This window comes from Cellulomonas sp. PhB150, from assembly GCF_003755175.1.
GTDB lineage: Bacteria > Actinomycetota > Actinomycetes > Actinomycetales > Cellulomonadaceae > Cellulomonas.
The window spans coordinates 1-57,120 of record NZ_RKHX01000006.1 but is presented as its reverse complement, the minus strand read 5'-3'; the positions used below and the strand labels follow the sequence as shown (position 1 = coordinate 57,120).

General features: G+C 74.0%; 50 protein-coding genes, 1 pseudogene and 1 riboswitch. Of the genes and pseudogenes, 25 read left to right on the top strand and 26 right to left on the bottom strand.

The genetic code is table 11. The features are described 5' to 3' along the window. Window positions 1–112: 112 nt before the first annotated feature. From EDF34_RS17060 to EDF34_RS17005, 13 genes are read left to right on the top strand one after another with little or no spacing between them, the layout of a single operon-like run. On the top strand, window positions 113–1,678 hold the full coding sequence (locus tag EDF34_RS17060; RefSeq protein ID WP_123372720.1) for a phage tail sheath family protein: 1,566 nt from the start codon (window positions 113–115) through the stop codon (window positions 1,676–1,678). A gap of 40 nt (window positions 1,679–1,718) precedes the next feature. Then, window positions 1,719–2,198, top strand: coding sequence for a phage tail protein (locus tag EDF34_RS17055; RefSeq protein ID WP_123372719.1), 480 nt, complete (start codon window positions 1,719–1,721; stop codon window positions 2,196–2,198). Next, window positions 2,195–2,674, top strand: coding sequence for a hypothetical protein (locus EDF34_RS17050; RefSeq protein ID WP_123372718.1), 480 nt, complete (start codon window positions 2,195–2,197; stop codon window positions 2,672–2,674). Before EDF34_RS17055 ends, EDF34_RS17050 begins: the two co-directional genes overlap by 4 nt. A gap of 2 nt (window positions 2,675–2,676) precedes the next feature. Next, window positions 2,677–2,850: a DUF6760 family protein gene (locus tag EDF34_RS17725; protein ID WP_199737959.1), complete on the top strand. Its 174-nt coding sequence runs from the start codon at window positions 2,677–2,679 to the stop codon at window positions 2,848–2,850. Then, window positions 2,843–3,307 (top strand): phage tail protein, encoded by a 465-nt coding sequence (locus EDF34_RS17045; protein ID WP_123372717.1) that lies wholly within the window; start codon window positions 2,843–2,845, stop codon window positions 3,305–3,307. Before EDF34_RS17725 ends, EDF34_RS17045 begins: the two co-directional genes overlap by 8 nt. Further along, window positions 3,304–6,666 carry a hypothetical protein gene (locus EDF34_RS17040; RefSeq protein WP_148076674.1) on the top strand — a complete coding sequence of 1,121 codons (3,363 nt, stop codon included), beginning with the start codon at window positions 3,304–3,306 and terminating at the stop codon, window positions 6,664–6,666. Before EDF34_RS17045 ends, EDF34_RS17040 begins: the two co-directional genes overlap by 4 nt. Beyond that, on the top strand, window positions 6,666–7,322 hold the full coding sequence (locus EDF34_RS17035; protein WP_123372715.1) for a LysM peptidoglycan-binding domain-containing protein: 657 nt from the start codon (window positions 6,666–6,668) through the stop codon (window positions 7,320–7,322). The genes EDF34_RS17040 and EDF34_RS17035 overlap by 1 nt, the downstream gene beginning before the upstream one ends. Next, window positions 7,319–9,079, top strand: coding sequence for a phage baseplate assembly protein V (locus tag EDF34_RS17030; RefSeq protein ID WP_158615114.1), 1,761 nt, complete (start codon window positions 7,319–7,321; stop codon window positions 9,077–9,079). The genes EDF34_RS17035 and EDF34_RS17030 overlap by 4 nt, the downstream gene beginning before the upstream one ends. After that, complete coding sequence (locus EDF34_RS17025; RefSeq protein WP_123372713.1) at window positions 9,079–9,507, top strand: GPW/gp25 family protein; 429 nt, start codon at window positions 9,079–9,081, stop codon at window positions 9,505–9,507. The genes EDF34_RS17030 and EDF34_RS17025 overlap by 1 nt, the downstream gene beginning before the upstream one ends. Next, the gene (locus EDF34_RS17020) at window positions 9,507–11,447 is read left to right on the top strand and encodes a putative baseplate assembly protein (protein ID WP_123372712.1); all 1,941 of its coding nucleotides are present in this window, start codon (window positions 9,507–9,509) and stop codon (window positions 11,445–11,447) included. The genes EDF34_RS17025 and EDF34_RS17020 overlap by 1 nt, the downstream gene beginning before the upstream one ends. Continuing rightward, entirely contained in the window at window positions 11,444–11,998 is a 555-nt protein-coding gene (locus EDF34_RS17015; protein WP_123372711.1) for a phage tail protein, read from the top strand. The genes EDF34_RS17020 and EDF34_RS17015 overlap by 4 nt, the downstream gene beginning before the upstream one ends. After that, a complete protein-coding gene (locus tag EDF34_RS17010) occupies window positions 11,995–12,462 on the top strand; it encodes a hypothetical protein (RefSeq protein WP_123372710.1) in 468 nt (155 codons plus the stop codon). Before EDF34_RS17015 ends, EDF34_RS17010 begins: the two co-directional genes overlap by 4 nt. Window positions 12,463–12,469: 7 nt before the next feature. Then, entirely contained in the window at window positions 12,470–13,195 is a 726-nt protein-coding gene (locus EDF34_RS17005; RefSeq protein ID WP_123372709.1) for a YqjF family protein, read from the top strand. Between the two features lie 7 nt (window positions 13,196–13,202). On the opposite strand, the gene EDF34_RS17000 is transcribed toward EDF34_RS17005, so the two are convergent. The 4 genes from EDF34_RS17000 to EDF34_RS16985 are packed head-to-tail and all read right to left on the bottom strand — an operon-like array spanning window position 13,203 to window position 24,714. Beyond that, entirely contained in the window at window positions 13,203–19,244 is a 6,042-nt protein-coding gene (locus EDF34_RS17000; protein WP_123372708.1) for a carboxypeptidase-like regulatory domain-containing protein, read from the bottom strand. 43 nt (window positions 19,245–19,287) lie between these two features. After that, entirely contained in the window at window positions 19,288–21,810 is a 2,523-nt protein-coding gene (locus tag EDF34_RS16995) for a carboxypeptidase-like regulatory domain-containing protein (RefSeq protein ID WP_123372707.1), read from the bottom strand. 1 nt (window position 21,811) lies between these two features. Further along, window positions 21,812–24,055: a carboxypeptidase regulatory-like domain-containing protein gene (locus EDF34_RS16990; protein WP_123372706.1), complete on the bottom strand. Its 2,244-nt coding sequence runs from the start codon at window positions 24,053–24,055 to the stop codon at window positions 21,812–21,814. Next, window positions 24,052–24,714 (bottom strand): DUF4255 domain-containing protein, encoded by a 663-nt coding sequence (locus EDF34_RS16985; protein ID WP_123372705.1) that lies wholly within the window; start codon window positions 24,712–24,714, stop codon window positions 24,052–24,054. The genes EDF34_RS16990 and EDF34_RS16985 overlap by 4 nt, the downstream gene beginning before the upstream one ends. 195 nt (window positions 24,715–24,909) lie before the next feature. On the opposite strand from EDF34_RS16985, the gene EDF34_RS16980 reads away from it, so the two are divergent. The 3 genes from EDF34_RS16980 (at window position 24,910) to EDF34_RS16970 (ending at window position 30,721) form a co-directional block, all read left to right on the top strand. After that, a complete protein-coding gene (locus tag EDF34_RS16980; RefSeq protein WP_123372704.1) occupies window positions 24,910–26,859 on the top strand; it encodes an ATP-binding protein in 1,950 nt (649 codons plus the stop codon). A gap of 149 nt (window positions 26,860–27,008) precedes the next feature. Then, a complete protein-coding gene (locus EDF34_RS16975) occupies window positions 27,009–30,206 on the top strand; it encodes a DUF4157 domain-containing protein (RefSeq protein ID WP_123372703.1) in 3,198 nt (1,065 codons plus the stop codon). After that, window positions 30,203–30,721, top strand: coding sequence for a hypothetical protein (locus tag EDF34_RS16970; protein WP_123372702.1), 519 nt, complete (start codon window positions 30,203–30,205; stop codon window positions 30,719–30,721). The genes EDF34_RS16975 and EDF34_RS16970 overlap by 4 nt, the downstream gene beginning before the upstream one ends. Here the strand turns inward: EDF34_RS16970 and EDF34_RS16965 are convergent. Both EDF34_RS16965 and EDF34_RS16960 read right to left on the bottom strand, forming a co-directional pair. After that, window positions 30,702–31,094: a DUF4280 domain-containing protein gene (locus EDF34_RS16965; protein ID WP_123372701.1), complete on the bottom strand. Its 393-nt coding sequence runs from the start codon at window positions 31,092–31,094 to the stop codon at window positions 30,702–30,704. The two genes, EDF34_RS16970 and EDF34_RS16965, sit on opposite strands and share 20 nt — an antisense overlap. Window positions 31,095–31,098: 4 nt before the next feature. Further along, a complete protein-coding gene (locus EDF34_RS16960) occupies window positions 31,099–31,620 on the bottom strand; it encodes a septum formation family protein (RefSeq protein WP_123372700.1) in 522 nt (173 codons plus the stop codon). A gap of 136 nt (window positions 31,621–31,756) precedes the next feature. Here EDF34_RS16960 and EDF34_RS16955 point away from each other — a divergent pair, with 136 nt between their 5' ends. Genes EDF34_RS16955 through EDF34_RS16945 form a run of 3 tightly spaced genes read left to right on the top strand, consistent with a single transcriptional unit; the run spans window position 31,757 to window position 33,203 of the window. Beyond that, entirely contained in the window at window positions 31,757–32,215 is a 459-nt protein-coding gene (locus tag EDF34_RS16955; RefSeq protein ID WP_123372699.1) for an OsmC family protein, read from the top strand. Further along, the gene (locus EDF34_RS16950) at window positions 32,215–32,970 is read left to right on the top strand and encodes a hypothetical protein (RefSeq protein ID WP_233575456.1); all 756 of its coding nucleotides are present in this window, start codon (window positions 32,215–32,217) and stop codon (window positions 32,968–32,970) included. Before EDF34_RS16955 ends, EDF34_RS16950 begins: the two co-directional genes overlap by 1 nt. After that, entirely contained in the window at window positions 32,952–33,203 is a 252-nt protein-coding gene (locus EDF34_RS16945; RefSeq protein WP_123372698.1) for a hypothetical protein, read from the top strand. Before EDF34_RS16950 ends, EDF34_RS16945 begins: the two co-directional genes overlap by 19 nt. A 3-nt stretch (window positions 33,204–33,206) precedes the next feature. Here EDF34_RS16945 and EDF34_RS16940 read toward each other — a convergent pair whose 3' ends face one another. Further along, on the bottom strand, window positions 33,207–34,193 hold the full coding sequence (locus EDF34_RS16940; protein WP_123372697.1) for an aldo/keto reductase: 987 nt from the start codon (window positions 34,191–34,193) through the stop codon (window positions 33,207–33,209). A 25-nt stretch (window positions 34,194–34,218) separates the two neighbouring features. Between EDF34_RS16940 and EDF34_RS16935 the strand changes: the two genes are divergently transcribed. The 4 genes from EDF34_RS16935 to rocD all read left to right on the top strand — a co-directional run bounded on the left by EDF34_RS16935 (window position 34,219) and on the right by rocD (window position 37,214). Further along, window positions 34,219–34,593, top strand: coding sequence for an MmcQ/YjbR family DNA-binding protein (locus tag EDF34_RS16935; protein WP_123372696.1), 375 nt, complete (start codon window positions 34,219–34,221; stop codon window positions 34,591–34,593). After that, window positions 34,590–35,048 carry an SRPBCC family protein gene (locus EDF34_RS16930; protein ID WP_158615113.1) on the top strand — a complete coding sequence of 153 codons (459 nt, stop codon included), beginning with the start codon at window positions 34,590–34,592 and terminating at the stop codon, window positions 35,046–35,048. The genes EDF34_RS16935 and EDF34_RS16930 overlap by 4 nt, the downstream gene beginning before the upstream one ends. A 119-nt stretch (window positions 35,049–35,167) precedes the next feature. Then, complete coding sequence (ddaH, locus tag EDF34_RS16925) at window positions 35,168–36,004, top strand: dimethylargininase (RefSeq protein WP_123372695.1); 837 nt, start codon at window positions 35,168–35,170, stop codon at window positions 36,002–36,004. Window position 36,005: 1 nt separating this feature from the next. Then, window positions 36,006–37,214 (top strand): ornithine--oxo-acid transaminase, encoded by a 1,209-nt coding sequence (gene rocD, locus EDF34_RS16920; RefSeq protein WP_123372694.1) that lies wholly within the window; start codon window positions 36,006–36,008, stop codon window positions 37,212–37,214. Window positions 37,215–37,402: 188 nt separating this feature from the next. On the opposite strand, the gene EDF34_RS16915 is transcribed toward rocD, so the two are convergent. Next, complete coding sequence (locus EDF34_RS16915; RefSeq protein WP_123372693.1) at window positions 37,403–38,281, bottom strand: histone H1-like repetitive region-containing protein; 879 nt, start codon at window positions 38,279–38,281, stop codon at window positions 37,403–37,405. A gap of 181 nt (window positions 38,282–38,462) precedes the next feature. Here EDF34_RS16915 and EDF34_RS16910 point away from each other — a divergent pair, with 181 nt between their 5' ends. After that, complete coding sequence (locus EDF34_RS16910) at window positions 38,463–38,921, top strand: Lrp/AsnC family transcriptional regulator (RefSeq protein ID WP_233575455.1); 459 nt, start codon at window positions 38,463–38,465, stop codon at window positions 38,919–38,921. A 216-nt stretch (window positions 38,922–39,137) separates the two neighbouring features. Here EDF34_RS16910 and EDF34_RS16905 read toward each other — a convergent pair whose 3' ends face one another. The 11 genes from EDF34_RS16905 to EDF34_RS16855 all read right to left on the bottom strand — a co-directional run bounded on the left by EDF34_RS16905 (window position 39,138) and on the right by EDF34_RS16855 (window position 52,432). After that, window positions 39,138–40,103, bottom strand: a complete 966-nt coding sequence (locus tag EDF34_RS16905) for a universal stress protein (protein WP_123372692.1) — start codon at window positions 40,101–40,103, stop codon at window positions 39,138–39,140. Between the two features lie 87 nt (window positions 40,104–40,190). Beyond that, window positions 40,191–40,733: an HNH endonuclease gene (locus tag EDF34_RS16900; RefSeq protein WP_370450095.1), complete on the bottom strand. Its 543-nt coding sequence runs from the start codon at window positions 40,731–40,733 to the stop codon at window positions 40,191–40,193. A 163-nt stretch (window positions 40,734–40,896) separates the two neighbouring features. Beyond that, complete coding sequence (locus EDF34_RS16895; RefSeq protein ID WP_123372691.1) at window positions 40,897–41,697, bottom strand: C40 family peptidase; 801 nt, start codon at window positions 41,695–41,697, stop codon at window positions 40,897–40,899. Between the two features lie 3 nt (window positions 41,698–41,700). Continuing rightward, window positions 41,701–41,903: riboswitch (cyclic di-AMP (ydaO/yuaA leader) on the bottom strand. Between the two features lie 314 nt (window positions 41,904–42,217). Then, the gene (locus tag EDF34_RS16890; protein WP_123372690.1) at window positions 42,218–42,919 is read right to left on the bottom strand and encodes a metal-dependent transcriptional regulator; all 702 of its coding nucleotides are present in this window, start codon (window positions 42,917–42,919) and stop codon (window positions 42,218–42,220) included. A gap of 190 nt (window positions 42,920–43,109) precedes the next feature. After that, complete coding sequence (locus EDF34_RS16885) at window positions 43,110–43,913, bottom strand: peptidase (RefSeq protein ID WP_233575453.1); 804 nt, start codon at window positions 43,911–43,913, stop codon at window positions 43,110–43,112. Window positions 43,914–44,035: 122 nt separating this feature from the next. Further along, window positions 44,036–45,832, bottom strand: coding sequence for a DUF4012 domain-containing protein (locus EDF34_RS16880; protein ID WP_123372689.1), 1,797 nt, complete (start codon window positions 45,830–45,832; stop codon window positions 44,036–44,038). A 69-nt stretch (window positions 45,833–45,901) separates the two neighbouring features. Continuing rightward, the gene (locus EDF34_RS16875) at window positions 45,902–47,224 is read right to left on the bottom strand and encodes an MFS transporter (RefSeq protein ID WP_123372688.1); all 1,323 of its coding nucleotides are present in this window, start codon (window positions 47,222–47,224) and stop codon (window positions 45,902–45,904) included. Then, window positions 47,221–47,640 (bottom strand): MarR family winged helix-turn-helix transcriptional regulator, encoded by a 420-nt coding sequence (locus tag EDF34_RS16870; protein WP_123372687.1) that lies wholly within the window; start codon window positions 47,638–47,640, stop codon window positions 47,221–47,223. Before EDF34_RS16870 ends, EDF34_RS16875 begins: the two co-directional genes overlap by 4 nt. A 96-nt stretch (window positions 47,641–47,736) precedes the next feature. Continuing rightward, window positions 47,737–49,320: an Ig-like domain repeat protein gene (locus EDF34_RS16865; protein WP_123372686.1), complete on the bottom strand. Its 1,584-nt coding sequence runs from the start codon at window positions 49,318–49,320 to the stop codon at window positions 47,737–47,739. A 219-nt stretch (window positions 49,321–49,539) separates the two neighbouring features. After that, on the bottom strand, window positions 49,540–50,862 hold the full coding sequence (locus tag EDF34_RS16860; RefSeq protein WP_123372685.1) for a UDP-glucose/GDP-mannose dehydrogenase family protein: 1,323 nt from the start codon (window positions 50,860–50,862) through the stop codon (window positions 49,540–49,542). Between the two features lie 100 nt (window positions 50,863–50,962). Then, a complete protein-coding gene (locus EDF34_RS16855; protein ID WP_123372684.1) occupies window positions 50,963–52,432 on the bottom strand; it encodes an NCS2 family permease in 1,470 nt (489 codons plus the stop codon). A 158-nt stretch (window positions 52,433–52,590) separates the two neighbouring features. Here EDF34_RS16855 and EDF34_RS16850 point away from each other — a divergent pair, with 158 nt between their 5' ends. After that, entirely contained in the window at window positions 52,591–53,199 is a 609-nt protein-coding gene (locus EDF34_RS16850; protein WP_199737957.1) for a low molecular weight phosphatase family protein, read from the top strand. A 7-nt stretch (window positions 53,200–53,206) separates the two neighbouring features. On the opposite strand, the gene EDF34_RS16845 is transcribed toward EDF34_RS16850, so the two are convergent. The 7 genes and pseudogenes from EDF34_RS16845 to EDF34_RS16815 all read right to left on the bottom strand — a co-directional run. Continuing rightward, a complete protein-coding gene (locus tag EDF34_RS16845) occupies window positions 53,207–53,689 on the bottom strand; it encodes a hypothetical protein (RefSeq protein ID WP_123372683.1) in 483 nt (160 codons plus the stop codon). Next, on the bottom strand, window positions 53,686–54,048 hold the full coding sequence (locus EDF34_RS16840) for a response regulator (RefSeq protein WP_123372682.1): 363 nt from the start codon (window positions 54,046–54,048) through the stop codon (window positions 53,686–53,688). Before EDF34_RS16840 ends, EDF34_RS16845 begins: the two co-directional genes overlap by 4 nt. Then, window positions 54,045–54,524, bottom strand: a complete 480-nt coding sequence (locus EDF34_RS16835; protein ID WP_123372681.1) for a chemotaxis protein CheX — start codon at window positions 54,522–54,524, stop codon at window positions 54,045–54,047. The genes EDF34_RS16840 and EDF34_RS16835 overlap by 4 nt, the downstream gene beginning before the upstream one ends. Then, the gene (locus tag EDF34_RS16830; protein ID WP_123372680.1) at window positions 54,521–54,904 is read right to left on the bottom strand and encodes a response regulator; all 384 of its coding nucleotides are present in this window, start codon (window positions 54,902–54,904) and stop codon (window positions 54,521–54,523) included. The genes EDF34_RS16835 and EDF34_RS16830 overlap by 4 nt, the downstream gene beginning before the upstream one ends. Beyond that, window positions 54,901–55,833, bottom strand: coding sequence for a protein-glutamate O-methyltransferase CheR (locus tag EDF34_RS16825; RefSeq protein WP_123372679.1), 933 nt, complete (start codon window positions 55,831–55,833; stop codon window positions 54,901–54,903). Before EDF34_RS16825 ends, EDF34_RS16830 begins: the two co-directional genes overlap by 4 nt. Then, on the bottom strand, window positions 55,830–56,918 hold the full coding sequence (cheB, locus tag EDF34_RS16820) for a chemotaxis-specific protein-glutamate methyltransferase CheB (RefSeq protein WP_123372678.1): 1,089 nt from the start codon (window positions 56,916–56,918) through the stop codon (window positions 55,830–55,832). Before cheB ends, EDF34_RS16825 begins: the two co-directional genes overlap by 4 nt. Further along, a pseudogene (locus tag EDF34_RS16815) lies at window positions 56,918–57,120 on the bottom strand (methyl-accepting chemotaxis protein); the annotation flags it as partial. The pseudogene EDF34_RS16815 and the gene cheB, both read right to left, overlap by 1 nt.

Below are 57,120 nucleotides of genomic sequence, written 5' to 3'. Positions count from 1 at the left end.
CTCGGCGGGATTCCTAGCCTCGCAAAGACACACTCGCGTCTTCGGTCTCCGTGCACACACAGGCTCATTCAGCCCGGGCAGCGGAGGCACCTCCCGAGAGAAGGAATGGCCAGTGCCTACTTACACCGCACCCGGCGTGTACGTCGAGGAGATCCCCTCGTCCCAGAAGGTCCTGGCCTCGGCACCGACCGCCGTCGCCGCCTTCGTCGGCTTCACCGAGCGTGCGCCGCAGGACGACCCGCTGGACCCGGACGGCCTCGCGCCGCGGCTCGTGACGAGCTGGACCCAGTACGAGGCGCTGTACGGCGGCTTCGTCGAGGGCGCGATCCTGCCGCTGTCGGTCTACGGCTTCTTCCTCAACGGCGGCGCGATGGCCTACATCGTGCGCATCCCCAACGCCGAGCCCTCCGGCGAGCCGGCCCGCCTGAGCCTGCCGGCCACGGACCGCTCGCTCGGCCTGCCGCTCGCGATCGAGTCCGTCGAGCCCGACGCGAACATCACGGTCGTCGTCGAGACGCTCGAGACCGAGGACGAGGACGGCCCCGCGCCGTTCAGCATCACGATCGTCGACGCCGGCGAGGTCGTGGAGTCGTACGACGACCTGACCATCGGTGGCCCGCGCGACGCCGCGACCGTCATCAACAAGACGTCGACCAAGGTCAAGGTCGAGCTCAAGCTCGAGAAGGACGTCGACCTGTCCAGCCAGCTCGAGGTCCTCAAGCCCGGCGCCTACTCGCTCGAGAAGGCCGCGCCCGTCGCGACGCCCGTCTCGGGCCGCAAGTTCGCCGGCTCGGAGACGGCCCGCTCGGGCATCAACGGCCTCGCGATCGCCGAGGACGTCACGATCGTGGCCGTCCCGGACCTGATCACGGCCGCGACGAAGGCGGACGGCTCGCTCGACCTGGGGCTGTGGAAGGCCGTGCAGACCGCGCTCATCGCGCACTGCGAGCTGCACGCCAACCGCGTCGCGATCCTCGACGCCCCTCCCGGGCTCTCCCCGCAGCAGGTCAAGGAGTGGCGCTCGGAGTCGGCGCAGTACGACTCGGCCTTCGCCGCGCTGTACTACCCCTGGATCAAGGTCGAGAACCCGACCGGCACCAACGGCAACTCCGAGATCCTCGTCCCGCCGTCGGGCCACGTGGCCGGCCTGTGGGCCCGGACCGACGAGACGCGCGGCGTGTGGAAGGCCCCGGCCAACGACACCCTGCGCGGCGTGCTCGACGTCGAGCGCTCGATCACCCAGAACGAGCAGGGCATCCTCAACCCGATCGGCATCAACGCGATCCGCCCGTTCGGCACCCGCGGCATCCGCGTGTGGGGCGCCCGCACCCTCGCCTCGGACACCGACTGGCAGTACATCAACGTGCGTCGCCTGTTCAACATGATCGAGTCGACGATCCTCGAGGGCACCCAGTGGGCCGTCTTCGAGCCGAACGACGTCGCCCTGTGGGAGGGCGTCAAGCGCACGCTCAACGCCTACCTGCGCGGTCTGTGGTCTGCCGGCGCGCTGTTCGGCGCCAGCCCCGACCAGGCGTTCTTCGTCAACTGCGACGCGACGACGAACCCCCCGGAGTCGATCGACGCCGGCAGGCTCGTCGTCGAGGTCGGCATCGCGCCGGTCAAGCCCGCCGAGTTCGTCATCTTCCGGATCAGCCAGAACAAGCAGATCGCGTCCTGACGCGCTCGCGCCGGCCCACACCTAGACGAGGAGCACCTTCATGCCCAACGCCCTGATCAACACCGACCCGCTGATCGCCCAGAACTTCTTCCTCGAGATCGACGGCTCCGTCGTCACGATCCTCGCGTCCGTGAGCGGCCTCGACGTCGAGATGGAGGTGGCCACGACGCAGCAGGTCGGCAAGGACGGCAAGTCGCAGACCATCAAGACGCTCGCCGGCCGCAACAAGACCGGCGACCTGACGCTGACGCGCCTGGCCCCGCCGGACTCGAAGCAGGACAAGCTGTGGGCCTGGTTCCACGACATCCGCACCAAGGGCATCGCGCTGAGCGACCGCACCAGCAACCGCAAGAACGGCTCCGTGGTGCTGTACGACTCGACGCACGTCGAGGTGGCGCGGTTCAACTTCACGAACGCCTGGCCGAGCAAGATCGCGACCGACCAGCTCAGCGTGGACTCGAACGACCCGATCAAGGAGAACATCACCCTCGTGATCGAGACGCTCGAGCGGGTCAAGTGACCCTCAAGACCCGTTACGAGTTCACCCTGCCGCGGGGCTACGTCGACCGCGACGGGGGTCTCCACCGCGACGGCGTCATGCGCCTCGCGACGGCCCGTGACGAGCTGGAGCCGCTGCGCGACCCCACCGTCACGGGCCCGGACGACCCGCGTCTGACGATCGTCGTCCTGGCCCGCGTGGTGGAGGAGCTCGGCACGCTGTCCCAGGTCACGCCGCACGAGATCGAGGGTCTCTTCGCGGCGGACCTGGCGTACCTGCAGGACTTCTACGGAGTGATCAACTTCGGCACGCAGGAGGAGTTCGACGAGTTCGTCGCGGCTCAGCGCGCGCTCGGCGTGGCGACCGGGGTCTCGGCCCCGGCGCCCGTCGCGCCTCCTGTGCCCGACGAGGCACCCGCGGCGGCCCCCGAGGCCGGCGTCAGCCTGCCCCGGCCCGGCCGGGCGTCCATCGAGGAGATCCGTACCGAGGCCCGCTAGCCATGCTTCGCTACCCGGTCGACGCGTTGTGGCAGGAGATCGCCTACCTGGCGTACCACCTGCACTGGCCGCTCGCCGACCTGCTGGACCTCGAGCACATGGACCGCGTGCGCATGGTGCGCGCGGTCTCGGCCATGAACGCCCGAGCATGGGAAGCGGTGAGAGACAGTGCCTGAGCAGCCGCTCGGTGGCGACGCACCCGTCTCCACCAACTTCCTGTTCGAGGTGGACGGCGTCGAGATCGGCGCCTTCAAGGAGGTCTCCGGCCTCCAGGTCACGGCCACGACGCACACCTACGTCGAGGGCGGCCAGAACCAGTACGTGCATCGGTTCCCCGGCGTGCTGACCTGGCCGAACCTCGTGTTCCGCCGCGGCCTGGTCAACTCCGACGCGCTGTTCGCGTGGGTCGGCAAGACCTCGGGCGACGGGTTCGCCGCCAACCAGAACAAGCTCACGCGCGCGACGGGCGCCGTCACGGTGGTCGACCACCTCGGCACGCGCCTGCGCTCGTGGGAGTTCGAGGGCGTCTTCGCGGTCGCCTGGGCCGGCCCGCGCCTGTCCATCGACCAGCCCGAGGCCCTCGTCGAGACCCTCGAGGTCGCGCACAACGGGTTCAAGGCGTCGGACAAGTGAGCACCGACCCCGGGCCTGTTCGGGTGCCCGACGACAACACCCGGCTCGGCCGGGCCGTCGCCGCGCGCATGCGCCGGCCGGGTCCGCGCCTGGGCCGGCTGCGTCCGTCGCCGATCGGCTCGGTCGCGTCGTCGTCGGTCCGCATGGCCAGCGGCTGGGGCCGCCCGGTCGCGGTGCGTCGTGCGCTGGCCGGGCCGTCGGCACCGATGGCCGTCCGCTCGACCGCGGGCGCCGACGTCGCTCCGCCGCGCTGGTGGGCCGAGACCGCGCCGCTGCGTGCCGCGAGCCTCGCCGCCGAGCAGGCCGCCGAGATGCCCCGCGGCCTGCCCCTCATGGTCCAGCGCATCCCCGACGAGGCCACGCGCCGCCCCGGCGCCGTACCCGCGCGGCTCAAGCCCGAGACGATCCGCGTCCGCGTGAGCGCCGACGTGCGCGCCGCAGGCACGATGGTGACCGACAGCGACGGCGCCCGCGCCCGCTCGGCCCACGTCTCCCCCGCTCCACCCGGTTCCACGTCCACGGTCGCCCGGTCCCGACCGGGGAACGACGAGGGGTCCGGGCGCTCGTCGTCCACCGCGCCGCCCGCCGGCCGCGTCACCCGGACTCCCGGAACCGCCGAGACGACGAGCCCGCCGCTCACCTCACCCGTCGCGGCCGCGCCGTCCCCGGGCGGTCGGCTGCTGCGCCGACGCGCCCTCGCGACGGCCGTCGCAGCCGCGCGCACGGAGCGCGCGGCACTGACCGCCACGCCGTCGCGCACCCGCACCGCGGTGCCCGCCGGGCAGACGAACCTCCCTGGCGCGCTCGCTCCGTTGTCGGCCCCCGGCTCCCGCGCTGACGTGCGGCGCGCCACCGCCGCCGGTGCCCTCCCGACCAGCAGCGCGCCGGCCGCCAAGCTCCGCCCCGCGGCGACGCCCACGCTGACTGCGCCGACCGCGGCCGGGGTGCTGGGCGCACGGGCCGCCGGGGCCATGACGGGCACGGCGGGCACGACGGGTTCGACGCCCACGAGCGAGGCCGCGTCGAGCGTGCCGGGCCGGACCGCGCCGACGGCCACCACCCCTGCCGTCGCGGCGACCCCGTCGGGCGGGACCCGTGGAGACGCGCCCGCGCCCGCCGCGTCGACGCCCTCCACGCCCTCCACGTCGGCGGCGGTCTCGGGGTCGACCGCCTCCCCCTCGGGTGCGGCGTCGTCACCGGCAGCTCCGCTCGCTTCTGCGGGACCGGCCGGTGCCGCCCCGGGCGCGAGCTCGGGATCCCGCGCGTCGGCCGAGACCCGCGCCGCTGCGTCGTCGACGGTCGGATCCCCCGCGTCGGCGCCGGTCGCCCCCGCGCCGCTCGACCCCGCCGCCTCGACCGCCATCGCGCCGTCCGCCACCGCTCCCGCGCCGGGCTCGGCGACCGCCCCGCCCGCCGGGCTGGCGATGACCGGGCTGGTGCGCGGCGGCGTGACGGGTGCGGCGGCCCCCGGGCTGCCGGTCGTGGCGCGTCGATCGCTCGCCGGGGCGCTGCGCCGCGTGCTCACGCCCGCCCTGCGCGGCACCACGGGGTCGACCGGCGACGCGACCGCCCGCGCGCGGCTCAGCGTCGCTCCCGGCACCGCGCCCGCCGCCGCCGCGATCCGGCTCGGGACCGCTGAGCGGGCCGACGTCGCGGGGCTCGGGGCGCCCGCCGCCGGCCGCCTTGCCGGGCGTCACGCCGCACCGAGCGTCACGGCCAGCAGCGCGAGCGCCGTCGCCGCGAGCGCACCCGCCCCGGCGCCTGCCATGGCTTCGCCCGCGAGCACGGCCGGTGGGGCCCCGGCCGTCGCCGGCCCGTCGGAGAACGGCGTCGCCCGGATCGGCGCATCGACGACCACGTCCGCGACGACCACAGCCGCGCCCGGATCCCCGACATCGACCGCGGCACCGGCGGCGCCGGGCCTCGCCGCGCGATCGGCCGGAGCGACCGCGACGCCCAGCACCGCGCCCGCATCGACCGCCGCCACGAGCGCTGCCGCCTCGACGAGCCCGACCGCCGCCGGGACGCCCGCACCGCTCCGCCGCCTGGCCTCCCTCACCGCGAGCGCCGCGAGTTCCGCGCACCCCACCGCCACGCCCTCCACGCACGCCGGCACGCGCCCGACCCCGCACGAGCGCCCGAGCACCCAGCTCCCCGGCGCGGGCCACCACCGCCTCGGCCACCGCCCCGGCTGGGCGGACGACACCCGCCGCGGGCTCGGCATCGAGCGCGGCACGGTCCGGCGCGCGACGCGCTCGTCGGGCGCTCGGTCCTCGTCGACGATCGCGGTCGGCGCGCAGCCCGGGCTGCCGGGCCCGAACGCGCAGTCCGCCGCGCGGCTCGCCGCCGCACGCGTGGGCGAGCCAGTCGCGGCGACGCCCGCGGGCTCCACGAGGACGACGTCGGTCCTGTCGAGCAGCCCCGCGGCCCCGACCGGCACGCCGACGGCAGGCGCCCCCCGCTCGTCGTCGCCCGGCGTGCTCGCGGCACCCGCCCCGGCTCGCCCGGTCCGCCGCTCGGCGACGAGCGGGTCGAACGCCGCCGCGTCGGCCACCGCGCTCTCGTCGGCCGCCACGACCCTCCCCGCCGGGCACGCCGCCTGGGAGTCCTCCACGGCCGACGCCCCCGGCCCCGGCTTCGCGCTGAGGATGATGGCTCCGCAGTCGGTCCGGCCGGCGTCGGGCGCGGCCGGCGGTCGCGGCATGACCGCGCGTCCCGCCTTCGCGGGCCTCGTGACCGGGACGCCGACGACGCCCGCGGCCCCGGGCACGCGGGCATCGGGCCCCAAGGTCCGTCGGTGGACCAAGGGCACGCCCGCCCCCGTCGCCCGCGGCGGGTCGCTGACCGACGCCGGCTCGCACCGCGGCATCGTCGGGACCGTCGCCCCCGCCCTCGCCGCAGGGCCCGGCAACGCACCCCCCACCCCGGGCGTCGCCGCGAGCGTCCCCGCCCTGCCCGCCCAGTGGTCGATGCTGCCGCCGCGCACCGCCGGCCTGGCCCGCCCGTCCGACGCACCGACGATCGGCGACTCGCGCGACGCGGGCTCGCCGCCGCCGGTGCCCGCCTCCGCCCTCGGGGCGCCCGCGGGATCGATGATGGCGGCCCTGCTCGCCTCGTCCGACCCCGCGCTCGCCGCGCCCTCGCCCGACGTCTCGGGAGTCCCCATGAGCTTCACGTCAGCCGGCAGCCCCGCCGGGACCCACGCCGTCGACGTCGACGCCATCGAGCAGCGCGTGATCGACCGGCTCGAGCAGTGGAAGCGTGACGAGCTCGACGACCACGTGCTGCGGCTCGTGGAGCGGCGGCTGCAGGAAGAGACCGAGCGCCGCTCCTGGCGCCGTGGCACGGAGGTGTTCTGATGGCCGGCGTCGAGAAGGCGTACCTCGAGATCGAGGGTGGCGCGCGCGTGCCGTGCCTGTTCAACCCCGCCGAGCTGCAGATCAGCCGCTCCAACTCGTGGGCCGGTGACTCCATGCCGGGCCGCGGGGTGCCGCGCCTGCGCTACACGGGTGCCGAGTCGGGCGTGCTCAAGGTCGACCTGTTCTTCGACACCACCGACACCGGCACCGCCGTGTCCACGTACACCGGCAAGATCGTCGCGCTCATGGACGTCGACCCGACCCTGCCGGGCTCGGACGAGACGAGCCACAACGTGCGACCGCCGTACGTGACGTTCCACTGGGGCGACCTGCACTCGTTCAAGGCCGTGGTGAGCGACCTGCAGCTCGCGTTCACCTACTTCTCCGGCACGGGCACGCCCCTGCGCGCGACCATGTCGCTGACGATGCGGCAGTACGAGCCGTCGAACGCGTTCGGCCGGCAGAACCCGACCTCGGGCACGCCCAAGCCGCACCGCGTGCACCGCGTGCAGGCCGGCGAGACGCTCGACCGGATCGCCGCGACCTACTACGGCGACTCGACGCGCTGGCGCACGCTCGCGGCGGCCAACGCGATCGCCGACCCCCTGAGCCTGCGACCCGGCAGCCTCATCAGCGTCCCGCGGATCGACTCGTGACGGTCACGCGTCCCGAGACGCTCCTGACCGCGCCGCGGATCCTCGTCGGCGGGTCGGACCTGCCCGAGACCTGGCTGGCCAACCTCGTCGAGCTGCGCGTGCAGCGCGGGCTGCGGGCCATCGGGCGCGCGACCATCACGTTCGACGACCCGGTGTACGCGCTCGGCAAGGCCACGCTGCTCAAGGTCGGCACCGAGGTGCGCATCAAGGCGGCCGACACGGCCGGCTCGCTGCTGCACCGGGGCACGGTCACCGCGGTCGAGCGCGAGCTCACCCCCCGGTACGGCGCGCGGCTCGTCGTGACCGTCGACGACAAGGGCTACGACCTGACCCGCTCGTCGGTCGCGGAGACCTACCACCAGATGAAGCTGTCCGACGTGGTGACCGCGCTCGCGTCGGCGGCCGGGCTCACCGCGAAGGTGTCCGGCCTGCCGGCGACCCTCCTGCCGTTCTCGATGCGCACCGACTCGGCGCTGGGGCTCATCGACGAGATCTGCACGCGCTACGGGTGCGACTGGGTGGTCGACGACGCGGCACTGGCGCTCTGGCCCGCAGCCACCGGCACCCTGCCCGGCACGTCGGCCGCGACGCTGCAGGCGGAGGTCGACCTGCAGGCGCTCTCGGTCCGCCAGGTCAGCGACGCCCCGACCACCGTCACCGTGCGCGGCTGGGACGCGACGAAGCGGGCGGCCGTCACCGCGTCGGCGACGTCGCCGACGGCCCGCGCGGGCATCACGCCGACCGACCAGTCGGGCAAGAAGTTCGTCCGCGAGGGTGCCCGGGTGGCCGTGAGCACCGCGGAGGACGCCAAGCTCGTCGCCACGGGGCTGGCCGCCCGCACCGGCCGCATCGTGGCCCGCGGGTCGGCGCTGTTCACGCCCTCGCTGCGCGTCGGCGGGACGCTGAAGATCGAGGGCGCGGGGCCGTCCAACGGGACGTACTACGTCCGCGAGGTCACGCACGTCCTCGACACCAACGGCGGCCGCACCTCGTTCGTCGCGGGCGACCGCGACCCCGTGCTGCTCAGCGACCCGTGGGACGAGCCGCCCAGCATCTCGAGCTTTCGCCGCAGCGGGCTCGCGGTGGCGATCGTCGACGGCATCAACGACCCCGACGTGCTGGGCCGCGTGAGTGTGACGCTGCCGACCACGTCGGGCCAGTCGAAGTCGGCGTGGGCGCGCGTGCTGCAGCTCGGCGCGGGCGAGCAGCGCGGCCACCTGTTCATGCCCGACGTGGGCGACGAGGTGCTCGTGGGGTTCGAGGACGACGACCTGGCCCGGCCCGTGGTGCTCGGCGGGCTGTTCGGCGGCATCGCCAAGCCGCACCGCACCGCCGTCGACAAGGGCGCGGTCGTCGCGCAGGCGATCCAGACGAAGTCCGGCCACCAGCTCGAGTTCTCCGAGGGAACCGAGCCCGCCAAGCAGCACATCCTGCTCTCGGCCGCGGGCGGCACGCAGCAGCTGCGGCTCGGCAAGGACACGGTCACGCTCGAGGCCGCGGACGGCGTGCCGCTGACCATCAAGGTCGGCACCGCGTCCATCGCGTTCGACGGCAAGGGCGCGATCACCGTCGACGCCACCACGATCACCCTCAAGGGCAAGACGAAGGTGTCGGTCGAGGCCACGGACGTGGAGGTCGCGGCCAAGGTCGGCCTCACACTGGAGGGGACGAACGCGAGCCTCAAGGCCAAGGCCCAGGGCGTCGTGCAGTCCAGCGGGATCCAGGAGATCAAGGGAGCGATGGTGAAGATCAACTGATGAGCGAGCCCACCACCGTCCCCGGCACCTCCCCCGACTTCGTCGGGCGGGGCTTCGCCTGGCCGCTCGGCGTCGACCACACCGGGTCGATCGCGCTCACGGCGCCCGGCGGCGACCTCGAGGACTCGATCCGCGTCGTGCTGCTCACCGCGCCCGGCGAGCGCCTCATGCGCCCGCAGTTCGGCTGCCGGATCTGGGACCTGCTGTTCGAGCCGGTCAACGCCAACCTCGTCGGCCTCATCTCGCAGGCCGTGCGCGACGCGCTCGCCCAGTGGGAGCCGCGCATCGAGGTCGAGGACGTCTCGCCCGTGCAGGACGACGACGACTCCGGGCTGGTGCGGATCTCGATCGCCTACCGTGTGCGCGCGACGAACGACCGCCGCAACCTCGTCTACCCCTTCTACGTCATCCCCCGTGAGGACGCCTGATGCCGCCCCTGGACCCGCCCCACCTCGACGACCGCTCCTTCCAGGACATCGTCGACGAGACCAAGCGGCTCATCCCCCGGTTCACCCCCGAGTGGACCAACCACAACGTGTCCGACCCCGGCGTCGCGCTCATCGAGCTGTTCGCCTGGATGTCGGAGATGGTGCTGTTCCGCGTCAACCAGGTGCCCGACCGGATGTACGTGCACTTCCTCAACCTCGTCGGGATCGAGCCGTTCCCGCCGAGCGTCGCGCACGCCGACCTGACGTTCTGGCTCTCGGCACCCGCCGAGCGGCCCGTTCGCGTGCCCGCCGGCACGCAGGTCGCGACCGTCGGCGAGGACGCCGTCGTGTTCTCGACGTCCGTCGAGACGCTCGTCGAGCCGCCCGTCCTGTTCGCCGCGCAGGCCGCCAACGCCGCCGGCCAGACGCTCGACGTCTGGGAGGACGTCGTGGTCCCCGGGGCCGCGGCGCTGTGCTTCCCGTCCGAGCCGGTCACGCCCGGCGACGCGCTCTACCTGGGCGTGCGCGGGTCGCTCGCCGGGTACGCGGTGCGCGTCGACCTGGCCGCGCGCGCCGAGGGCATCGGCGTCGACCCCCGCAACCCCCCGCTCGCGTGGGAGGTCTGGGACGGCGAGGCGTGGGTCGCGTGCCTGCTCGAGTCCGACGGCACGGGCGGGCTGAACAAGTCCGGGTCCGTGGTCCTGCTCGTGCCCCAGACGCACGAGCCGCTGCTGCTCGGCGGCGTCCTGGCGCACTGGCTGCGCGTGCGGCTCACGCGCCCGCAGCCGGGGCAGCCCACGTTCCAGGCCTCGCCGCGCATCTCGTCGGCCTCGCTGCACGCCGTGGGCATCACGGTGCCCGCCGAGCACGCGACGACCGCCCCGGCCGAGCTGCTCGGCCACTCGACCGGCGCGCCCGGCCAGGTGTTCCGCGTGTCGGTCTCGCCGGTCGCCGAGCGGCGCGACGAGGAGGGCGTGCTCGTCGTCGACCGCGGCCGCACCGAGCTGTGGACCGAGGTCCCCGACTTCTCCGCCTCCGGCCCGGCCGACAAGCACGTGGTCTGGGAGTCGACGACCGGTGAGGTCCGGTTCGGCCCGGCGATCCGGTACCCCGACGGCCTCGTCCGCCAGCACGGCGCGATCCCGGCCGACGGTGCCGAGGTCCGCGTCAGCGCCTACCGCACCGGCGGCGGCGCGCGCGGCAACGTCGGCGCCCGCACGCTCACGTCGCTGCGCAGCGGCGTGCCGTTCGTCGCGACGGTCTCCAACGCGCGTGCCGCGCTCGGTGGCGTCGACCCCGAGTCGGTCGCCGAGGCCAAGCTGCGCGGTCCCCTGACGCTGCGCACGGGTCAGCGCGCGGTCACCGCGTCCGACTTCGAGGCCATCACCGCGCAGGCCTCGATCGAGGTCGCGCGCGCCCGCTGCCTGCCCGCGTCGCAGAGCGGCTCGTCCGTGGTGCGCGTCCTGGTGGTCCCGCAGCTGCGCACCGACCCCCGCACGCACCGGATCGACGACTTCGCGCTGTCCTCCGAGCTGTTCGACGCGGTCGCGGGAGCGATCGAGTCCGCCCGGATGGTCGGCGTGCCGGTCGAGGTCGGCACGCCCTTCTACCAGGGCATCAGCGTCGCGGCGCTCGTCCGCGCGCTGCCCGGCCGGCCCGCGGCGATGGTGCGCCAGCGCGTCTCGGACGCCCTGACCCGCTTCGTCCACCCGCTCACCGGCGGGCCCGACGGCGGCGGCTGGCCGTTCGACGCCGCGCTGACCGCGACCGCGGCCGCGCAGGTGGTCGAGGCCGTCGACGGCGTGCTCGCGGTCGACGAGCTGCAGCTGTTCGAGTACGACCTGCGCACCGGCCGCCGCATCGGCGACGGCCGCGAGACGATCGTCCCCTCCGAGCACGCTCTGTTCCTGTCCGCCGACCACCGCGTGGTGGTCCGATGACCGGTCGCCACTCCGACTGGCTCCTGCGCCAGCTGCCCCACGGCATGCAGGCGGAGGACTTCTTCGTGCGGTTCGTCTCGATCTTCCAGGAGGAGGCCGGCACGCTCCTGCAGCACGCCGACAACCTTCCCCACCTGGCCGACGTCGACCTGACCCCGCCGGCGATGGTGCGCCAGATGGCCCAGTGGCTCGGCCGCAGCATCGACCCCTCCTACCCGCAGGACGTGCAGCGACGTATCCTGCGGACAGCAGCGGCGACGCTGCAGTGGCGGGGCACGGCGACGGGTCTGGCGCGCATCGTGGAGCTCTACTCGGGCGGTCCGGTGCAGGTCAGCGAGAGCGGCGGCGTCTACGCCGAGGGCGAGGCGCCCGACGGTCCGGCGTGGGTGGTGCTCGAGGTCGAGTCGACCGGCACGCTCGCCGAGCCGGACTTCGTGCGCCTGGTGCTCGACGAGGTCCCCGCGCACGTGCACGTCGAGGTCCGGGTGTCCGGCCGACGAGTCTGGCCGGTCCTGACCGGGACCGCCGAAGAAGGAGAGCTGGCGTCATGACCGACCTCGACGCGACACGCGAAGACCTCGTGGTGACCTGCCCCGAGTGCGGGTCGATCGCCCACGTGCGCGCGGGTCAGCGGCTCGCGAGCGACTTCTGCCCCACGTGCGACTACCCGCTGTTCTGGGCCAGGCCCACGGCAGCGGCGGCCGAGACCCAGGACTCCCCCGACGCCCGCTGGCGCGCGCCGGGCGCCTCGGGGACCGCCGCCGTCTCGACGCTCGGCTGCCCCGCCTGCTCCGAGCTCAACCTGCCGACCGCGCTGACCTGCGTGCGCTGCGGCGCGAGCATGACGCCCCCGCCGCCGCCGGTCGAGCCGCCGCCACCCGCACCCGCACCCGTCGTGTTCGTGCAGGCGCCGGCCGAGCCGGTCGCGTGCACGCACTGGGACACGTGGTGGGTGGTCGCGGTGACCGCCACGGTGACGGCCGCGGTCACGCTGCTGCTGGTCTGGTGGCTCTAGCCCTGGCATGGATCCGATCCAGGCGACCGCGACGCCGCTGACCCGGCGGATCATCCTCACGCAGGAGTGGCAGCGGGTCACCTTCCTGCACTGGCGCGTGCCGGCGCAGGACGTCGCGCCGCTGCTGCCGTCCGGCACCCGGCCCGACGAGCACGACGGCAGCTCCTGGGTCGGCCTCATCGCGTTCCGGATGGTCCGGTTCGCGCTCGAGCCCGGCCCGCCGCTGCCCTACATCGGGACGTTTCCCGAGATCAACGTCCGGCTCTACACGGTCGACGACGACGGCCGGCGCGGCGTGCTGTTCCGCTCGCTGGAGGCCACCCGGCTGCTCACGGTGCTCGGCGCACGCGCGGTCATGAACGTGCCGTACGAGTGGGCGCGGATGTCGATCCGCCGCACGGGCGACGAGCTCGACTACCGCTCACGGCGGCTGACCGGCTCGCGTCCGACGTCGCGCATCGTCGTCCGGCCCGGGACCGAGCCCGTGCGGGACGACCCGCTCGCCGACTTCCTCACGGCACGCTGGGGCATGCACACGCGGCTGCGCGGGCAGACCCGGTACGTGCCCAACGACCACGAGCCGTGGGCACTGCGGCGCGCCACGCTCGTCTCGCTGGAGGACGAGCTCGTCACCGCCGCCGGCCTGCCCGGCGTGACGACCCGCGCCCCGGACTCGGTCCTGTACTCCCCCGGCGTCCACGCCCGCTTCTCCGGCCCGGAGCCGCGGGCGTAGGAACGCCTTACGGCGTGACCGGCTCAGCCGGGTCGGGGTCCGGGGCCGGCGGCGCCGGCACCGTGGCCGTCCCGGACGTCGAGGCCAGCCAGCTCGTGCTGCTCGGCACGTAGGTCGCGCGGACGACCCACGCCGCGGTCAGCGTGGCCGTGCAGGACGCGGCCCCGGCGGACAGGTTGACCGATGCGCACCCGGTGATCGTCACCCAGCTGCCGCCGCCGTTCTGCCGCTCGAACTTCACCGCACCGGGCGGCGTGCCGCTGCCGGACGAGGCCACGACCGCGTCGAGCTTCGTCGCGCTCGCCGTGATCGTCGTCGTGGTGGCCGTCGGGATCGTCACGCTGATGCCCGTCACCGCGACGGTGCCCGCGGCGAACGCGCCCGAGCCGGAGTAGACGACGCGCAGCTGCTGCGTCCCGGCGGCCCAGTCCTCGGAGTCGGCCGTCAGGGTGGCCGTCCCCGTGCCGCTCAGGTCCTTGGCCGAGCCCACGGTGGACCACGTGCCGCCCGAGCTGCGCTCGAGGGTGACGGAGCCGTCGCCGACGTTCGCGCCGCCGGACGTCACCTTCGTCTGGACCGTGAGCGTGTCGCCCTGCACCAGGGCCGCGGGGGTCGCGCTCGTGATCGCCACCGTGGTCGCCTTGGCGCTGAGCGCGAGGGTCACCGTCTGGTGGTCGACGTTCGCCGGCACGGTCGGCGTGCCGGCCGGGCTGATCGCGAGCGTCCAGCCGCCGGTCACGGTCGCCGTCACGTTCGCGCCTCCCGAGCGGGGCACCCACACGACGGTGTCGCTGCCCCCCACGGAGACGAGCATCGTGCGTGCCGTGCCCCCGACAGGCGTGACGGTCGTCGAGAGCGTGTCCGGCGTGGTGGCGACGGTGGTCGTGGCGCGCAGGCGGACCTGCGTCTCCTGGGCCGTGATGCTCACCGCGTCGTCGTCGGGCACCGTGGCGGTCGTCTGCCAGACCCCGAGGTGGCCCGCCGGGCCGGACAGCTTCACGGTCCACTCGCCCGCGGGGAGCTGGGAGAACGTGGTGCTGAACGTGTCGTCGTCCGTCCGGACGACGGGCTGCGCGGCGGGCGACGAGGGGCCGGACAGGCTCACGAGCGCGCCGGTCAGGTCGGACGACGACGTGACGGTGACCGTCAGCGGGTGCGTCTGCTCGGTCAGCGTGAGGTCGACGACGAGGCCGTCACCGGGTTGCAGCACGACGGCGCGCGTCGCGGAGAGGCCGTCGTCGGAGACCTTGAGCGTGTAGGCCCCCGCGGGGACGGTCGCGAAGCGGTACCGGCCGTCGTCGTCGGTGTCGACCGTGCGGCTGTCGACGCCGTCCGCGTCCGGGTCGAGGGTCACCGTGACCTGCTTGACCGGCGTGGTCACCCCGCTCGCCGCCTGCTTCATGACGAGCCCCTGGACCGAGCCGTTGGGCGCGGTGATCGGGACCGTGATGGTCCTGGTCTGGCCGGCGGCCATCTCGACCGGGAGGGTCAGCGGCGAGTAGGACAGGCCCGAGATGTTGAGGTTGTACGTCAGCGGGCCGAGGTTGCTGAACACGTAGACGCCCGGCGTGGGTGTGCACGTGTCGGTCTTCGGCGAGCTCGCCGTGCAGGTCGGCTCGAGCCGGATCTCGTCGGAGTACGTCAGCGACATGGTCAGGCCGTCGACGGGATCCGCCCCGGCGACCGCGAACACGCGCAGCTCGCCCTTGTTGGGGGTGAGCGTGATGGTCGTCGCCGTCGCGGTGGCCGGTGCGGTGACCAGCACGGTCGTCGAGCTGCCCGCCGTGCCGTAGCCCGTGGCGGTCGCGGTGACCGTCCAGGTGCCGTTGGTCAGGCCCTGCTTGGTCAGGTCACCCGTGACCGTGTAGCTGCCCGACGCGTCGGTCACCGTGCTGAACGAGTCGCCGTCGGCGTTGGTCACGGTCACCGCCGCGCCGGGCACGCCCTGCGAGAAGGTGGGCGTGATCTGGGCCTTGACCAGTCCGGTGATGGAGCCCAGTCGGTTGAGGGTCACGACGCTCGGGTCCGTGACGGGCTGGCCCGCCTTGAGCGTGACCGTCGAGTCGAACGTCTGGAACCCGGCCGCGCGGACCTGCACCTGGTAGCTGCCGGGGGCCATGTCGCCGAAGTCGACGAACGCGTCACCCGGCAGCGCCTCGCGGCGGACGCTGGTGCCGTTGCTCGTCACCGTGACCACCGTGTTGAGGACGTCGGTCCCGAGGGGCGATGCGATGGACTTGATCCGCAGCGAGCCGTAGCGGCTGAGCGAGAACGCGACCGACGGGACGACCGTCGTCGTGCCCGTCGGGACGGTGAACGTCCGCATCGACGACGTGTAGCCGGGCAGCGACGCCACCACGGTGTACGTGCCCGGGCGGATGAACCGGCGGTCGTCGTTCGCCGGCGCGGAGGGGTCCAGTGGCTGCGCGGAGTCGGACCAGACGAGCTTGCCGTCGGCCGTCGCGACGAGCGACATCTGGCCGACGCCCGGGGGCGCCTTCTGGATGTCGAACTGGACCTTGGGGTTCTCCGTCGCGGCGTCGACCGCCTGCTCGAGCGTGACGGCGCCCGTGAACGTGCGGCCCAGCGGGGTCAGCGTGATCGGCGCGAGCGTCGTGGTGTCGACGCCGTTGGCCGAGTAGTCGGCGAAGCCGTCCGCCGTGACGCGGATGTCCATCCGGGTCTCGATGAGCGCCAGGGCGGTGGTCGACGGCGTCGTCGGGCACCCGCTGGTCGCGGTGCACACGGTGAAGTCGCCGGTCGAGGTCGTGACGGCCGCGGGCGTCCCGGTCTGGCGGATCGGCGAGACGCCGCGGTAGCCGGTCACGCCCGAGACGGTGACCGTGGCCTTGTCGACGGGCGTCGCCGCGGTGCCGCCCAGCAGGGTGACGACCCGGCCGGCGACGTCCGTCGCGGTGGCCGTGAGGACCACCTGGCTCTGCAGCTCCTGGTTGAGGCCGACCGCGACGTCCTTGAGCGTGCCCTCCGGGCCGCCGCCCTTGGTCGTGGCCGTGACGAGGTAGGACGCGGCGGGCAGGTTCCGGAACTGGACGATCCCGTCCTCGGTCGTGCCGGTCCGGTCGGTGACGTCGGGTGCCGTCAGGGTCACCTCGGCGTCGTCGGCCGGGAACAGGGCCCCGGTGCCGTCCGACGCGTACACCGCGATCGTCAGCACGCCGCGCCGGTCGAGCGTCGAGTCGACCCGCCGGACGTCGCCGGGGGTCAGCGTCACGCTGACCTTCTCCGGGGCGACGTACTCGCTGCCCTTGACCGGGACGACGTAGACGTCGTACGCGCCCGAGCTCAGGCGGTCGATCTCGTAGCTGCCGTTGACGCCGATGAACGAGCAGGCGCCCGCGCTGCTCGCGCAGCCCTTGCCGGTGGTGTCCGGGCCGCACGGGTTGTCGCCGGGAGCGGTGCCGTCGCGCGGCACCGCCACGACGCAGGTGCTCGAGGGGACGACGCCGATCCGCGCCGCGACCGAGCCGACGATCGACGGCGACGGGTACAGCGCGACGGTCGCGGCCTCGACGACCTGGCCCATCGGCACGGTCACGTCGACCGTCCCCGGCTCGTAGCCCGGCGCGCGCAGGGTCAGGTGGTACAGACCCGGGTACAGGCCGCCGTCACCGGCGCGGGGCAGCTCGTAGGGGGTGTCCGGGTCGGACTTCACGGTGATCGTCTTGGGGTTCTCCCCAGGCAGCTGCACGGTCGTGGTGACCGTCAGCTGGCACTTCTCGCCGGGCAGGAGGTTGGGGCAGGTCAGGCGGGCTCCCGTGCTCGCGTCGGTCGCACGGCCGCGGATGTGCGCCGTGGCGACCAGTCCGTCGCCGTCGAGCCTGGCCAGGACGAGCTTCGCGGACGCCGACCCAGTCGCCTTGACGGTGACCTGCGCCGACGCGGGCTGGTGGCCGAAGCTCTCGCCCGCGAGGACGTACTGCCCGGCGGGGATGCCGTCGAAGCGGAACGTGCCCTGCGCGTCGGACGCGGACATCGTCTTGAACGTCCCGCCGCTGCCGGACAGCGTGAGGCCGGCCGCGGCGACCCCCGCGCCGGAGTCGTCGAGGGTCGTGCCCTCGACCGTGCCGCCCTGCGAGGTCAGCGACAGGCTCAGCGGCGCGCGCCCCGCGGCCGTGAGCCGGATGCGGTGGGTCTGGGTCGCGTAGCCCGTGGCCTTGACGCTCACGGTGTAGGTGCCGGGTACCGGCAGGTCGGGCAGCACGAAGGTGCCTGCGTTGTCGCCCGTGACGGTGGTCGCGGTGCGGCTGACCTCGCCCGCCTTGGCGGTGACGGTGACGCCGCCGAGGCCGCCCTGGCCGCCGAGCGAGTCGCGGCCGACGACCGTCCCGGAGAGCGTGGACACGCCCGCCTTGAGCCGGAGGTTCACGGTGCGCGACCCGGCGGCGTCCAGCCGGACGAGCTCGGACTGCGCACCGAGCCGGTCGGAGACCGCGGTGACCAGGTACGTCGTCGGGGTGGACAGCCCCTCGACCGACCAGCGGCCGACCTGGCCGGACGTGGCGGTCCGGGTCGTGACCGTCGTCGTGCCGTCCGAGAGCGTGATCTCGACGCCGCCGACGGCACCGTTCGGGCCGGTGACCGTGCCAGACATCTGGCCCTCGCCGGGCGCGAGCGCGAGCTCGAGCGGCGCGGCGGCGGCCTGCGCGCCGGTGACCCAGTAGCGCTGCGTCTGGTAGCCCGGCTTGGCCAGGACGATGAGGTACCGGCCCGTCGGGGACAGCCCCGCGAAGGCCCACGCGCCGTCGGTGCCGGTCGTGGTGGTCAGGCGCTGGCTGGTCTCGTCGGTCCGCTCGACGGGCAGGGCCAGGGAGGAGACCTTGCCGGCGGGCGCGGCGTCGTCGGCCTGCTTCGCCGCACGGAGGGCGTGGGCCGCGAGCCGCACCACGCCGGGTCCGGCCGCCGCAGCCTGCTCGACGACCGCGCCGCCGCGCGCCAGCAGGTCACCCGTCTCGCCGGACGCGTTCGTGTCGCCGGACGCGTCGCCGCTCGCCGCCGCGGCCTCCAGCACCGCCGCGGGCACGACCTGCACGGTCACGCCCTCGGGGTCCGCGGAGGTGATGACGCCCGCGACGCGCACGCCCTCGGTGCCGTCCGAGCCGTCCCCGCCGTCGCCCGACCCGTCGGTCCCGCCGTCGCCCCCGTCGCCGGCCCCGCCGTTCCCGCCGTTCCCCGTGCCGTCGTCGGGGGCCCCGGGCGCCGTCGTCGCGCTCACGCCGGCCTGCTTGTCGACGCTCTGCCCCGAGCCCGAGAACTGGTCCGTGAGCCACGGCAGCGCCGCGATCACGGCACCGACCCACAGGATCGCCACGGTCGCGATCGCGAGCCCGCGCAGCAGGCCGCCGGTGAACAGCGGCCGCGCGGTGAAGCTCGCGTCGAACCGCTGCGGCGCCCGTGCCCCGGTGGCGGTGACGTGGTACCCGGCCCGACGAGGCTGCCCGACGAGCCGCGGCCCGCGCATCCCCGCGCGTGCGCCGACCCGGACGGACGTGTGCGGCTGGATCTCGACGGCCTGCGCGTCGAGGTCGATGCGGGCGCCGGAACCCTGGTCGGCCTGGGCGTCGAGCCGGACGCGCGCGGCCTGGTCGCCGGTGTTGGCGAGCACGACCTGCACGCGGCGCGACCGGACCGCGCGCGAGTCGGCGGGCTCGACCGTCACGACGAGCTCGCTGAGGCCGTCGATGCGCAGGGACGCGTCCGCGAGCGTGGTGGCGCGGGTCGCCGGGGAACCGGTCGGGCCGGCCTCGACGACGACGACGAACGGGTAGTCGCCCGGGGTGGACCCGACGGGCGGCGTCAGGGGCAGCTCGAGGGTGATCGTCGCGTCGGGGGCGACCCCCGGCACGGGGACGGGCGCCGGCTGCCAGCCGCTCTCGAGCCCGACGAGCGACACGATGAGGTCCTGCGGGACGCGCGTGACGTTGCGCGCGTGCACCCGCAGCGTCGCCGAGGAGCCGGGCGTCGCGTGGGCGCCGGGCTCGACGAGCACGGACGTCGCGGCGCGAGCGCCACCCTGCGGTGCCACCGCCATGGGGGTCCTCCTCGTTCTCGGTCAGGTCTGGGGTCGGGCTGGACTAGTCGTTCGGCACGGAGACGTCGACCTTCAGCTGCGCGCTGGCGGCCAGGGTGACGGCGGACGAGGTCGCGAGCACGGCCCCGTCCGGGGTGACGCGCACCTCGACGATGTAGTTCTCGGGCGCGTCCACGTCGGCGAAGCTGTAGGCGCCGGCACTGCTCGCCGTCATCGAGGCGACGGGACCGGCGGCCGTGCCGTACTCCGAGGCCCGGTAGAGCAGCACGGCGACCGCGCCGGCCGAGCCGCCGCCGTCGACGGTCACCGTGCCGTAGACCCGGGCCGCGGCGACGAGCGTCGGCGACAGCGGGTACTTCTGCGCGGCGGCCAGCACGACGATCTCCGAGGTCGCGCGCGTGCCGCTGCGGGAGAACGTCACCGTGTAGGTGCCGGGGGTCAGGCCGTCGACGACGTAGCTGCCGACCTTCGACCGCGGGGTCGAGGCGGTGTAGACCACGCGCTGGTCGCTGCCCGAGCTCACGGTGACCTTGACGTTGCCGATCGGTGCGGCGCTCGCGCCCTTCGTCGGTGGCTGCTTGACGGTGCCGGAGATCGTGCCCGTCGCGCCGCGCATGGTCACGTCGACCGCGCCTGCCGACGACGCCCCGGCGGTGACGTTCCCGAACGCGTCGACGCTCACCGACAGCACCTGCGACTCCAGGTCCGCGCGCGCGAACGTCACGGTGTACGTGCTGGGCACGCGCAGCCCCGCGAGCGACCACCGGCCCACGGGCTTGGTCGACTGCGTGACCGTCTGCAGCGTGAGCGCGCCGTCGGTGACCGTCACGGACACCCCGCCCGCGTCACCGCCCGGCACGCTCACCGTGCCCCCGAGGCTCGCCTCGTCGCGGCCGAGGACCACGGCGACGCCCGTCAGCGCCTGGCCCTCACTGAGGCTGAGGCTCAGGGTCGAGGGCGCGTACCCGTCGGCCGAGACGACGACCGTGTACGTGCCCGGGGTGGGCAGCCCGCGCAGGACGAACCCGCCGGGGTTGTCCTGCGTGAGAGTCACGGTCTCCACCGAGACGCTGCCGTCCCCCGCGACGACGGTCGCGCCGGTGACCGGGCCGTCGAACCCGCTGACCGTCCCGGTGATCGAGCCGTCGCCCTGCACGAGCGAGAGCCGCACGCCCGTGCGGTCCTCGCCGGCCGCGACGTCGACGCGCTGCACCGAGCTCGCGAGCCCGGCCTTGGTGACCACGAGGTCGTACACCGCGGGCGAGGGCAGGTCGTCGATCTCGAACGTGCCCTCCGCGCCGATCGGCACCGTGCGGACGACCGCCCCGCTCGTCGCGGTCGCCGGCGCCTCGCCGGGCGCGGAGGTGTCCGTCGTCGCGAGCGGGCCGGTGTCGAGCGGGAGCTGGACGGACAGGACCGCGCCCGCGACGTCGGTGCCCGTCACGGACCCGGCCAGCGTCGCGGGCACGCCGCCGACGAGGACGGTCAGGCCGGCGACCGACTGCCCGGTGGCGACCTCGACCTGCTGCGCGTCGGCCTGCGTGGGCGCCGCCGGGTACCAGGTCTCGTCGAACCCGGCGCCGCGCACGCGCAGCGTGTACGTCCCGGCGGGGAGCCGCTCGAGCGAGTACGTCCCGTCGTCGCCGGTCGCGACCGTGAGCAGCGGCGTCGCGGGGTCGTCGCCGAACGCCTCGACCGACACGTCGCCGACCGGCGCGCCCGTCGAGAGGTCGGTGACCGCGCCGGTCAGCGTGGAGGTGCCCGTGGCCGTCTGGTCGGAGCGGGCCTGGGCCACCTGCAGCGCGAGGTCGCGGTCCGCGGCCGAGCGCCCGACGACCGAGCTCAGCGCGAGCGTGATGATCACGGCGAACACGGAGATCGCGAGCAGCAGGCCGAGCAGCGCGAGCAGCCCGCGGGAGAGCCGGGGCTTCTGGATGAACACGCCGGCCGCGGCGGGCGGCGCGTCAGCCGGGGGCGCGGTGGGTCCGTCGAGGCGCACCTCGAACGGCCGCAGCGCGGGGTCGCCGAGCCAGGGCCGCTTGGCCCGCGCGCGCATCGCGACCGTGACGCTCTCGCCGGGCGGCAGGCTGTACTGCGCGGGCTGGAGCGTGAACGTGGTCAGCGCCTCGGGGTCGCGCGCGACGACGCGACCGTGCTGGACCGTGTTGCCCTCGTTGTGGACGAGCACCGCGAAGACCGCCGCGGAGCCGCCGGTCATCGTCGGCGGGTCCAGGCGGGCGGTCGCGCGCGGCAGCGGCGGCACGTCGAGCACGACCTCCTGCACGGCGATCGCGCCCGCGTCGGTCAGGTCGCGGATCTGCACGGCGATGCGCCGGTCACCCGCCGGGACGCCCTCGGGCAGCTGGACGGTGATGACCACGGACGCGGTCTCGTCGGGGAACAGCCGCAGCTGTGGGTCGTCGACGCGCACCCACGACGGGTCGGCACCCAGGACCCGCACGCTGTAGCCCGCGATGAGCGCGGTCGTGTTCGTGACGGTCGCCAGGAACGTCACCGGCGTGCCCGGGGTGGCGACGGCGCGGTGCGGCGCGAGGTCGAGGCGCACGTCAGCCCTCCCCGACCGGCAGGTCGCAGACCGTCGGGCTGCCGCCCGAGACGGTGACGATCGAGGTCGCGACGACCGCGTCGTCGACCGTGACCGTCACCGTGTACGTGCCCTCGGGGAGCTTGGGCAGCACGTACGTGCCCGAGCCGCGGTCGCCGGACCTCGTCGACGTCGTGGTGCGCACGAGGCCGCCGTCGGTGGCCGTCACGGTCGCCCCGACGACGCCCGAGCCGCCGGACGTCACGCGGCCGGTGAGCGAGCCGAGCGCCGAGTCGAGCGTGACCTTGACGGGCTTGGCTGCACCCGAGGCGGGGATGGTGACGGGCAGGGTGACGGCCGTGTAGCCGCTGCGGGTGAAGGTCAGGGTCACCGATCCGCCCGCGGGCAGGCCGGCGAGGGTGAACGAGCCGACGGCGCCCGCGGTCAGGGTGGTGGTCGTCGTGCCGGCCGCAGCGCCGCCGGCGCTCACGGTCACGCCGCCGAGCGGCTTGCCGGACGCGCTGACGACGCGGCCGGTCACGGTCCCCGCGCCGCCCGGCATCGCGACGGACAGGTCCGCGCGCTGCTCGCCGGGCCCGAGGTCGACGACGGACGTCGTCGGGCTGAAGCCGTCCTTGGTGAACGTGAGCACGTACGTGCCCGGCGTGGGCAGGTTCGGCACGACGAACGAGCCGACCTGGCCGACGGTCGGGGTGCCGACCGTGACCGCCTTGCCGTCGATCGTCGTGCTGACCTTGACGCCGCCGAGCGGGTTCGTGCCGTCGGTGACGACGCCCGCGATCGAGCCCGTGCCCGCGCCGAGCCGCACGTCGAGCGCGAACCGTTCCTGGCCGCCGAGCACGCGCTCGGTCGTCGTCGCCGGCTGGTACCCCTCGGCCGCGAACGTCAGCTCGTACGTGCCCGGCGCGGGCAGGTCCGCGAACGAGTACGCGCCGGACGCGTCGGCCGTCGTCTCGTAGGACGTCTCCGGGTCCGCGCCGCTCCACGACGGGCGCGCGGTGACCTTGACCTCGACGTCGTCCTCGGGGTCGCCGGTCACGACGTTGCCGGACAGCGTGGCGTCGTGGCCGTCCACGGTCAGGTCCGCGCCCGTGGTGATCTGCTGCGCGACCGCGGTGACCTCCTGGGCGGCGGCCTCGGTCGCGGCGGACGGGTGCCAGGCGGTGTCGTACCCGTCGGCCTCGACGCGCAGCAGGTACGCGCCGGGGAACAGGCCCGACATCGTGTACGTGCCGTCGGCCTGGGTCGCGGCCGACGAGACCTGCACGAGGCCGTCGCGCCCGTGCCGGAGCGCGACGACCGTGATCCGGCCGATGCCCTGCTTGTCGGAGCTGCCCAGGACGGTGCCCGTCACGGTCGCGCCGACGCCCGCGGGCAGGGGGCCGTCCTTGGCGAGCGCGCCGGCCGGCGCGGCCCCGGCAGCGCCCGGGTCGGCATCGGTCCCCGCCTCGGACCCGTCGGCCCCCTCGGCGGGCAGCGCCGCGAAGAACGAGGGCGGCGCGACCTTCGTGTACGGGTCCGCGCCGAGCACCTGCTGCATCCCGAGCAGGAACGCGAGCGCCCAGGCCGCGATGATCGCGAGCAGCACGAGCACCGTGATCAGCCCGCGGCTCAGCGTGGACCGCTGCCGCAGCACGAGCGCGACGGACGCCTCGGTCTCGGCGGCCTGAGCGAGCACGGTCACGGGGCGGTCGCGGTCGGAGCCGAGCAGCTGGCGCGGTCCCTTGAGCAGGACGGTGGCCGTGCCGACCGAGCCCGGCGCGACCGAGACGGTCGAGGGCGACAGCGTGGTCCGCACGGTGCGGTCGCTGTCGACCGCACGCAGCGAGACGTCGAGCGGCACGTTGCCGTCGTTGCGGACCTCGACCGTGAAGGCGGCGCGCCCGCGCGTGCGCACGAGCGACGGCGTCGCAGCCAGGCTCACGTGCGGGCGCGCCGGGACGACGATGTCGACGTCGTGGTACGCCTCGCGCGCACCCGGCGAGCGGCCCGCGACGACGAACGTCACCGGGTACGTGCCCGCGGGGAACGACTCGGGCAGGCCGACCGTCAGCGTGAGCTCGCCCGACGCCTCCGGGAACAGCGCGAGCGCGGGCGGCTCGGTCTGCACGCGCGCCTCGGGGACCCCGAGCGCGTGCACCGAGAGCGACTCGATGACGTCGGAGGTGTTGACGACGTCGAGCGGGACGACCCCGGTGCCACCGGGTGCGACGTCCAGCCGCTCGACCGTGCTGCTCACCCTCATGGGCGGCCGCTCTCCCGCCCGTCCAGCAGCGACGTGGCGGGGACGACCTGCGTGACCTGCGGGGGCGCGAGCTCCCAGTCGTAGGCGTCGGCCGCGACCGTGACGACGAGCGTGAACGAGGCCTTGAGCGAGCCGCCGAGGCCCGACCACAGCTCGCGCGGGCGGTTGAGGTCGTCGGCCGCGAGCGCGATCTGGACGGGTGAGGACGGCGGCCGGACCAGGTGCTCGACGGGCAGGACCTGGAACGCCAGGAGCCGGGTCAGGACGTCGCCGAGCAGGCTGTGCTCGTCGCGCGGCGAGCCCGCCCAGGCGGAGACCAGGTAGGACAGCTCGACCATCGGCAGGGCGAACCGGCGCTCGGTGCCGCGGGCGCCCGGGCGGACCGCCGCGGGGCGCGGGGGCTGCGGGCTGCGGCTGACGTTGTACAGGTAGAGGTTGACCGTCAGGCGGTTGACCTGGGCCGACCACGTGCTCGAGGGCGGGTCGAAGGACACGTCGCCCTGGTCGACGGGCAGGGGGAGGCTGGTGCGCAGCAGACGCTCGAGACCGTCGTCGATCACGGGGATGAGCACGTGCGTTGTCCCTCCCGTCCCGGCCGCCGCTGGTCCGACGACGAGGCCCGGCAGGACCACCGCGTGCGGCTGCCCGACGGTCCGCATGCGTCACCGGCGCCTGGCTCTCCCAGGCCACCCGACGCTAGGCAACGGGGTGCCGGGCAGGCATCGGTAATCGCTACCGATGTTCCGTCCGGAGGCCTCCGGACGGTGGACCGACCGCGGTCGGCAGGGCATGATCGGGCCGCCGGACGGGACCGCTGCAGCGCAGGTCCGCGGCACTGCGAGCCGGGAGCACGGGTGACGGTCGACGACGAGCGGGTGGGCGCCGGACCCGCCGTGCGCGCAGCCCTGCGCCCCGCGCTGGAGCGCCGGTCGGCCACGGGCGAGTGGGCGGTCGAGCCGGCCGCACGGGCGGCCTGGCAGGCGGTCGACACCGACGCGGCCGGGCTCGGCGCGCTCGACGAGGCGCTCGACGACCTCGTCGGGCTCTTCGCCCTCGACGCCCCCGACGCGGCGCTGCTCGCGCTCGCCGCCCTGGCCGAGGCGCACCCGTCGGCCCACACCCTCACGGGGCTGCTCTCGGGCGACGACGGCCCGGCGCGGCCGACCGTCGCGCTCGGTCTCGAGCTCGCGGGGCTGTCCGTCGCCGACCCGCGCGCGCGGGGGCGGGTCGGCGTCACCGGGCTGCTGAGCCGCAGCGGCCTGCTCGAGGTCGAGGGCGACGACGTGCTGCTCGCCCGTCGGCTGCGGCTGCCCGAGCGCGTCGCGGCGCGCCTGCTCGGCGTCGACGCGCCCGACCCGGTCGTCGACCGCCTCATCGTCGAGGCGGTGGCCGCCGACGCGCCGGGGGTCGACGAGGCGGTCGCGGCCCTCGCCCATGGCGAGCACCTGGTCTGGGTGCACGCACCGCTCGGCACCGCCGGCACCGGGCTGGCCGCCGCGGCCTGCCGCGCGCTGGACGTCGACGTGCTCGTCGCGGACCTCGAGCGGCTCCCCGCGAGCCCGGCCGAGCCGCTCGAGGCGGGCGTCGTCCGCGCCGCGCTGCGGGCCCTGACGCTCGAGGCCGGGCTGCGCGGGTGCGTGCTCGTCGTCGCCGGCGCGCACCTGGCCGGGCCGTACCTCGACGAGCTCGACCGCTCCGTGGTGCCCGTCGTCGCCGTCTCGCGCACCGCCTTCGACGCGCGCTGGCGGCCGCACCTGCCCGCGGCCGTCACCGCGGGGCGGCTCACGAGCGGCGAGCGCGGCACGATGTGGGACCGCATGCTCGGCCCCGACGTGGCCACGCGCGACGTGCTCGCCCTGCGCCTCGCGCCCGAGCAGATCGACGCGGTCTCCCGCCGCGCGCTGCTCGACGCCGAGACGGCCGGCCACCCGGTCGACGCGGCAGGCGTGCGGGCCGCGGCCCGGCGGCTGTCCGCGGGCAGCTCGTCGAAGGCACGGTCCTCCGCGGAGGGCGGCGCGAGCCTCGACGACCTCGTGCTGCCGCCGCACACCCGGCGCGAGGTCGAGCGGCTCGTCGGCTGGGTCCGGGACCGCGACGACGTGCTCGCGCTCGGCGACCTGCACGGCAAGGGCGGCAAGGGCACGGGGATCTCCGCGCTGTTCTCCGGCAGCCCGGGCACCGGCAAGACGCTGGCCGCGCACGTGGTGGCCGACTCCCTGGGCGCCGACCTGTTCCAGGTCGACCTGTCCGCGGTCGTCGACAAGTACATCGGCGAGACCGAGAAGAACCTCGAGCGGGCGTTCGCGCAGGCCGAGTCGCTGGGCGCGGTGCTGTTCTTCGACGAGGCCGACTCGCTGTTCGGCTCGCGCTCGGCGGTGACCGACTCGCGCGACCGCTACGCCAACCAGGAGGTCTCCTACCTGCTGCAGCGGATGGAGTCCTCGGAGGGCGTCACGATCCTGGCGACCAACCTGCGCGGCAACCTCGACCCCGCCTTCGCCCGCCGGCTGCACTTCATGGTCCATTTCCCCGACCCGGACACCGACACCCGCGAGCTGCTCTGGCGCCACCACCTGGCGCAGCTGCCCCGCACCGACCCGGGCGACCCGGTCGACGTCGCGCTGCTCGGCAAGGCGCTCGAGCTGGCCGGCGGCGACATCCGCAACATCGTCCTGGCCGCCGCCTACGACGCCGTCGCCGAGCGGCGGGACGTGGGCATGCGCGACGTGCGGCTCGCGGCCGACCGGGAGATGGCCAAGCTCGGCCGGCGGGTCGCCGACCCGGACTGGGCCGCGACCGCCTGACCGCCTGACCGGCTGACCGGCCGATCTGCGTAGCGATTGCCGATGCTGCCGTGCTGGTCAGGGCGGCAGGCTGGCCTCTGCGCGGAGCCGACCTCATCGTGACCGCGTCCCCCGTCAGGGTCTGCTGGTCTTGCCACAAGGAGCCTCGCATGAGCTCGCACCACGCACGCGTCCCCGTCCCGTCCGCGGCCGGCGCCCAGCCCGCCGCGCCCGAGCAGGCGGCACCTGCGGCCGCGGCCTCCCCCGCGCCCGCACCCCTGGCGGGACTCACGGTCGGCCACGCCGACGACCCGGCCGAGCACACGGCCGACGCGCTGGCCGACCGCGCGCTGGGCCGCCTGCGGCGCAGCACCACCGACGGCGAGGCCGACGCGCACCGGCACGACCCCGGCTGCGGCCACCTGCGCCGGTCCGCCGCGCCCAGCTCCGCGCCCGCGGCCGTCGTCGGCCGGGCCGGTGGCGACCTGGACGCCGCGACGAGCGGTCGCATCGCCGCGAAGCGCGGGGGCGGCGCACCGCTGCCCGGCGCGGTGCGCGGCCGCATGGAGTCCGCGTTCGGCACCGGCCTCGGCCACGTCCGGGTGCACGACGGCCCGGACGCCGCGGCCCTGAGCAGCGCGATCTCCGCCGACGCGTTCACCACCGGCTCGGACATCTTCTTCGGCGCCGGCCGCTTCTCCCCGCAGTCCCCCGACGGCGAGCGGATGCTCGCGCACGAGATCGCGCACGTGGTCACCGAGGCCCCCGGCGTCCGGCGCTGGCCGTGGTCGAAGGACACCGAGGAGGAGAAGGCGGCCAAGAAGAAGAAGGCCGACGAGAAGGCCGAGGACCAGCGCAAGGTCAAGGCCAGCAAGAAGCTCGAGAAGACCGAGAAGGCGGACCTCAAGGAGTCGCGCGCGAAGGGCGAGGCCGGCCGAGCGCAGATGAAGGAGGACCTGTACGGGCAGACGGGTCCGGACGAGGGCGGGCCGCAGCACACGAACACCAACGGCACCTTCACCAAGATGACCTCCGGCGCCGGCGCCGAGATGAAGAACCTCTACGAGCTGCAGGACAAGGCGAAGGCCCGCGAGGTCGAGCTGTTCGCCGAGATGCAGAAGGACAACATCGGCGGCTCCGACGAGAAGCGCGCCAAGCTCGTCTACAAGCAGGTCTGGTACGTCGAGTTCCCCGCGCTCGAGCACGTGCGCCCGCCGCGCGAGACCCCCGCCGAGCAGCTCGTCGCGCAGGTGCGCCAGGTCCGCTCGGAGGCGCAGGCCGGGGCGTCCGCGGAGGCCACCGACGCCGACACGCTCAAGGCGCGGATGATCTCGAAGTCCGCCGAGAAGCTCTACGACCGGATGGCCAACGAGCGGGACGACATCCTGGCGGCCGACCCGGACGCGAGCCCGTTCCTGGCCCAGGACGAGGCGCGCGAGAAGGTGCTCAAGACGGTCGACGCGAAGTCGCTGTCCGCGCTGCCGCCCAAGGACGGCCCGGTCGACGTGGCCGCGTGGGCCGCCGCCGACGAGCGTGCCAAGGCCCGTGCCCGTCAGCGCGCCCGCGACGAGGCGACGATCACCGCGAACCTCGACCTGCTCCCGCCCGAGCAGCGCATCGGCCCCCAGCCCAAGCCCAGCGGCGGCGGCCTCGACAAGGGCATCTCCGCGATGGAGGACGTCTCGAAGTACGGCGGCATGGCCACCAAGGGCATCGACAAGGTCGGCGGCGGCATCGCCGGCAAGATCGGCAAGGGCCAGGACAAGGCCATGCGCGACAAGCAGGGCATCGTCAAGGAGGACGGGCCGAAGTCGCCCGTCCCCGGCGCGGTGGACCGGCTCGGGATCGGCGACGCGTACGTCGCCGGCGCCAAGGCCGACAAGCAGATCAAGGCGGGCCAGCGCGACGAGGTCGAGCAGAAGCTGCCGATCTCCGACGCGACCAAGGCGTCCGCCGGCATCGGGCAGATGACCGGCATCCTCAACGCGCTCATCTCGGCGGTGCAGAACGGCATGGCCATGGCCAAGTCGATCGACACCGCGTGGTCCACGAAGGACCCCTACGAGGGCCTCAAGGCCGTGAAGTCCGGCGCGGGCAGCCTCGACGGGCTGGTCACCGCCGCCAAGCAGACGGCCGAGCTCGCCAAGACGATCGACGGCGGCGTGGCGGCCGGCGTCAAGAGCGTGGTGCCGGGCCTCGACATCGCGACGTCCGCGATCGCGATCGTGCGCGGCATCACCGACGTGGCGACGACCGCCATGCGCCAGCGCGAGACCGACAGCTCGATGTTCGAGGCGCGGGTCGGCTCGACCGACTCCGTGAACGTCATGGTCTACCCCCTGATGAAGGTCTCGCAGGTCTACACCAAGCAGCTCGAGCAGCACTCCTGGACCCTGGGGGCGAGCGTGCTCGACTTCAGCCTCGCGATCGCCCAGGTGGCCAGCGGCGGCGGCTTCGGCATCCCCGCGGCGATCAAGGCGTCGGCGGCCGTCGTCGACAAGCTGCACTCGCTCGCGCACTACATCGCGGACAGCGTGCTCGCGGTGCAGGCCAAGCGCGCCGAGAAGGAGTCCTCCGTGCTGCACCTCGAGGGTGCCGCCGAGGACGAGCTCAAGAAGCACCCGAAGATGGCCGTCGACGGCATCGTCATCAAGGCCGCCCAGGGCGACAAGGTGGCGATCGCGTTCCTCGCCAACTACCGCATCGACGGCAAGCCGATCACGCAGGCGTACGTCGCGGGCATCAAGCCCAAGCCGCTGACGCCCTTCGACCCGAGCAGCCCGAAGGGCGACGCCGCGACGACGAGCGACGACGCGCGACTGCTCAAGGTGCGCGAGGTGGTGCTGGGCCAGATGGGCACGGACGCCGACCCGCAGCACATGTTCGACGACCTGAAGTCGCAGATGAACTCGGTGACGGGCAAGGCCGGCGCGCTGAGCGACGCGTGGGACGAGGCCGGGGCGCTCAAGGACAAGCGCAACACCCTGGCCAAGGGCGGCAAGCTCGGCGAGAACTCCAAGGACGACCGCGGCATCTTCTGGCAGCTGCGCATGACGCTGAGCAGCACCAAGCGCGAGAAGCTGAAGAACCGCACGCAGGCGTTCGACGAGGGCATCGAGGCGCTGCCGCAGGGCATCGCGTGCGCGGTCGGCAGCAAGACGCTCGCGCTCGACTCGACGCCGCCGACCATGAAGGCGTTCATCGACGGCGTCACCGCCGCCGAGATCGAGTCGGAGCTCGGCCGCACCCCGCGGCGCAACAGCCCGGAGTGGATCGCGTTCCTGCGCGACGCGCTGAAGTCGAAGAAGGACGCCGAGAAGCAGGCCAAGGCCGGCGCGCCGGTCACCATCGGGGGGCACCGCCCGTGAGCCTCACGGAGGACGACCTGTTCGTCGCCGAGATCGCCGCGGCACTCGCCGCGAGCGGGCGCTCGGTCGACGTCGACCAGGACGCACGCACGATCGACGTGGGCCCCGCCGCCGGCGCGGGCCAGGACGACGCGCGCGTGCTGGCGCTCGTGCGCCCCCACGTCCGCGGCGTGACGCTGTACGCGGTGCACCCGCGCGCGGTGCCGGCGGCAGCCCTCGAGGCCGTCGGCGAGCTCGCCAACCGCGCCACGGCGGACCTGTTCGCCGCCGCGCTCGAGCTCGACCTGACGACGGGCTCGGTCTCCGCGCGGCACGCCGTGCTGCTCGCCGGGGTCGAGGTGCCCGACGACGCGCTCGGCGAGCTGATCGGCGCCGCGCTCGACGAGGTCGAGGCCGCCGCCGCGCGCTACGCCGGACCGGTCGACGCCGTCGTGGCGGGCACGTCCACCGCGGCCGAGGCCGCCGCGGACGCTCGTCGGGCGCCGGTCGAGGAGCTCAGCCCTCCAGCGTCGTGACGGCCCCGGGGTTGATGATCTGGATGACCCCGCCGTAGGCGCACTGGCACTGCGCACCGAGCGTGAGCCCGGGCTTGCCGCCGATGAGCGTGGTCGTCGCGCCGTTGAGCCACGGGCCCGCGGGCGCGGGGATGCACGGCATCGGCGTCAGCACGCCGAGCGCGGCGGCCGTCGCGGCCGCCACCGTCGGGTTCGCCAGCGACGTGCACATGCCGAACGGCGGGATGTTCACCATCGGGATGTTGTCCGCGATGGTCGCGGCCGGCTTGCCCTCGATCAGCACGCGCGGGATCGGCAGCACGACGAGCGTCGACGGCGCGATGCCGAAGCTGCACATCAGGGTGGCGGTCGCCGTGACCGCGGGCTTGCCCACGCCGCTACCAGCCCGTGCCCTTGACCGAGGCCGTGAGCGTCGCGCCCGTCGTGGTGACGAAGCACAGCACGGAGCGGTCGCTGTTCTGCTCCCAGCCCCGCGGCGAGGGCACCAGGTAGGTGAAGTAGAGCGTCGAGTCGCGGTAGTCGACCCCGACGTAGTCCGCGAACTCCGCCGCGCAGGCACCGTCGGCGAAGGACTTGAGCGCCGCGTCGCCGGGGAAGTCGTCGGGCGTGGCGCCCGCGGACGACCCCGTACCGGGATCGGTGTAGGCGACCCGCGCGTACGCCTCCTGCTCGTGCTCCGTGGTGCACGGCACGGAGGGCAGGTCGGTGAGCTCGACCGTGATGTCCTCGGGGACCTGGAAGCACTGGCCGACCTTGACGTCGAACACCGACACCCCGTCGGTCTTGTCGCCCCGGTCGAACACCGAGCACCCGGAGGTGGCGAGGACGAGGACGGCACCGACAGCACCGACAGTGCCGAGGATGACCCGTCGCGCCGCGCTCCCACGCCCGATCCGCACGCCCGACCTCCGCTCCGAACCCTGGCCGGTCGCCGGGGCGCGCCCACCCTAACCACGCCCCGCGGCCCTCCCCATCCGTAACCACCACCCAAACCCACCCCCGGCATCGCGCGCGAGCGCGTGTAAGGATCGGGGCATGACTACTGAGGTCGAGGGGCAGACGTCCGTTCCCGCGAACGCGGCCGGCACGCGGCTGTGGGTCGAGCGGACCGGCGCGCGACGCTACGTCGGGCACAACTCGCGCGGCGCGACCGTCGAGATCGGTGACATCTCCTACGACGAGGCGTTCACGCCCGGCGAGCTCCTCAAGGTCGCGCTCGCCGGCTGCAGCGGCCTCTCCGCGGACAACGCCGTGGCCCGCCGCCTCGGGGACGACGTGGCCGTGACGATCGACGTCGAGGGACTGGCCGACGACGACGAGGACCGCTACCCGCAGCTCACCGAGCGGTTCACGGTCGACCTGTCCGGCCTGGACCCCGACCAGCGCGAGCGCCTGCTCACGGTCATGCACCGCGCGATCGACCAGCACTGCACGGTCGGCCGGACGCTCAAGGCCGGCGCCGAGATCGAGCTCACGGTCGTCGGAGAGCGCTGATGCCGTCCTTCGTCGACGAGGCCCTCGCCCGCGCGGTCGCGATCCCGTCGTCGACCATCCACGCGCACGTCGAGAAGATCCGCTCGCGCAACCCCGAGGCCTCCCCCGCGCAGCTGATCAAGCTGCTGGAGAAGGAGTACCTGATGGTCGTCGCCGGGGCCGGCGGCGCGGTCGGTGCCGCGGCTGCCGCACCCGCCGTCGGCACGGGCGTCGCGCTCGCGCTGACAGCGAGCGACGTGGCCACGTTCTTCGGCGCGTCGTCCGCCTACGTGCTGGCCGTCGCGTCGGTGCACGGCATCGACGTCGACGACTCCGAGCGCCGCACGGCGCTCCTCCTGACGAGCCTGCTCGGCGAGTCGGGCGCGAAGGCCGTCACGGACATCACCGGCCAGGGTGCCGTGGGCGTCGCCCGGATCATGCTCACGCGCATGCCGATGGCGACCGTGAAGAAGGTCAACACCACGCTGACGCGCCGCATGGTGCGCAAGCAGGTCGCGCGGCAGGGCGGGCTCTTCTTCGGCCGCCTCATCCCCTACGGCGTCGGCGTCGTGGTGGGCGTGGCCGGTGGCCGTGCCCTGGGCCGCACGGTCATCGAGGGTGCGCGCGCCGCGTTTGGTGCACCACCCACGACGTTCGGGCACGTCATCGAGCTCGAGCCCGTCCCTGCCAAGCAGCTCGGCGACGCCGAGCGCGTGCAGCTGCCGCCCGCGCCCGCTCCGGTCAAGGAGAAGAAGAAGTGGGGCATCCGCCGCTGACCTTCGAGCAGGTCCGGTCGCGGCTGCACGCGCGGCACCCGGGGACCACGTTCACGCTCGAGCAGGCACGGCGCGTCACGGCCGCCGGGGTGACGCGCACGGTCTGGCTGCGCGTCCCGCCCGGGTCCGAGTCCCGCTGGGACCTCGACACCCGCCGCTGGTCCGGTGCCCACGTGCAGCACCGGCGGCTCGACGAGGTCGAGGCGGAGGTCAGCGCGGTCCTCGACCGCTGACCCTCACCAGCGGTCGGCGACGTGCTCGGCCACCTGGCTGTCGTAGATCGCCTTCAGCGCGTCGAGCGTGCGCGCGGGCAGCGGCGCGAGCGCCGCGGCGGCGGCGTTGCCCTGGGCCTGGGCGGCGTTGCGCGCGCCCGGGATGACGACCGAGACGCCGGGCTGGTCGACGATCCAGCGCAGCGCGAGCTGGGCCGTGGTCGCGCCCTCGGGGGTCAGCGCGGCGACGTCCTGCGCCGCTGCGACACCCACCTCGTAGGGCACGCCCGCGAAGGTCTCGCCCACGTCGAACGCCTCGCCGTGCCGGTTGAAGCTGCGGTGGTCGGAGTCCGCGAACTGCGTCGACAGGTCGTACTTGCCCGAGAGCAGGCCGGAGGCGAGCGGCACGCGCGCGATGATCCCGACGCCCGCCTCGACGGCCGCCGGGAGCACCGCGTCGAGCGGCTTGCGGCGGAAGATGTTGAGGATGATCTGCACGGTCGCCACGTGCGGGCGCGCGATCGCGGCGAGCGCCTCGTCGACCGTCTCCACCGAGACGCCGTAGGCAGCGATGCGACCCTCGTCGACCAGGGTGTCCAGGTCGTCGTACGTGGACTCGCGGTGGAAGACGGGCGTGGGCGGGCAGTGCAGCTGCACCAGGTCGAGCGTGTCGACGCCCAGGTTGGCGCGCGACCGGTCGGTCCACTCGCGGTAGTGGTCGAGCGTGTACTCCTCGGGGGTGTGCGGGTCGGCACGGCGGCCCATCTTGGTCGCGACGGTGAGGCCCGACGAGGGCCGCGACGCGAGGAACTCGCCGACGAGCTTCTCCGAGCGGCCGTCGCCGTACACGTCGGCCGTGTCCAGGAACGTCACCCCGGCATCGACCGCGGCCCCCAGCACCGCGAGCGCGGTGTCCGAGGCGACCTCGCCCCAGTCTCCTCCGAGTTGCCAGCACCCCAGCCCGATGACCCCGACCGACCGACCCGTTCGTCCCAGCACACGCGTATCCATGCCGGCGACGTTACCGTGGGTGAGCATGACCCACCCGCGCATGTTCGCGATCACCGACCCGGTGCTGGCCCGCGTGCGCGACCTCGCGCTGGCCCTCCCCGAAGCGGTCGAGGTCGAGGCCTGGGGCCGCCCTACGTTCCGGGCGGGCACCCCGATGTTCGCGGTCTACGGCGTGCACGACGGGCACGACACCGGCCTCGTGTTCAAGCCCGACCCCGACGAGCGGCCCGCCCTGGAGCACGACGAGCGCTTCTACGCGCCGCCGTACCACGGCCCCGCCGGCTGGCTCGCGATCGACCTGGCCGCCGACAGCGACTGGGACGAGGTCCGCGAGCTGCTGGAGGGCTCGTTCCGGCAGGTCGCGAACAGGCGGCAGCTGGCCGCGCTGGAGCCCGCGTGAGCAGGGCGGCGCGGACGCTCCCGCTCTCGGCCGACGAGGCGTGGGACCTGCTGACCGACGCCCGCAACCACGCGCGGTGGGTGCCGCTGACCCGGGTCGAGACCGACGGGCCACCGCGCGTCGGGACGCGGATCCGCGCCACCTCGGGACCGTTCGCCCGACGAGGCGCGCCGGGGATCGTCGACCGCATGGTCATCACCCGTGCCGACCCGCCCGGGGCCACGCGCGTGGCGGTCTTCGTCAAGCACGGGCCCGTGCTGCTCGGCGAGGCGCGCATCGAGGTCACCGCGCTCGACGACGCGCACGCTCGGGTGCTGTGGTCCGAGGACGTCTACCTCGCGCACCTGCCCGTCGGCTTCGGGCGCGCGCTGCTGCGGCCGTTCCTCGGCCTGATGGTGCGAGGCGCCCTCGGCGCCGCCGCCCGTGAGGTCGACGCAACACATCGCCTGTCGTAGGCCTGCTCGCGCAACGAATCGCGCCCACATGCGCAACGCGGGTTGGCGGATCGCCGCCGAAACGGCTCGTACCCTCGAAAGCGGACCTGCGTCACCGCCCCCGCCCTCGAAGGAGCCCGATGACCGCCGCTGCCAGCACCGCGCCCGGACGTGCCGACCGCCGCTACCTGATGTGCGAGCCCGTGCACTACACGGTCTCCTACGAGATCAACCCGTGGATGGACAAGACCCGGCACACCGACGCGGACCTGGCGGTGCGGCAGTGGCGCACGCTGCGGGACACCTACCTCGACCTCGGCCACACGGTCGAGACGATCGAACCCATCGCCGGCCTGCCGGACATGGTCTACGCCGCCAACGGCGCGACCGTCGTCGACGGCGTCGTCTACTCCGCCGCGTTCCGCTACCCGGAGCGCCAGCCCGAGGGCCCCGCCTACCAGAAGTGGTTCGCGGACCGCGGCTTCGTCACGCACACCGCGGCCGAGACCAACGAGGGCGAGGGCGACCTCCTCGTCGTCGGCGACGTCATCCTGGCCGGCACGGGCTTCCGCACCGAGCGGTCCGCGCACGCCGAGGCCCAGGAGCTCTTCGGCCGCCCGGTCGTCTCCCTCGAGCTCGTCGACCCGCACTACTACCACCTGGACACCGCGCTGGCCGTGATCTCCTCGTCGTCGGCGGCCCCGCAGGTCGCGTACTTCGCGCCCGCGTTCTCGGCCGGCAGCCGGGCCGTGCTCGAGCAGATGTTCCCCGACGCGATCCTCGCGACCGAGCGCGACGCCGTGGCCCTGGGCCTCAACGCGGTGTCCGACGGCGAGAACGTGGTCGTCGCGCCCGGCGCCGTGGACCTGTCCGCGGCCCTGCGCGAGCGCGGCTACACCCCGATCCCCGTCGACACGAGCGAGCTGCTCAAGGGCGGCGGCGGCGCGAAGTGCTGCACGCTCGAGATCCGCTCCTGACATGACCACGACGGCCGTCGCGTCGGCGCTCGCGCACAACTACCACCCGCTGCCGGTCACGCTGACCTCGGGCTCCGGCTCCTGGGTCACGGACGTCGACGGCCGGCGGTACCTCGACCTGCTGGCGGGGTACTCGGCGCTCAACTTCGGCCATGGGCACCCCGCGCTGGTCGCCGCGGCGCACGCGCAGCTCGACCGGATCACGCTGACCTCGCGCGCGTTCGACCACGACCTGCTCGAGCCGTTCGCGTCGGCGCTCGCCGGCCTCGTCGGCCCGCTGCTCACCGGCACGCCGCTGGTGCTGCCGATGAACACCGGCGCCGAGGCCGTCGAGACCGCCATCAAGGCCGCGCGCAAGTGGGGCTACGAGGTCAAGGGCGTGCCCGACGACCGCGCGACGATCGTCGTCGCCGACGGGAACTTCCACGGCCGGACGACGACCATCGTCTCGTTCTCCGACGACCCCGACGCGCGCCGGCACTTCGGGCCGTTCACGCCCGGGTTCCGCTCGGTCCCCTACGGGGACGCCGCCGCGCTGGCCGCCGCCATCGACGAGACGACCGTCGCCGTGCTGCTCGAGCCCGTGCAGGGCGAGCAGGGCGTCGTCGTGCCCCCCGCCGACTACTGGCCGGCCGTCCGCGCGCTGTGCACGTCGGCGGACGTGCTCCTGATCGCCGACGAGATCCAGTCCGGCCTGGGCCGCACCGGGACCACGCTCGCCGTCGAGACGTGGGGCGTGCGGCCGGACCTCGTGACGCTCGGCAAGGCCCTGGGCGGCGGCATCGTGCCCGTCTCCGCGGTCGTCGGGCGCGACGACGTGCTCGGGGTGCTGACCGCAGGGACGCACGGCTCGACGTTCGGCGGCAACCCGCTCGCGTGCGCGGTCGGCCTCGCGGTCGTCGACCTGCTCGCCTCCGGGGAGCCGCAGGCCGCGGCCGCCGTGCGGGGCGAGCAGCTCGGCGCCCGGCTCGACGCGCTCGTCGACGCGGGAGCGTTGGCCTCCGTGCGGCGGATCGGCCTGTGGGCCGGGCTCGACGTGGCTCCCGGGTCCGGACCTGCCACCGGCCGCGAGCTGTGCGAGCGGCTGCTCGCGCGCGGCGTGCTGGCCAAGGACACCCACGGCCGCACTGTCCGGCTCGCCCCGCCGCTGACGATCACGGCCGAGGACCTCGACACAGCCCTGGACGCCCTCACGGACGCCCTGGCCTGACGACCCGCCCACCCCGGCCGCCCACCGCCTGACCCCTGGCCGCCCCACCCCGGCGGCTCACCCCGGCGAGCGGTGGGTTGGGCACGCTTCAGGTCCGTGAGCCGTGCGCAAGCCACCGCTCGGCGGCGAGTCAGGTGGTTCGACGGCGAGTCAGGTGGATCGGCGGCGAGTCAGGTGGTTCGGGCGGCTCAGCTGAAGAGGACTGCGCCGAAGAGCCAGCCGTCGTTGGCGGCGCCGCCGACGGTCATGTGGCTGACGTCCTTGCGGAGCATCTGCGCCTTGTGCGGCGCGGAGTGCGACCACGCGGTGACCATGGTCGAGGCGCTGTCGTCGCTCACGCACGCGACAATGTTCTCGTGGCCGGAGTGCCAGATCCCGCCGGTCGTCGCCATCGTCTTGGCGTGGCCGACCAGCGTGGACGAGCGGGAGATGCTCAGCTTCTTCAGGCCGTGGCTCGCACGGTAGGAGTTGATCGCGGCGCCGATCGCGCTGACCTTCTGCTCCGCCGCGCCCGGTCCGCCCGAGCCCCGGCAGACCAGGCCACCAGAGGGGACCTTGGTCGGCGCCTTGATGGACGCCGACTTCTTCACGGCGGCCTTCTTGGCCGCAGCCTTCTTCGCGGCAGCCTTCTTCGCGGCAGCCTTCTTCGCGGCAGCCTTCTTGGCGGCGGCCTTCTTCTTCGCCGCAGCCTTCTTCTTGGCCGCAGCCTTCTTCTTGGCCGCAGCCTTCTTCGCGGCGGCCTTCTTCGCAGCAGCCTTCTTCGCCGCCTTCTCGGCCGCGGCCTTCTTCGCGGCCTGCTCCGCGGCGGCCTTCGCTGCTGCTGCGGCCTGGGCCGCCGACTGACGGATCGCGACCGCCGCCCGCGCCACGGACGACGACGCCGAGCTCGCCAGCGACGGGGCACCTGCGCCGGCCTCCGGCGAGATCGGGCTCAGCGTGACGATCGCCGTGGGTGTGGCGCCCGAGGAGCGGGTGTCGCTCCACGCCGCGCTCGCTCCCGTGGCGACGAGTGCCGTGGCCACGACGAGGGCCGTCGCCATCCGCGAGTGCCGGTCCCAGATCCGCATGCTGTGCTCCTTCGGTGCCTGTTCGCCGGTCCCGTGCCCAGCCGAGGGGGACGGTCGGCTCCGCCCCTCCTTTCGGCAGGGCACCCCGGACACTTGAGGGAACAGCGGCAAATCGGGCGGATATCACACAGAAGGCCGATTCCGGCGCGTCCCACGCCGCCGCGTCGGCGAAGATGGGCGGGTGCCTGACATCGACGACCTCGACATGGCGATCCTGCGGGCGCTGTCCGTCGACGCCCGCGCCACGTTCGCCCAGGTGGGCCAGCAGGTGTCGCTGTCCGCCCCCGCGGTGAAGCGACGGGTGGACCGGCTCCGCGAGCGCGGGGTCATCCGCGGATTCACGGCGCGCCTGGACCCGGCCGCGATGGGCTGGCACACCGAGGCGTTCGTCGAGGTCTACTGCCAGGGGTCGACGAGCCCGGCGACGATGCGCGCCGCGGTCGAGCAGTACCCCGAGGTCGTCGCGGCGAGCACCGTCACCGGCGACGTCGACCTCGTCGTCCAGGTGCGTGCGCGCGACATGCGCCACCTCGAGCAGGTGGTCGAGCGCTTCGCGGCCGAGCCGTTCGTCTCCCGCACCCGCTCCAGCGTGGTCCTCTCGGCGCTCGTCCGCCGCCCCGAGGTCCCCGAGCAGCCCTGACGACGCCGGCCCGCCTGCTCAGGCCTCGACGGGCCAGAACGCCCCGGACGCCCAAGGCGCCCGGACCTTCGGCGCACGCCTGGACGCAGGCTTCGTCACAGCATTCGCCACGCCCGCGTGCACGAAGGCTTCACCCATCCCTGCAGCCACGGCGGGTGCGGGCGTGCGGCGGGCGCTGCGGGCGCGGCTCGCGCGGGCGGGTCGAGGCGGAGGGGCTCAGGCGGCGCCGGCCGCCGCGGGGGCGCAGCGGTTGGTCACGATCATGACCGGGCACTGCGCGTGGTGCAGCACCGCCTGGCTCGTCGAGCCCAGCAGCAGGCCCGCGAACCCGCCGCGCCCGCGCGAGCCGAGCACGATGAGGTCGGTCGCCTCCGAGAACTCGGTCAGCAGCTCGGCCCCGGTCCCGTCGAGCGCGTGCCGCTTCACGGTGAGCTCGTGCCCGACGAGCGCGCGGTCGACGACGACGTTGAGCCCCTCCTCGAGGTCGCGCAGCACCTGCTCGTGGTCGACCGCTGCAGGCAGCCAGGCGAGCACGCCGGTCATCGACGCCACCGGCACCCCGGCGACGGCGGTCAGGTCGGCGCCCCAGGCCTCCGCCTCGGCGACCGCGAACCGCAGCGCCCGCTCGGCCTGGTCGGAGCCGTCCACGCCGACGACGATGCGCCGCACCGGGCGTACGGGCGGCGGCTCGACGTCGTCGGGCAGCGCGTGGCCCGACGAGTCGCGCAGCGGGACGACGACCGTGGGGCAGTGCGCGTGCGCGGGCAGGGCCGACGAGACGGTCCCCAGCAGCCGGTCGGCGAAGCCACCGCGGCCGCGCGTGCCGACCACCGCCAGGCGCGCCTCGCGGGAGAGCTCGACGAGCACCCCGGCCGCGTCGCCGGTGTGCACCTTCGTCGTGATCGGGACGCCGTGGTGGGAGACGCGAGCCACGCCCTCGGCCAGCACCGCGCGGGCGCCCTCCTGGATCGCGGTGTCGTCGAGCGCCGCGTACCCGCCGTCGAGCGAGGCCGCCGTGAACGACGGCAGCGAGTACGAGCACACCAGGTGCAGCGACCAGCCGCGCACGGCGGCCTCGGCGGCCGCCCAGTCCAGCGCGTGCAGGCTCGGCGTCGAGCCGTCGACCCCGACCAGGATCACGTCCTGCTGCGACCCGTCTGGCCCACCTGGCACGGCTGTCATGGCTGCTCCCTCGCGCTCGTGCGGCGGACCCACCGCGTCATCGACGCGGGCGGTGCGCTGCCCGTCCCCCTAGTGTCGCGCGCGGTCTCACGCGACGACATAGGCGGACCATAGCGGGTCCGCGCGGACCGCCCCGGAACCGAACGCGATGGACCACCGTGGCGCGCGCGGCGTGAAGGGCAGCTCCCAGCCGAGCTCGTGCAGCAGGCGGTCGGCCTTGCGGTGGTTGCACCGCACGCAGGCCGCCACGACGTTGCCCCACTCGTGCCGCCCGCCCTTGGAGCGCGGGTGCACGTGGTCCACGGTGTCGGCGCCGCCGCCGCAGTACGCGCAGCGGTGCGAGTCGCGCTGCAGCACGGTCCGGCGCGTGGGCGGGACCGGGCGGCGGACCGGGACGTGCACGTACCGCGTCAGCGAGATGACCACGGGCAGCGGCAGCTCGACGTGCGCGGAGTGCAGGGTGCGGCCGTCGGTCTCCAGGACCGTGGCCTTGCCGCACATCATCAGGAGCACCGCGCGGTGGACGCTCACGATGCACAGGGGTTCGAGGCTCGCGTTCAGCAGCAGCGTGCGGGCCTGGGCGGCGGGCGCCGGGAGCGGCGCAGCGATCTCGGGTACGACCTGTGTCAGCACGGCAGACTCCCGACCGGGAAGTCGGACCGGCTGGCTGCCGGCCCGGCGGAGCGTAGATGCAGCGTGGTGCGCGACCAGAGTAACCACAGAGGCTGTCCGGAACGCGACGAGGCCCCGACGACACGTGTCGTCGGGGCCTCGTCGAGGAAGTGCGTGCTGGTCAGCCGACCCGCAGGAAGACGGGCGAGCGCTGCCAGATCCCCCGGAACTGGATCGTCTTGCCCGGGCGGGGCGAGTCGATCTGCTGGTTGCCACCCGCGTAGATCGCGATGTGGCCCGGGGTCCAGATGAGGTCGCCCGGCTTGGCGTCGGCCCGCGAGATGACCGTGCCCACCGAGCGGATGCCGCCCGAGGTGCGCGGCAGCGAGATGCCGAGCTGCTTGAAGACGTAGGACACGAAGCCCGAGCAGTCGAAGCCACCGGGGGCCGAGCCACCGGAGACGTACGGGGTGCCGACGTAGCGGGCGGCGACCTCGAGGACGGCGTTGCCCGAGACGGACTGCGGGACGGGGCTGTTCGCGACGTCGTCGTTGCTGTCGCTCGCGTCCGAGGTGCGCAGGGTGCTGCGCGAGACCGCGGTCGACGCGACGACGGGCGCCACGACGACCTTCTCGACGACGGGCTTCGGCTTGACGGCCTTGATGACCGGCGAGTCGACCGTCCACTTGGCGTCGGCCGGGGCGCTGACGACCGGGCCGGACGCCAGGACGGCCTTGGCCGAGGCGGTCAGGGCGTCGGTGTCGACGGCCGCGAGGGCGCCGGTGACGGTGTCGTCCGTCGGGGCGGCGAAGGCCGGCGCGCCCATCATCGAGACCACGAGGCCCGACGAGGCTGCGACGACTGCCGTCCGGCGACCGACGGTGCCGAGCTGGTCCGACGCGACGGACGCCAGCTCGGTCAGCGGCGTCGATGGCCGCCGTGCTGCCCTGTGACGGGCGCGTGTGGTGGTGCTCACGGTCACGCGAGTGCCTCTCCGTTACGCCTACGAGGTGAGCTGTCGGGTTCGGGTGGGAGAAACACCCGGCCTCGACGGCCGACCCGGAGGTCGTTCGTCGGGGCTTCACCCCAAGGACACCGAGACATCCGGTGCCCACAATTGGGTCCCCCGCCCCTGCCGGCGGTTCGTACGGACCTCGTGGCGGCGGCAGGGTTTGGCGTTCCGCTCGAGGGCTTCTTGGAGGAGGGGTTCCTAGAAGCAGGATGAACGTACCTGACACCCAGCGACATGTCACGTTCCGATCACGAGAAAATGGCGAGGATCTGAACATTCGTCCGAGAGCCCGCGGCCGCCCGCGCATCGGTGCAGGTCAGGGCCGTGGCACAGGCATCTCCCCGGGTTCACCCAGCCGGGTGATGCGAGCAGGCTCGTCACGATTCGGACACGCCGGGACGATCCCCACGACGAGCGGGGCCGTGCGACCCTCCCCGGGACGGCCGAACCCCCCACGACCGACGGGCCGCGGGGGGTTCGTGAGCCGGTCTCAGCGCGTGGTGACGAAGATGTGCCGCGCCACGTCGTCGGGCAGGTCCAGGACCGTCGTCGCACCCGGGGCGCCGACCGTCACGATGCCCACGCCGCGCTCGACGGTGACCTCCGCGTTCGGGACCACGCCCGCCTCGGCGAGGCGGGTCAGCAGCTCGACGTCGACCTGCAGCGGCTCGGCGATCCGGGCCACCGTCGCGCGGCCGTCGGCCAGGCCTCCCCCGTCGAGCAGCGTCAGCACGGACGCGACGCCGTCGAGGAACCCGACCCGCGTCACCTCCTCGCCGATCTCGCCCAGCCCCGGGATCGGGTTGCCGTAGGGGTCGAAGTGCGGGTGGTCCAGGAGCGCGGCGAGGCGCTTCTCGACGCGCTCGCTCATCACGTGCTCCCAGCGGCAGGCCTCCTCGTGGACGTAGGGCCACTCGAGCCCGACGACGTCGGTGAGCAGCCGCTCCGCGAGGCGGTGCTTGCGCATGACGCGCACGGCCTTGCCGTGGCCCACCTCGGTGAGCTCGAGGTGCCGGTCGCCGGAGACGACGACGAGACCGTCGCGCTCCATGCGCGCCACCGTCTGGGAGACCGTGGGCCCCGAGTGGCCGAGGCGCTCGGCGATGCGCGCGCGCAGCGGGGTGATGCCTTCTTCGGTGAGCTCGTAGATCGTCTTCAGGTACATCTCGGTCGTGTCGATCAGGTCGCTCACCGCTGGCCTCCGCGTCGTGTCACCCGTGCCCGTCCCTGTGCCCGTCACAAGGGGTCGCGCGCGGGCAGAGCCCTGGCGCGTGCACGTGGGCCCAGGGTAGTTGCTCCAGCCCGCACCTGGGGGCGGACCTGGCGCGCCGACGCCCGCCGGTCCGCGGGTGCGGACGGACGGGCGTCGGTCGGGCTCAGGCTCAGCCCTGGGTGCTGCGGCGCTGCCGGTTGACCAGCAGGACCACGAGGAGGCCGCCGCCGACGAGGATGCCGGCGCCGATCAGGAGGGGAGCGACGTTCGAGCCGGTCGCTGCCACCTCGGGCGGGAGCGGGTTGTCCACCAGGACCTCGGTGTCGGGGGTCGACGGGTTCGGCGTCGGGTTGTCCACGAGCACCTCGGTGTCGGGCGTCGTCGGCGTGGGGCTCGGCGTGGACGACGGCGGGTTCGTCAGGCACTGCGGGCTCGACGGCGGGTACGCGACGCTGACCGTCATCTCCGGGTTGACCTGGAACAGCACCGAGACGCTGGGGCGGACCCAGTCGAACTCGTCGCCCTCGACCCACACGCCGTTCTCCAGGCGCCAGCCGGGCCAGTCGATGCCGCGGCCGCTCGCGTCCTGCACGGCGCCGGGCCACAGCACGGTGCCCTCCAGGGGCAGGTCGGCCTGGACCACGTCGGGGCCGCTCGGGTTGACCCAGGTGATCTTGACCTTCGTGTTGGGCGAGCCGACGGCGACGACCTTGTACCGGAGCTTGGGGACCTCGTTGTCGCAGATCGGCGTGAGCACCTCGACGCGCAGCTCGCACGGCAGCTTGGTGCCGTACTCGTCCTCGCCGACGAGGCAGCCGTAGACGGTCGGGCTGGGCGTGGGGGCCGCGGCGGACTGCGACGGCGTCGGGTCCGCGGCGCGGACGGCGCCGCTCGCCATGGCCTGCCCAGGCGCCAGCAGCATCAGGGCCAGCGCGGCGAGTGCCGCGAGGCCGACTTTGGCGATTCTGGCCATGACGTTCTCCCCCTGAGGGTGGTCGGATTGCGGTGGTTCGTGGCAATCCTCACCCCGCGCAAGCCGCAACAATAGCGGCGGATCGGGTGATTTCGGACAATCGGCCACCCGAAGGGCTGAATTCACCCAGTCGCGCAGGACGCCCGGACGTAACCCGTCGCGCGGACGGTCGGCGTGGTCCACACCTCGACCGCTCCGGCGTGCACCGGGACGGTCATCTCGTAGCTCGTGCTCGCGCCGGGGGCCAGGACGGACGTCGCGACGAGCGCCCTGCGGCCCGCCTCGTCGGCGGCGTCGCCCGCGACGAGCACGCCCTCCTGCGTGACGGCGTCGAGCGGCGCCCCGACCGGCGCGTAGAACACCACGCCCGTCGCCAGCGAGCCCGCCGGGACGGCTCCGGGCCGCGCGCCGACCACGTACCGCGGCAGGGACGTGACGTCCTTGGGCGGGTCGTAGGTGAGCGTGACGGTCACCGCGGCCGTCGCGTCGTCGGGCGAGCACCTCACGGTGACGTCGGACGTCAGGTAGTAGTCGAGCTTGGCCTCGGTCGCGTCGTTGAGGAACACGCCGACGGCGTCCGGGTGGTCGCCCGAGAGGAACGCGCTGCCCAGCTCCGTGGCGCCCAGGACGGACTGCTCCTTCTCGTGCGCGGACCACAGCCGGAAGCGCCCCTCCCCCGAGGCGGTCGAGATCGCGTCGACGAGGCCCTGCGACGTGCCGGCTCCCCCGGTCAGCGCCCCGAAGATGCTGCCTGCCACCGAGGAGAACACCCGGTCGGCGGCCGCACCGTTCTTGGCGTCGCGGTAGGTGTCGCGCAGCAGCAGCTGCAGGATCGAGTCCGCCTCGAGCGTGCTGCCGTCCGCCGCCTGCACGGGACCGAGCGCGCCGAGCACGGCCTGGACGGCCACGGGGTCCGTCGCCACGACGCCGTCGACCGTGCCGTGCACGTCCGCCTTCCAGCGCGCGGTGATCAGCTCCGCGGCACGCGGGAAGTCCGGCGTCGCCACGGCGTTCTGGATCCACCGGCCCAGGCGGTCGCCGTACAGCGTCTTCTCCGCGTCCGTGAGCGGCAGGACGGACGCGTCGAGCCCGGGCAGGTCCGCGGTGCTCACCTGGCGGCCCAGGCTCAGGTGGCCGTCGTCGGCCTTGACCTCGAGGATGCTGCCGACGATGCCCCCCGCGCTGCGCAGCTCGGCGGAGTTGAGCGCGAGCACGAGGTAGGTGCGCGGCCCGTCGGCGCCCAGCATGGGCGGGACGAGCGCCGCGGCCCGGTCGACGCCCGCCAGCAGCCCCGCCACGGTCGCGAGCCCGTCCTCGGCGTCCTGCACCGGCCCGGCGAGCGGCCCGACGAGCGCTTCGGTGTCGATCCCGGCGACCTGCGTGTGCGCGGCCGTCGCGACGTCGGACGCCGCCGAAAGCGTCGGGGCGGCCGCGGCGAGCGCCGCGACGTCGATCGACCCGTCGTCCCTCCGCAGGGCACTGCCCTGCACGAGGTCGCCGACGTCCTGCACCGCGGGCAGCGCCTGCTGCGTGACGTCGTCGAGCGCCGCCGAGACGGTGCTGACCGCACGGAGCTGGTCACCCACCCAGGGGACGTGCTCGACGACCTTCCACACGGGGTCCGACGAGGCCCTGCGGGCCCGGGCCGTCGCGTCCTGGGCCGCGGGCAGCGCGGCGTCCAACGCGTCGGCGTCGCGCGCGTCGACGCCGGACTCGACCGAGCCGACCACCGCCCGCGCGTCCATCAGGGCGCCCGTCGCCTGCACGGCGCGGAACGCCACCCAGCCGGCCACCGCGAGGAGCAGGACGACGACGATCACCACGACCAGCGCGAACCGGCGGCCGGCCCGGCCGCGGGGGCGGCGAGGTTCGTCCGTCGTCGGCGCCTCGCTCGTCGGGCCCTCGACCTGTGCGCTCACGGGTCGATCGTCACATACCGGACATCACGGACCGTCCGTCCTGGCCGGGATTCACCCGGCCGCCAGCGATCAGGCGGCGGTGACCTCGTCGGCCACGTCCGCCGCACCCACGCGGGCGACCTGCGCCTCGCGCCGCCGCTCGGGCAGGTACGCGACGTCGAGGTGCGGCGCGTGCAGGTGGTAGCGCACGCGCAGCCCCCACGCCCGGCGGGCCCACAGCGCCGCACCGAGCGACACGAGGATCGCGGTGATCGACCCGATGCCGATGGCCCAGCGCGGCCCGAACTGCTCGCCGATCCACCCGACGATGGGCGACCCGATGGGCGTCGCGCCGAGGAACACCATCATGTAGAGCGCCATGACACGGCCGCGGACCGCGGGGTCGGTGCTCATCTGGATGGTCGAGTTGGCGGCGGTCATCATCGTGAGCGACGCGAGGCCGACCGGGATGCCGGCCAGCGCGTAGGACGTGTACGTGGGCATGAGCGCCATCGCGCCCGTCGCGATCCCGAATGCGAACGCCGAGCCGATCACGAGCCGCACGCGGGGGCGCTCGCGCCGCGCGGCGAGCAGCGCGCCGGTGAGCGAGCCGATCGCCAGGATCGAGCCGAGGATGCCGTACTCCCCCGCGCCCTTGCCGAACTCGGTGCGCGCCATCATGGCGCTGGTGAGCTGGAAGTTGAGGCCGAACGTCGAGACGACGCCGACGACGACCATGATGACGAGGATGTCGCTGCGCCCCCGGACGTAGGCGACGCCCTCGCGAATCTGCCCCTTGGAGCGCGGCGCGCTCGGCATCTGCCGCAGCTCGGAGGTGCGCATCCGGGTCAGCGAGAAGATCGTCGCGGCGAACGTGGCCGCGTTGATGACGAAAACCCAGCCGATGCCGACGCCCGCGATGGCCAGGCCGGCGATGCCGGGGCCGATGAGGCGCGCCGCGTTGAACGACGCGCTGTTGAGGCCGACGGCGTTGGACAGCTTCGCGGCGGGCACGAGCTCCGCGACGAAGGTCTGGCGCACGGGGCCGTCGACCGCCGCGACGCACCCGAGCATGAGCGCGAAGCCGTAGACCTGCCAGAGCTGGGCGTTGCCGAGCAGCACGAGGGCGCCGAGGCCGGCCGCCAGCACGCCCTGCGCGACCTGGGTGGCCATGAGCAGCTTGCGCCGGTCCACGCGGTCCGCGAGCAGCCCGGCGTACGGGGACAGCAGCAGCACCGGCGCGAACTGCAGCGCGGTCGTGATGCCGACGGCGACGCCGGACTCGTCGGACAGCTGCGTCAGGACCAGCCAGTCCTGGGCGACGCGCTGCATCCACGTGCCGATGTTCGCGACGAGGGCACCGGCGAACCAGAGCCGGTAGTTGCGGAACTTGAGGGAGTCGAACGTGCTCACGAGTCGGCAAGCCTCCGGAGGATCTCCGTCGCGGCGGCCAGGTGCGCCTGCTCGTCGGCGGTGAGGTTCTCCAGGCGCACGGCGAGCCAGGTGTCACGGCGGCGACGGGTCTCGGTGATCTCCGCCTTGCCCGCTGCGGTGAGGCTCACGACCACGGCGCGCCCGTCGGTGGGGTGCGCCGCCTTGCTGACGAGGCCGTCCTCCGCCAGGCAGTTGACCGTGCGGGTCATCGACGGCGGCTGGATGCGCTCGAGCTCGGCCAGCTGGCCGGGAGTCAGCGGCCCGCGCTTCTCGATCCACAGCAGCACCGAGAACTGGTTGTCCGGCAGGCCCGCCTCGCCGCGCTCGGCGCGGATCCGTCGCGAGGCGCGCCCGACGGCAACGCGCAGCTCGGAGGCAAGAGAGGGGGTCGGCATGTTGCTTACCCTAACTCATTACCTCTGGTAAGTACATTCCGAGCCCGGGCGCACGAGAGCCCCGGGTGACCGTCCACCCGGGGCTCTCGTCAGACGTCAGGCGATGGTGAGCTTGACGGGCTTGGCCGTGGCCTTCGTCGCGACCTTGGCCGTCGTGCCCGACGGGCTGAACGACGCGGTGACCTTGTAGGTCGCCTTCCTCGTCTGCTTCGGCAGGGTGATCGTGACCTTGCCCTGGGCAGACGCCTTCACCGTCTTCTTCACGGTCTTGGTGCCGACCTTGACGGTCACCGTGCCGGTCGGCCTCGAGATGCCGGTCGCCCTCACGGTGACCGTGACCTTGACCGTCGAGCCGCGCTTCGCCGAGCTCTTCGACAGCTTCGCGGCGACGGTCGGCCTGACCTTCGCGACCGTCCCGGTCGACGAGGACGTCGCCGACGAGGACGCACGGCCGGCCACCTTGGCCGTGACGCGGACCGAGAGCCTGGCGCCCACGTCGCTGGTCGTCACCGTGTACGAGGACTTCGTCGCGCCGGCGATGGGCTTGCCACCGCGCAGCCACTGGTAGCTGGCCGAGACGCCCGAGAGCGACCAGGAACCGGCCGACGCCGTGAGCTTCTTGCCGACCGCGGCGGTGCCGGAGACCCGGGGAGCGGACTTCACCACGGCCGACGGGCCCGCGGCGACCGGAGCGGTGGCGGCGGACGTCACCGCGACTGCGCCGAGGGTCGGGCTGGAGGGGTGCGCGACGGCACGCACGCTGACCTTCTTGCCGAGGTCCGCCGCCGCGAGCGTGTACGCCGACGAGGTGGCCCCGCTGATCGCGGCACCGTCACGCAGCCACTGGTACGACGTGGTGCTCGGCGAGGACCACGGCACGGCACCCGCGGTCAGCTTCGAGGCGACCTTGGCCGTGCCCGTGACCGCCGGGGTCGTCCCGGACGGGCCCGCGACGAATGCCTTGAGGCCGGTCGACCCCGCCTTGATCGAGACGGCTGCGGCGCTCGGCGCGAGCGCGTAGCCGTTGCCCGCGTAGTAGTAGCCGTCGAGGCTCAGGTCGTCAGGTCCGGCCGTCGGGAGCACGAACCGGTAGCTGGCCCCCGGGAACGCGCCACCGATCACGAACGCGCCGGACTCGTCGGGGCTGGACGCCACGATGCCCGCCGGGCGGTTGCGCTCCGTGTCGACCAGGACGGGGGCGAACGTCTCGCGCCACGAGGGCTCCTCCCCATCGCCGGGCCCGACGATCGTGAGGGAGACCGTCGACGCCGCGACCGTCGGGATCGTGATCCCGGTGGCGCCGCCCTTGACCAGGGTCGCGCTGGACGGCAGCGGAACCTCGGTGGCGCCCGCCTTGTAGTAGCCCGTCGCGATCTCCCCCGAGGAGTCCAGGAACATCAGCTGGTAACCCGTGCCGGCCGTGAGCCCGTCGAGCTCGAACGTCCCGTCCTTGCCGACCTGGCCGGAGATGTGGGAGTCGATGCCGCGCGCACCCGGGGCGAACGCGACGACCTGGTAGGACACCACGGTGTGCCCCGCGGGGAACGTGACGCGACCCGTGATCGTGGTCGGGTCAGCGGCGGACGCCGGGGCGACGGCTCCGAGCAGGGCGGTCGCGGACAGCGCGAGGGTCGTCGCCGTGGCGACGAGCGCGCGGCGGTGCGTGGTGGTGGCGTGCATGTGTTCCTCCGGTCGGGGCCGCGAGGCATCGACCCCGCACGCGCGAGCATCGGTGGCCGGGGCAACGGCCTTGGCCGCCCTCACCCGTCCGGCCGAAGCGTTCCGTCCCACTGCCACCGATTCCCACGGACTTCGCACCGAGCGATTTCACCCGCACCGCCGTCCCCGTCTCGCCATGTGGCGCCCACGGTGGGGCGGGCGCGTGCGGACGGGTGGGAGTCAGGGGCGGCCGAGGGCGCGGTAGGTCCAGCCCGCCGCGCGCCACTGGCGCGGGTCCAGCACGTTGCGGCCGTCGAGGATCCGCTTGTGCGCGACGACGGCCCCCAGCGCGTCGGGATCGATCGTCCGGTACTCGTCCCACTCGGTCGCCAGCAGCACCACGTCGGCGTCGCGCGCGGCCTCGAGGGCGGTGGAGGCGAAGCGGAGGTCGGGCCACTTGGCGGCGGCGTTCGCGACCGCCTCGGGGTCGGTGACCGTGACGGTCGCGCCCTGCAGCTGCATCTGGGCAGCCACGGACAGCGCGGGCGAGTCGCGCACGTCGTCGGAGTTGGGCTTGAACGCGGCGCCCAGGACGGCGACCCGGCGGCCGACGATGGACCCCTCGCACACCTCGCGCGCCAGGTCGACGACGCGGACCCGGCGGCGCATGTTCACGGAGTCGACCTCCTTGAGGAAGCCGAGCGCGTCGCTGACGCCGAGCTCGCCGGCGCGGGCCATGAACGCGCGGATGTCCTTGGGCAGGCAGCCACCGCCGAACCCGAGGCCCGCGTTGAGGAAGCGGCGGCCGATGCGCGCGTCGTAGCCGATGGCGTCCGCGAGCGACGTGACGTCGGCCCCCGTCGCCTCGCACAGCTCGGCCATCGCGTTGATGAACGAGATCTTGGTGGCCAGGAACGAGTTCGCGGCGACCTTGACGAGCTGTGCGGTCGCGTAGTCGGTCACGACGAGCGGGATGCCCTCGGACAGGGGCGTCGCGTAGACCTCGTCGAGCAACGCGCGCGCCCGGTCGCCGTCCGCGGTCGGCTCGCCGTCGACGGACTCCAGGCCGTAGACGAGGCGGTCCGGGTGCAGCGTGTCCTTGACCGCGAAGCCCTCGCGCAGGAACTCCGGGTTCCACACGAGGCTCACGCCCGTGCCCTCGAGCCGCGCGGCCAGGTCCTCCGCGGTCCCGACCGGGACGGTCGACTTGCCGACCACCACGTCGCCCGGCTGCAGGTACGGCAGCAGCTCGGCGAACGCCTGCTCGACGTAGGTGAGGTCCGCGCGGAACTCGCCCCGCTTCTGGGGCGTGCCGACGCACAGGAAGTGGACCCTGGCGCCGGCGGCCGCCGACATGTCGGTGCTGAAGCTCAGGCGGCCGGTCGCCGAGGTCTCCGCGAGCAGCTCGGGCAGGCCCGGCTCGAAGAACGGGGCCCGGGCGGCTCGCAGGGCGTCGACCTTCGCGGCGTCGACGTCGACGCCGACGACCTCGTGGCCGAGCTGGGCCATGGCGGCCGCGTGCACCGCACCCAGGTAGCCACATCCGATGACGCTGATCCGCACGGCCGTTCCTCCACTCGATCGGGACGCCGCGAGCCTATCGGCGGCGGGAACGCCCGAGGCCGGGACCGTCGGGTCGACGGTCCCGGCCTCGGGTGAAAGGTCAGCCGATCCAGGTCTGGAGCGGGCCTCGGATGAAGTACAGGACGAACAGGACCGCGATGAGCCACATGAACGGGTGCAGCTTGCGGACGTTGCCGATGACGACCTGCAGGATCACGTACAAGATCACGCCCGCGCCGATGCCCGCGGTGATCGAGTAGGTGAACGGCATGAGGACGATCGCGAAGAACGCCGGGATCGCGACCTCGTAGCTCTTCCAGTCGATCCCGGTGACCTGGGTGACCATGAGGAAGCCGACGACGACGAGCGCGGGGGCGGCAGCCTCGGACGGCACGATCTCGACGATCGGGGCCAGGAAGGTGGCGAGGAGGAACGCGATGCCCGTGATCACCGAGGCGAAACCGGTACGCGCACCATCGCCGACGCCGGCCGCCGACTCGATGTAGCTCGTGTTGCTCGAGACGCCCGCGGCGCCGCCGGCAGCAGCAGCGATCGAGTCGACGACGAGGATCTGCTGCGAGCGCGGCGGGTTGCCCTTCTCGTCGAGCAGGCCGGCCTCGGACCCGACGGCGACCATCGTGCCCATCGTGTCGAAGAAGTCGGCGAGCAGCAGCGAGAAGACGAGCAGGACGACCGCGACGATGCCGATCTTGTCGATCGAGCCGAAGAGCGAGAAGTGCCCCAGGAGGGAGAAGTCGGGAGCTGCGACGACCTGGTCGGGGATCGCCGGGACGTTGAGCTTGAAGCCGCCCGGGTTGTCCGCGGACGCGCCGCCGACGTTCGCGACCGCCTCGACGATGATCGCGAGGATCGTGGTGCCGACGATCGCGATGAGGATCGCGCCGCGGACCTTCTTGACCATGAGGATGACCATCGCGACGAGGCCGACGACGAACACGAACACGGGCCACGTGGACAGCGAGCCGTTCTGCCCGAGCTCGACGGGGGTGCCGAGGCCCGGCGGGATGCGCACGAAGCCGGCGTCCACGAAGCCGATGAACGCGATGAACAGGCCGATGCCGACGCTGATCGCCGTCTTGATCGAGATCGGCACCGCGTTGAACACGGCCTGCCGGAAGCCGGTGAGCACGAGCACGAGGATCACGAGTCCCTCGAGCACCACGATGCCCATGGCGTCCGCCCACGTCATGCCAGGCAGGGCGGCGATCGAGAACGCGACGACGGCGTTCAGGCCGAGGCCTGTGGCCAGCGCCAGCGGGAAGTTCGCGACGACGCCCATGAGGATCGTGAGCACACCGGCGACCAGCGCCGTGGTGGCGGCGATCGTCGAGAAGTCGGCCAGGTTCTGGCCCGTGCCGTCCTTGACGCTGCCGAGGATGATCGGGTTCAGCACGATGATGTAGCTCATCGTGAAGAACGTGACGAGTCCGCCGCGGATCTCCGTGCTGATCGTCGAGCCGCGCTCGGTGATCTTGAAGTACCGGTCGACGGGGTTGGTGGGTCGCGCGTCGCGCGGGGGTGCGGGGGGCACCTTCGAGGTCGAGGCCATGGCGCGCAGTGTGGCAGGTCGGTGTTTCACCTGTGTAGCCGCGTCCGGGTGTCAGTCACCACACCGGCGGCTCGCGGACGGGTGACTGTGCTGACCCGAACGTGTTTCATCCCTCGTGGGAGCGCGACCGCCCAGCGCCGCTCGGCACAATGGCGCCCATGGCCCCTCCCGCTCCCTTGCGCGTGCTCGTCGTGTGCACCGGCAACATCTGCCGGTCGCCCGCGGTCGAGCGCCTGCTCGCGGCGGGCCTGGGCGCGACGTTCCGCGGCCAGGGCAGCGGCGGGCTGACGCCCGCGATCGAGGTCTCCTCGGCGGGCGCGGGCGCGGTGGTCGGGGCCGCGATGACCGACGAGATGGCGGCGCTGGTCAGCGCGCACGGCGGCGCGGTCACGGGTTTCGCCGCACGCCAGCTCACGGCGGAGCTGGTGGCAGCGGCCGACGTCGTGCTCACCGCGACGCGTCGCCACCGCACGTCCGTCGTCGAGCTCCAGCCCTCCGCGGTGCGACGGACCTTCACGCTGCGCGAGTTCGCGCGCCTGGCCGCGACGGTCGAGTCCGCGGACCTTCCCGGCGCGGGGTCGACGACGGCCGACCGGCTGGCGGCCCTCATCCCGCTCGCCACGGCGCGGCGCGGTTCGGTCCGGCCCAAGCAGGCGGCCGACGACGACGTCGTCGACCCCTACGGCGGCGGCGGGGCCCTCTACGCGGCGTCGTTCGCGCAGCTCGAGCCGGCCGTGCGGACGATCGTCGGCACGGTCCGTCTCTAGACGGCCGCTACACCACCAGCAGCGAGAACCCACCCCCGCCGTACCCGGCGACCTGCATGTCGAGGTCCGTGCGGCGCACGTACGCGTGCACCCAGGTCGCGACGTCGGCGGGCAGCGGGTCGCCCGGCTGGTAGACCCGGTCGAGCCGCACGTGCGGGGCGTTCTCCGCGTTGAACAGCGAGGCCATCACGTTGAGCACCTCGCCCGCGTTCTCGGACAGCGCGGGCGTGAGCTCGCCGAGCTCGGCTGCCTCTGCGGCCGTCCGCGCGGGGACCAGGCCGAGCGACGCCCCGATGTGGGCGGCGAGCGGCACGTCGAGGACGACGAGCGCGACGAGCGCGAGGCGACGGTCCACGTACACGCCGGTGAGGGCGCCGAGCGCGGGGTCGACCATCGCACCACCGGTCGCGACGGTCACGTCCCGCCCGACGAGGCCCTCGACGAGCTCGCGGACGTCCTTCGCGCTGGGCAGCGGCGTCTCCGCGCTCATGCCAGCACCGGGTCGATGACCTCGCGGAAGCCGTCGGCCGTGAACGGCTTGGCGATGAGGAACAGCGCTCCCGCCTCCTCGGCGGTCGACCGCATCTCCGGGGAGCCCTCGGACGTGACGAACCCGAACGGGGTCTCGTAGCCCGCGGCGCGCAGGCTGCGCAGCAGCTCGATGCCGGTCATGTTCGGCATGTTCCAGTCCGACAGGACCACGTCGGGCTCGTCGGCCTGGATGGCGGCGAGCGCCTCGGCACCGTCGGACGCCTCCCGGACGTCCCAGTCGTAGCCGGCCTGACGCAGGGTGCGGATGACGATCTGGCGCATCACGCGGCTGTCGTCGGTCACGAGGACGCGGATCATGACGTTCCTTCCGGGGAGACGGTCGGCACGGTGAACCACACGTCGACGACGAGCAGGCGACCGCGCCAGGACAGCGGCAGGTGCTGGACGCGCGCGGCACCGGCCAAGGGCGGCAGCACGTCGCCGACCTGGGGCAGGCCGAGCGTGCCGGGGGTGGGCAGCAGGGACTTGAGGTTGCCGCCGACGACGTTGGCGATCTCGCCGAACGCGTCCACGAGGTCGGCGCGCGAGACGGCCTCGCCGTCGTCGAGCCCGAGGAGCACGCGGGCGAGGTCGTGCGCGGTGTCGCTGCCGGTCACCAGGACGGCGCGGCCGGACCACTCGCCGTGCAGGTCCACCCACGCGACGAGCGCGTCCACGATGTCGGGCAGCTCGCCGTCCCAGGGCAGCAGCAGGCCGAGGTCGCCGTCGACCATCGCGGCGAACACCTCCTGCGCGATGGCATGGATCTGGTCGTACTCCACGGTGGCGGTCATGCGAGCTCCTCGACGGGGACGAGCCCGAGCAGGTCGAGCTTGTCGCGGATGGCGTCCGGGGTGAACGGCTTGATCAGGTACTCGTGGGCGCCCGCCGCCAGGGCCCGCACGATCTGGGAGTGCTCGGCCTCGGTGGTCACCATCATCAAGGTGATGCGCCGCCAGTCCGGGTTCGCGCGGACGGCCGTGACGAGCTCGAGGCCGTCCATGACCGGCATGTTCCAGTCGATGCACGCGAGGTCGATCTCCGCGCCGGCCTCGAGCTGGTCGAGGGCGTCGCGGCCGTGCTCCGCCTGGAGGGTCTCGAAGCCGAGCCCTTCCAGCGCGCCCGCGACGATGCGCCGCATCGTGCGCGAGTCGTCGATCACCAGGGCTCTCATCGGGCTGCTCCTCGGGACAGTGCGTGCGCCGCCGGGACCGGCAGCGGGGACGGGGTGGACGGATGGCCGAAGCCGGCCGGCCGCGGGGACGGAAGCGTTGCGGGTGCGGGCAGCCCGCGGGCGGCGAGCGGCCGGTAGACCGAGCTGCGCTCGACCGTGACGCGCTCGTAGCCCTCGTGGACGCCGAGCGTGGACTCGGCCGCCCCGAGCAGGAGCACGCCGTCGGGCCGCAGCACGCGCAGGACGCGGTCGAGGATCGCCCGCTTGGTCGGCAGGTCGAAGTAGATGAGCACGTTGCGCAGGAACACGATGTCGAACGGCCCGGCCGGCGGGGCGTCGAGCAGGTTGTGCGCGCGGAAGCTGACCAGGTGGCGGACGGCTGCGGACAGCTCCCACTCCGTGCCGGCGCGGACCATGTGCCGCACGAGCATCGCCGCCGGCATGCCCCGGTTGACCTCGAGCTGGGAGTAGCGGCCGGAGCGGGCCCGCTCCAGGACCTGCTCCGAGAGGTCGGTCGCGATGATCTCGCTGGTCATCGCCGCCGGGAGGTCGTCGAGCAGGCTCATCGCGATCGAGTAGGGCTCCTGGCCGGTCGAGCAGGCCGCCGACCAGACGCGCAGCCGGCCCGTCCCGCCGCGTGCGGCGACGAGGCGCGGCAGCTCGGTGCCGCGCAGCGCCGCGTAGGGCGCGCCGTCGCGGAACCACGACGTCTCGTTGGTGGTCATCGCCTCGATGACCGCGGCCTGGTCGGCGGGGGCGCCGACCGTGCGCAGCCGCGTCACGTAGGCGTCGAGGTCGAGGCCGGCGGTCCGCGCGAGCGGGAGCAGGCGGCTCTCGACCAGGTACTCCTTGCCGGGCGTCAGCTGGATGGCGCTGCGGCGGCGGACGAGGTCGGCGACGAACGCGAACGACTCGGGACTGATGCTCATGCCGGCACTCCTCTCGGTGCGAGCTGTCGCTCGATGGCTCCGGCCACCTCCGCGACCGGCACGATCTGGTGGGCGAGCCCGGCCTGCGCGACGGCGCCGGGCATCCCCCACACCACGCTCGTCGGCTCGTCCTGGACCAGGACGGTGCCGCCGGCGGCGACCACGTCCTGGCAGCCGGCGCGCCCGTCGGCGCCCATCCCGGTCAGGACGACGGCGAGCAGCTCGCCGCCCATCTCGCGGACGGCCGAGCGGAACAGCACGTCGACGGACGGGCGGCAGAAGTTCACGGGCGGCCCGTCGGTGAGCACGGTCTGGACCGCCGCGCCCGCGCGCCGCACCTCGAGGTGGCGGTCGCCGGGTGCGATGTAGACGTGGCCGGGCTGGAGGGTCTCCCCACCCGCGGACTCGACGACGGTCGCCGGGCCGAGCCGGTCGAGACGGGCCGCGAGCTGCCGCGTGAACACGGGCGGCATGTGCTGGACCACGAGGACCGGGACCGGCAGCGGGGCGGTCAGCGACGACAGCACGCGCGACAGCGCCTCGGGACCGCCGGTGGACGAGCCGAGCACGACCGCCCGGATCGCGTGCGCCGCGGGTGCCGGGCGCGGCACGACGGTGCGTGCGGGAGCAGCGACCGTGCGCACGGTGCGCTCCCGGACGGGCAGCACGCCACCGGGCAGCGGCACCAGGCTGCGCAGCCTCGGCACGAGCTCGTCGGCCACGCGCGCGATGGACTCCTGCACGCTGCCGACGTTCGACGGCTTCGCCACGTAGTCCGTCGCGCCCGCCGCCAGCGCGTCGAGCGTCGCCGCTGCCCCCCGCTCGGTGAGCGTGGAGAACATGACGATCGGCATCCGGTGCCCGGCCGCACGCAGCGCGCGGACCGCCTCGATGCCGTTCATCTCGGGCATCTCGATGTCCATCGTCACCGCGTCGGGCCGCAGCTGGGCGACCTTCGCCTGCGCGAGGCGGCCGTTGGCGGCCACGCCGACGACCTCGACGTCCGGGGCCTGGGCCAGCGCGTCGCTGACCAGGCGCCGCACGACCACGGAGTCGTCGACGACGAGCACGCGGATGGGAGCCATCAGAACCGGAACCCCGCGACGCGGTCGCGCAGCGCGCCGGACAGGACCGCGAGCTCGTCGACCTGCCCGCCGACGCCGAGCAGCACGTCCGACGAGCGTCCGGCCGACGTGGCGACGCCGGTGATGTTCGTGGCGATCTCCCCCGACCCGGTCGCGGCCTCGGCCACCCCACGCGACATCTCGTTCGTCGTGGCCGTCTGCT

Excerpts from the sequence above, each read along its gene's own strand:
- EDF34_RS16845 (WP_123372683.1), bottom strand. The coding sequence starts at position 53,689 with ATGAGCGCGGAGACGCCGCTGCCCAGCGCGAAGGACGTCCGCGAGCTC.
- EDF34_RS16885 (WP_233575453.1), bottom strand. The coding sequence starts at position 43,913 with ATGGCCAGAATCGCCAAAGTCGGCCTCGCGGCACTCGCCGCGCTGGCC.
- EDF34_RS17000 (WP_123372708.1), bottom strand. The coding sequence starts at position 19,244 with ATGGCGGTGGCACCGCAGGGTGGCGCTCGCGCCGCGACGTCCGTGCTC.
- EDF34_RS16975 (WP_123372703.1), top strand. The coding sequence starts at position 27,009 with ATGAGCTCGCACCACGCACGCGTCCCCGTCCCGTCCGCGGCCGGCGCC.
- EDF34_RS17005 (WP_123372709.1), top strand. The coding sequence starts at position 12,470 with ATGGATCCGATCCAGGCGACCGCGACGCCGCTGACCCGGCGGATCATC.
- EDF34_RS16940 (WP_123372697.1), bottom strand. The coding sequence starts at position 34,193 with ATGGATACGCGTGTGCTGGGACGAACGGGTCGGTCGGTCGGGGTCATC.
- EDF34_RS16905 (WP_123372692.1), bottom strand. The coding sequence starts at position 40,103 with ATGACAGCCGTGCCAGGTGGGCCAGACGGGTCGCAGCAGGACGTGATC.
- EDF34_RS17010 (WP_123372710.1), top strand. The coding sequence starts at position 11,995 with ATGACCGACCTCGACGCGACACGCGAAGACCTCGTGGTGACCTGCCCC.
- EDF34_RS16840 (WP_123372682.1), bottom strand. The coding sequence starts at position 54,048 with ATGATCCGCGTCCTCGTGACCGACGACAGCCGCGTGATGCGCCAGATC.
- EDF34_RS16935 (WP_123372696.1), top strand. The coding sequence starts at position 34,219 with ATGACCCACCCGCGCATGTTCGCGATCACCGACCCGGTGCTGGCCCGC.
- EDF34_RS16835 (WP_123372681.1), bottom strand. The coding sequence starts at position 54,524 with ATGACCGCCACCGTGGAGTACGACCAGATCCATGCCATCGCGCAGGAG.
- EDF34_RS16990 (WP_123372706.1), bottom strand. The coding sequence starts at position 24,055 with ATGAGGGTGAGCAGCACGGTCGAGCGGCTGGACGTCGCACCCGGTGGC.
- EDF34_RS16825 (WP_123372679.1), bottom strand. The coding sequence starts at position 55,833 with ATGAGCATCAGTCCCGAGTCGTTCGCGTTCGTCGCCGACCTCGTCCGC.
- EDF34_RS17725 (WP_199737959.1), top strand. The coding sequence starts at position 2,677 with ATGCTTCGCTACCCGGTCGACGCGTTGTGGCAGGAGATCGCCTACCTG.
- ddaH (WP_123372695.1), top strand. The coding sequence starts at position 35,168 with ATGACCGCCGCTGCCAGCACCGCGCCCGGACGTGCCGACCGCCGCTAC.
- rocD (WP_123372694.1), top strand. The coding sequence starts at position 36,006 with ATGACCACGACGGCCGTCGCGTCGGCGCTCGCGCACAACTACCACCCG.
- EDF34_RS17020 (WP_123372712.1), top strand. The coding sequence starts at position 9,507 with ATGCCGCCCCTGGACCCGCCCCACCTCGACGACCGCTCCTTCCAGGAC.
- EDF34_RS16870 (WP_123372687.1), bottom strand. The coding sequence starts at position 47,640 with ATGCCGACCCCCTCTCTTGCCTCCGAGCTGCGCGTTGCCGTCGGGCGC.
- EDF34_RS16855 (WP_123372684.1), bottom strand. The coding sequence starts at position 52,432 with ATGGCCTCGACCTCGAAGGTGCCCCCCGCACCCCCGCGCGACGCGCGA.
- cheB (WP_123372678.1), bottom strand. The coding sequence starts at position 56,918 with ATGGCTCCCATCCGCGTGCTCGTCGTCGACGACTCCGTGGTCGTGCGG.
- EDF34_RS16865 (WP_123372686.1), bottom strand. The coding sequence starts at position 49,320 with ATGCACGCCACCACCACGCACCGCCGCGCGCTCGTCGCCACGGCGACG.
- EDF34_RS16985 (WP_123372705.1), bottom strand. The coding sequence starts at position 24,714 with ATGCGGACCGTCGGGCAGCCGCACGCGGTGGTCCTGCCGGGCCTCGTC.
- EDF34_RS16915 (WP_123372693.1), bottom strand. The coding sequence starts at position 38,281 with ATGCGGATCTGGGACCGGCACTCGCGGATGGCGACGGCCCTCGTCGTG.
- EDF34_RS16830 (WP_123372680.1), bottom strand. The coding sequence starts at position 54,904 with ATGAGAGCCCTGGTGATCGACGACTCGCGCACGATGCGGCGCATCGTC.
- EDF34_RS17015 (WP_123372711.1), top strand. The coding sequence starts at position 11,444 with ATGACCGGTCGCCACTCCGACTGGCTCCTGCGCCAGCTGCCCCACGGC.
- EDF34_RS16850 (WP_199737957.1), top strand. The coding sequence starts at position 52,591 with ATGGCCCCTCCCGCTCCCTTGCGCGTGCTCGTCGTGTGCACCGGCAAC.
- EDF34_RS17055 (WP_123372719.1), top strand. The coding sequence starts at position 1,719 with ATGCCCAACGCCCTGATCAACACCGACCCGCTGATCGCCCAGAACTTC.
- EDF34_RS16955 (WP_123372699.1), top strand. The coding sequence starts at position 31,757 with ATGACTACTGAGGTCGAGGGGCAGACGTCCGTTCCCGCGAACGCGGCC.
- EDF34_RS16950 (WP_233575456.1), top strand. The coding sequence starts at position 32,215 with ATGCCGTCCTTCGTCGACGAGGCCCTCGCCCGCGCGGTCGCGATCCCG.
- EDF34_RS17025 (WP_123372713.1), top strand. The coding sequence starts at position 9,079 with ATGAGCGAGCCCACCACCGTCCCCGGCACCTCCCCCGACTTCGTCGGG.
- EDF34_RS17035 (WP_123372715.1), top strand. The coding sequence starts at position 6,666 with ATGGCCGGCGTCGAGAAGGCGTACCTCGAGATCGAGGGTGGCGCGCGC.